A 57671-nucleotide genomic window follows, 5' to 3' on the forward strand; every position below is an offset into this window, starting at 1 on the left:
GAAGAAAAAATCAACGCTTCCACAGAATTTCAGCAGGACATCAAAGGCAGTGGCCCGATCAAATGGCTGGGTACATTCGACGAGCATCTGACTCCAATATCCTTGCTCTTTTCTAAAGAGGGGGATAAGACCAAAAATCAACTCCTTTATTCCGCCAGTTCTCAGCATTTGTCGACTCCTGTTATTGACCGAACAACGCTCCGAGAACTCGCGATCAGATCGCCACAAGGAAGCGAAGAAGCTTTTTATGAATCTCTTGGGATGGATTTTATCCTGCCTGAACTACGGGAAGGCACATTTGAGGTGGAAGCTGCCAAGAACAAGAGTTTGCCCAAACTTGTTGAAATGAGCGACTTGAAAGGCATTTTGCATAACCACTCAACCTACAGCGATGGAAAAAACAGTCTTCGCGACATGGCTCTTTACTGTAAGGAATTAGGCTATGAATACTTGGGTATTTGTGATCACAGCAAATCGGCCTTTTATGCCAATGGCCTAAAAGAAGATCGAGTTGTGCAGCAACACCAAGAGATCGACGAATTGAATGCTGAATTAGCACCTTTCAAAGTATTCAAAGGAATTGAATCGGACATCTTGTACGATGGACAATTGGACTATAGTGATGACGTATTGGCTAGCTTTGATTTCATTGTGGCCTCTGTGCACTCGCAGCTGAAAATGAATAAGATCAAGGCGACGAGCAGGTTATTGGCGGCCATTGAAAATCCATTTACGACCATCTTAGGCCATCCAACAGGACGACTCCTATTGAGGAGAGAAGGCTATCCGATCGATCATAAAGCCGTGATCGATCATTGCGCTAAACACCAAGTAGTGATCGAGATCAATGCCAACCCTTGGCGTCTTGACCTGGATTGGCGCTGGGTGCATTACGCCATTGAGCAGGGTGTCATGCTTTCCATTAATCCAGATGCCCACGAAAAAGTAGGGTACCACGACATGCAGTACGGCCTACTTACGGGTAGAAAGGGGGGGCTCACGGCAGAAATGACCTTCAATGCCTTACCTTTATCGAAAATCGAGGAACATTTTACTTCAAGAAAAAGTCTGATTAAGGCAAATGCCTAAGAAAGTTCTCATCCTACGCTTCTCCTCCATAGGAGACATTGTGCTGACCACACCGGTAATCAGGGCGGTTAAAACACAACTCGAAGAAGTGGAAGTGCATTTTTGCACAAAAGCTCAATTCGGCTTCCTGATGGAATCAAATCCTTATGTAGACAAATTGCATCTACTCAAGGACGACTTTAAAGAACTAGCCAAACAACTCGCGGCCGAACAATACGATTACGTCATTGATCTACATAATAACTTGCGGACACAACGGCTGAAGCGCAAACTTCGCACAGCCTCGAGTGCCTTTAACAAGCTCAACTGGGAGAAATGGCTGATGGTCAATACACGGATCGATAAACTCCCCAATGTGCATGTGGTCGATCGTTATTTAGCTGCCGCCGCACCATTAGGCGTTAAGGCGGATGCCTTGGGGCTCGATTATTTCATTCCGGAAAAGGATGAAGTCGAAACCGAATGGTTACCTCCAACGCACCAAAAGGAGTACGTGGCCTTTGCCATAGGAGGAAAACATGCCACCAAACAGCTCCCTTTGAACAGGATGATCGAGTTATGTGACAAGATCAATAAGCCGATCATCTTATTGGGTGGCAAAGAAGATGAAGAGCTGGGGGTGAAAATTGAAGATTTCTTCGATAGAAAACACGACAGAGAAGAGCTCAAAGAATCCCTGGAAGAACTTGGCAAGAAAGCCATCATCTACAATGGATGTGGAAAATTCAACTTTAATCAGTCGGCTTCGATCATCAAAGGCGCTTCTTATGTATTTACGCACGATACCGGTTTGATGCATGTAGCCGCTGCATTTAACAAAAACATCTTCAGTATCTGGGGAAATACCATTCCATCCTTTGGCATGTACCCCTATCGCACCAAGTTTACCATCCTGGAAAAAAAGGGCTTGTCCTGCAGACCGTGCTCTAAGATCGGCTTTAACAAGTGTCCAAAAGGACACTTTAAATGCATGAATGATATCATTTTTGATTTTTGGCTACCATGACAACAAGAAAACTTCAGCTCATTTCTCTTTTCTGCCTCCTAGGATCAATGGGTATTGAATTGGCCGATGGACAAGGTTGGTTGGATTTTGGAAATCCAGAATTACCGTGGGGTATATCCCTAGGATTGGTCTTGGCTGCCCTATCGTTCAACATCAAAGTAATTCGAGACTTTGGTGCGCCTAAGAAAGCCAGAGCCAATAGTCAACGTTTTGCTCTGCTATTAGCAATTTATGCCTTTCTAGTCTTTGGATTGGAAATGATCTAACCCTTTTCTATTTCGAGCTTTTCGATTTTAAGTAACGCTTTCTTTCCTTCCGACTCATGTCGGCCATGATCATCTCTTCTGTCAGTACCGATCGGTATTTGATGTTGGGCTGTAGTACTTTTCTTTCTCCTGTAGAACTGACAAATTCCGGGGTGATGTATTTAAAACTATACCAATCTTTAGAGTCTTGGGATTCACTGGCGTCAAAATGAAGATAATAGACCGAAAACCTTACTTGATAACCACTCAGGTAATTCTTTCCTCCAGCTAGTGCTAGTGGTGTGCCCATCAACACGTCGTCACCAACCTCCACGAGTGCTCCATTCTTTTTAAAAATCGAATATTGGCCTATCGTTCCATCGGGATGCTCAATTTCAAGTATGTTTCGATCACTGGAAAAGGTTAATCCTTCAAGGTCAGCTTCTTCACTTTGGATCAGCTTGATCACGCGACCGCCTCTGGCGGCAAAAAGGGTATCTCCTTCATTTAGCGTAAAGCCAATGGAATAGTAACCCTCTGGTGCTTTTTTGTTTCGATAGCTTTCATCGATCGATGTCAGTTCTAAGGTCTTGGTTTGTTTCCCTTGTGCAACGGGCAATGCGTAAGCGATGTCTTTGATCTTCGGGTTTGCCGTCCCTCTTCTGTAAGTATAGGTATAGCGGAAGTTTTGATTCCCCATTTCATTTTTGAGGATTTTAAAGATCAAATGATTTCCTTTTTCTATGGATCGATTAGCCGGTAAACTGGCATTAACAGTAAACCCGGAAATGGTCTCGAACCAGATGGCGACATGATGAGTCGCAAAGGAATTGTTGTCCGCAAAAAAGGTATAATTGCCATCCTTGTCTCTTTCAGTTGAGATCTCAATGACCTGTTCTACTTGTGCATGTAACAAGAGTACCTGGAAATAGCTGATGAAGGCTATCACGAATAATCGCATGTGTCTATACGTTTTAATCTTTTAACAAAGCCGTTATGGCGTGTTCTACTTTGTCCAAATTAAAAGATTTTAAAGACTTGTCAAAAGCTGCTCTAATTTCCGGAAGCATCAATTGATCCATACTCCCTGCATGGGAATGTTCAACCCGACGATTCGGTTCAAACTCGCCTTGCTCAACCTGAAGACCAACCTGTCGGTAGGCATCTCGAAAAGGCACTCCTGACAAAACCAGACGATTGACCTCTTCCACAGTAAACAGGTAATCGTACTTTTTCTGTTCGATCACCTCCTTATTGACAATCATTTGAGGGAGCATGTAGGTAGTCATTTGTAAACAATCCTTCATGTCTTCAATGGCAGGAAATAAGAGCTCTTTGATCAGCTGCATCTCTCTATGGTATCCTACGGGCAGGTTTGTGGTCATCAAGGAAATGTCATTTGGCAGTGCCTGGATTTTATTGCATTTACCTCTGATCAATTCAAAAACATCCGGATTCTTTTTATGCGGCATGATGCTCGATCCCGTAGTCAATTGATCAGGGAAGGTCAAAAACCCAAAGTCTTGTCCCATGTAGAGACAAATATCCATGGCCATTTTTCCAAGTGTTGCGGCAAGCGCTGCCATTGCGGAAGCCAGCGCCTTTTCGGCTTTCCCACGCCCCATCATGGCATAGACCACATTGTAATTCATGGCATCAAAGCCCAGTAAATCAGTGGTCATCTGACGATCGAGAGGAAAAGAGGAACCAAAACCAGCTCCGGAACCCAAAGGATTTTTGTTGATCACCTCGTAAGCTGCCTTAACGAAGGACATATCGTCTGCCAAGCTTTCTGCGTACGCACCAAACCACAAGCCAAATGAAGAGGGCATGGCTACCTGCATGTGTGTGTATCCCGGAATTAATACCGATTGGTATTTTTCAGAAAGTCCAATGAGAACTTCAAAGACCTCCTTGGTCAATTTAATTAATTCGGTAAGCTCTGAGCGCATAAAGAGTTTCAGATCAACCAACACCTGATCGTTTCTTGAACGACCGCTGTGGATCATTTTACCAACATCTCCGAGCTCTTTGGTCAACATCCATTCAATTTGAGAATGAATGTCTTCCACGTCTTCTTGCATGCGAAATTCTCCCCGCTCCATCGATGCATAGATTGCCTTAAGCGCATGGTGTACCTTTTCTTTGTCTTCTTTGCTCAATAAGCCGATACTGGCAAGCATCTCTGTATGCGCCAATGAACCCAACACATCAAATGGCGCAAGGTCTATATCAAACTGTAGGTCCCGCCCCACAGTAAAGCGGTCTACTACTGCTGCTGCTTCATTCGTTTTTTGCCAAATCTTCGTCATGTGTCTGGGGTTAAAAGCGGAGATAATAAGTCTATGTAGGTATCAATTCCTTCGGAAATCTCACTCAGGAAAATAAATTCGTTTGCCGTGTGCGAACGTGCTGAGTCACCAGGGCCTATTTTCAAGGATGAGCAGGTCAATAACGCTTGATCAGATAAGGTTGGAGAGCCAAAAGTCGATAGACCTAAGGCCTTCCCTGATGCGACAATTGGGTGATCTATGGCTATACTACTTGGATTCAGCCGAGTGGACCGAGCTCGCACCTCGACTTGAACAGCCTCCTGAATGATGGATAAAATCTCGTTATTCTGATATGCATCCGTGCTGCGCACATCCACTACAAATCGGCATTCATCAGGAATTACATTGTGTTGAGTCCCCGCATTGATCTGGGTGACAGTCATTTTTACAGGTCCAAGAGTAGCCGATTGCTTTTGAAAGCGATAGGATCGAAACCAATCGATGGCCTCCATTGCTTTGTAGATCGCATTTTCTCCTTCCTCTCGAGCCGCATGTCCTGCGGTACCCGTTGCCAAACAATCCAGGACCATCAGGCCCTTCTCCGCAACAGCCATTTGCATTTGTGTAGGCTCGCCGACAATGGCAAAATCAAGAGGTCCCAACTCATCGAGAATTGAGCTGATCCCTTGCTTTCCACTAATCTCCTCCTCTGCAGTTGCGGCAAATAAGAGGTTATAGGTTAAATCCTTGTCTCCAAAGTGAAGAAAGGTAGCCATTAAAGCGACGAGGGAAGCTCCTGCATCATTGCTTCCCAAACCATAGAGTTTACCGGCCTCTTCAGCCGGAGTAAATGGATCTCTTGTATAACCGGCATTCGGTTTCACCGTATCGTGATGAGAATTCAATAAAATCGTTGGCCGTTCAGCAAGGAAGTTCTTGTTGCTGACCCAAATGTTATTGCCTTTTCTTTTGACCTGATAGCCTTTCTTTTGCAAAAAATCCTGGATCAGCGTCGCCGTTTGGTCCTCCTCTCCACTGAAGGAAGGCGTCTTTATCAATAGTCTTAATAAATCGATGGCTTCTTCTTTCATAGAATCTCGGTTCCTTTCTTGCGATCCACTAGCTCGCGCAGCGCAGAGTAGTGGCCGATGCGGACATCGTTGATCTTATTGGCTTTTGCATGGAATGCGTTTTCTAATTTAGGCAACATTCCAGAATGAATCTTTCCTTCATTAATATACTTATTGGTATTTTCCTTTGACATCGACTCAAAAACAAGGCCCTTGTCTAGATCCAGCATCACACCGGGCTGTTCAAAACAATAGATGAGCTGCACGCTAAAATCCTCCGCCATTGCTTGAGCGATGACACTTGCCATCGTATCAGCATTGGTATTGAGTAATTGTCCCTCACCATCATGCGTTAAGGCCGCCATCACCGGGCATATACCTGATTCGATCAATTGCTTGAGCAATCGGTGATCGACAGCTTCAACATTGACGTCCCCAACGAAACCATAGTCTAGCTGCTGAACTGGTCTCTTTTTTGCCAAAACCACATTGCCATCTGCCCCTGTTAAGCCAAGGGCATTACAACGAGCACCCTGCAATTGGGCGACCAGCTGCTTGTTGATCAAGCCGCCGTAAACCATGGTCACAACCTGCAGGCTTTGTTCATCTGTAATTCTTCTTCCATCCGTCAATTGAGGGGTTATTTCCAATTTCTCACTGATCTGGCTCGCTATGTTTCCTCCACCATGGACCAAAATTTTCGCATGCTCCAATGCCGCAAATTGACTTAAAAAACCGTCAAGGGCTTCCTTGTCGTCGATGACGCGCCCCCCTATCTTGACAACGACTAACTTTTCCATGAGAGCAATTCATTAAAAACAGCCTGAGCAGCAAACACACGATTCGCCGCCTGATCCAAATGGATGGCTTGTTCACTATCCAAAACATCGTCGTCCATCACGACACCTCTTCTTACGGGTAGGCAATGCATCACCTTCGCGTTATTGGTTAGTGCCAAATGCGCCTGAGAAAAACGCCAAGACTCATCATTCGTCAAGACCTCTCCATAGCGATCATACGAAGACCAGTTCTTCACATAGACAAAGTCAGCCTCAGCCAAGGCTTCTTTCTGATCATTGACCACTGGTGCCGTTCCGGCAAAATGAGGATCCAATTCATAACCTTCCGGATGCGTAATGACAAAATCGAACGGAGCAGCATTCATCCATTCAGCAAAAGTGTTAGGAACGGCCTGTGGTAAAGCCTTGACATGAGGAGCCCAGGTCATCACCACTTTAGGCACTCGCTTTTCATGCCAATGCTCATGGATGGTGATGAGGTCGGCCAGTCCTTGCAATGGGTGAAGCGTAGCGCTTTCTAGGCTTACTACTGGCACCCCTGCATAGGCCAAAAAGGCCTTGAGCACCGTTTCGCTATAATCGTGTTCCCTATCTTTTAATTCTGGAAAAGTACGTATGGCCAGCACATCAAAGTATTGCCCCATTACGGCTGCCGCCTCCTTGATATGCTCCGCCTCTTTCCCATTCATGACCACGCCGTCTTCGAAGGCAAGTGCCCATCCATTTTTTGTTACATCCAATACAATGGCATGAGCACCTAAATTTTGCACCGCCTTGATACTGCTCAAGCGGGTACGTAAACTTGGGTTCATAAAAAGTAAGCCTACTGTTTTACCCTCATGCAAACTGGGCTGCCATGGTTTTTCTTTGAATGCTAAGGCCTTTTTGACCAACTCGAATGGATCTTGAACATCATGGATCGAAGTGAAATGTTTCATGATAGTTCCTTTTTTAATGCGTTTAAAAAACTGTAGAGTTCCTCCTTTTCAATGCATAATGGTGGCAACAAGCGTAAGGTATTTGGGTCAGCGGCAGAACCCGTAAAAATCCTATGCTTCGTCAGCAAATTACCTCTTAGGTGTTTGACAGGTCGACCCATATCAACACCGAGCATTAACCCTTTTCCCCGTACTTGCTGAATTCCTTGTAGTGCAGACAACTCGTTGATCAACCACTTTCCAAGTTGAGCGGCATGCTCGATCAATTGTTCCTCTTCAAGGACTTCCAAAACGGCCAAGCCAGCGGCACAAGCCAAATGATTGCCCCCAAAGGTAGTCCCCAGCATGCCATGCCAAGGCTGAATTCCCTCTCGAATCAGCAAACCAGCCAAAGGAAACCCATTGCCCATTCCTTTAGCCATCGTGATGATATCTGGTTCAACGGACGCATGTTGAAAGGCGAAGAACTTTCCTGTTCGACCAAAACCCGACTGCACTTCGTCCAAGATCAGTTTGGCGCCATATGCGTCACAAAGGGCTCGTGCTTTTAACAAAAATTCCTCGGTCGGCTCAAATATTCCAGCAACTCCCTGACATCCTTCAATGATCACTGCCGCAACTTCATCAGACATACAGTCTTCGAGTCCCTGAAGGTCATTTAATTCGGTAAACTGGACCAAGTGCCCCTGATTGAATGGAGAGACTATTTTAGCATTGTCCGTAATGGCTACTGCACCAGAAGTACGCCCGTGAAAAGCCCCCTTCATTGCAATGACCTTTTTTCTTCCGGTATCGAATGAAGCCACTTTTAAGGCGTTCTCAATCGCCTCTGCCCCACTGCTGCATAGAAAAAGGGAATAGTCCTCAAGACCTGACAAATGGGCTAATCGATCTGCATACTGCTTTTGCAGGTCATTGATGATCGCATTAGAATAAAAACCGATTTTTTCTAATTGTGCAGTGATCCGTTTGATGTATTTGGGATGGCCATGTCCGATCGAGATAACGGCATGCCCTCCGTACAAATCCAAATATGTCTTCCCCTCTTTATCCCATAAGGTGGTTCCTTTGGCCTTTACCGGCTCAACATCAAATAAGGGATATACGTCAAATAACTCCATCGTTAAAACCTTGATCCTTTCAATTGTAAGCCCTCTCGCTCATCCCATCCACACATTAAATTCATATTCTGAACGGCTTGTCCTGATGCACCTTTCAACAAGTTGTCTATGACTGCTTGTACCATGAGGTATCCATTATGCATTTCGAGATGCAACAAGCATTTATTCGTATTGACCACCTGCTTGACATCTAGTGGATGCTCCACCACATGAGTGAACGGATGCTCTTCATAGAACTCTTTGAAGACCTGAACGGCTTCGCTCAATCTCCACTCGCAGTACTGATACGCGGTTACCATGATCCCTCTTGTAAAATTGCCTCGGTAAGGGATGAAGTTAAGGGGTTGGTCGAACCAACTTTGGTACTGAAGCAAGGAGTTTCTTACCTCCGCCAAGTGCTGATGCTCAAATGCCTTGTAGGTTGAGATGTTGTTATTTCGCCAGCTGAAATGTGTAGTTTCTGACGGACTCATGCCAGCGCCCGTCGAACCCGTTATCCCGGAAATGTGGATTTCTTTCAACATCCCGTTATAGGCAAGTGGTAGCAATGCCAGCTGAATTGCCGTAGCGAAGCATCCGGGGTTGGCCACAAAATTGGCCTCTTCAATGCGCTTCTTATTCAATTCTGGAAGGCCATACACTTCGCTCAGTCGAAAATCCTGACTCAGGTCGATAATCTTAGTGTCTGAGGAAAGACTATGGCCCTCCAAATACTCCTTGGATTGACCATGCCCCATGCACAAAAACAAGACATCCACCTCCGCGCTGAGCTCTGCTTCAAAACGTAAGGTCGTATCCCCCGTAAGGTCGGGATGAACGGCTGTAACCCATTTTCCTGATTGACTTTTACTTACGGCACAGGCGACTTTCACGTGCGGATGGTGTGTGAGCAACCTCAACAATTCACCTCCTGTATAACCTGCCGCTCCAATGATTCCTACTGTGATCATAAGCTCTCGTTCAATTGGTGATAGATTGCATTTTGGTTTCCGAAAATCTTTGCGAATCCTCTCACATCTTCTCCAGACCAGTAATTATTGACTTCTCCATAATGACCGAATTTTGCAGACATGAGGTCGTGAGCCGAGTGAATGCCATCGACCATGAACCGATTTGGATGCAAGGTCAGAAAAACCTCGCCTGTTACATAGTGTTGTGTGCTAGACATCATGGCTTCTAGATCGCGCATGACAGGGTCTAAGAACTGACCTTCATGCAACCAGTTTCCATAAAAGGAAGCAATTTGGTCTTTCCAATACAGCTGCCATTTGCTCAGCACATGTTTTTCTAGCAGATGATGTGCCTTGATGATCAACACAGGTGCGGCAGCTTCAAAGCCCACTCTCCCCTTTATGCCAATGATGGTATCCCCTACATGAATATCTCGTCCAATGCCAAATGGTGCTGCAAGACTTTCCAGGTGCTGAATGGCGTGTACTGGAGAGGCAAAGACTTCCCCATTGATGCTTTTCAGTTCCCCTTTCTCAAATCCCAAACTGAGTTTTTCTTCGTCTGTTTTTGTCACTTTCGTCGGCCATGCTTCCTCGGGCAATTGCTCATGAGAGGTTAAGGTCTCTTTTCCTCCGACCGAGGTCCCCCACAAGCCTTTGTTAATGGAATAGGCCGCTTTAGAAAAATCCCAGTTGATTCCTTGTTTTATCAGGTAATCGACCTCCTCTTGTCGAGAAAGCTTCAAATCACGAATTGGTGTAATGATCTCTACTTCAGGGAGAATGGTCTGAAAGATCATGTCAAATCGAACCTGGTCATTTCCTGCACCGGTACTCCCGTGCGCGATCTTGTTGATTCCCAACTTTTTTGCATAATGCGCTATGGCCATGGCTTGACTAACGCGTTCCGCGCTGACGGAAAGAGGATAGCTCGCGTTCTTCAGCACATTGCCAAAAATCAAAAACCGCACGACGCGTTGGTAGTAATTCTCGGTTTCATCCAAGCATGCAAAACTTGCTACCCCCAGTGTTTTGGCCTTTTCTTCGATTTCTTCTAATTCCTGCTGATCAAAACCACCTGTGTTGACGATAACCGCATGAACTTCAAAGCCACACTCATTCTTTAGGTATTTGACGCAGTACGACGTGTCCAGCCCCCCACTAAAGGCAAGTACTATTTTATTTTTCTCCATGGTCATTCTTCGTTTTTTTGGTTTTCAACAAGACTGTCTTTTTGAATCGAGTCCAACGTTCAAAGAGCTTCAAGTCCTTGTCCAGCTCTCTATTTCTCCATTTTTTTCTCTTGGGCTTTTGGTCCTTCTCCCACATTGGGTTATACAGCATAGCCGTACAAATGCAGCCTTTGCGCTCTTTACTCTGCAAAATCTCGTAGTTGACGCAACTTTGACATCCTTTCCAGAACGCTTCGTCAGTGGTAAGGTCGGCATAGACCACAGGTTTGTAGCCTAAGGAAGAATTGATCTTCATCACAGCTGATCCCGTCGTCAACCCAAAAATCTTAGCTTCAGGGTACTTCTTCCTAGATAAATTAAAGATCTCCTCTTTGATCTGCTTTGCGAGTCCATGACCCCGGAATTGTTCTGCAACGATGAGGCCTGAATTGGCCACAAAATCGCCATGACCCCATGCTTCAATGTAGCAAAAGCCTGCCCAGACGCCATCGGTGGTCTTTGCCACTACGGCCTTTCCTTCTGTAATTTTCTGAATAATGTACTCCGGTGTTCTTTTGGCAATGCCTGTACCGCGTAATTTAGCAGATGCAGCGATCTCATCCACAATGGCTTGTGCATAAACTGTATCCGTACTAATGGCTTCTTTGATAAGAAACTTCATAAAAATGAATTTAACCCAAAGGGCTGAATAAATAAAAAGCGATAAAAATGAGAGGTAGGCATGCCACGTAGGCTGCCAAAATGATATAGGCGCTTAGCGCCTCCTGATCCTAAGAGAAACTAAAGTAGCAGCAATAAGCCCAGCGGCTCTGCTTGATTTTCTATATAGACTACTTTGATACATTGGGATGCAAAGCACGAAAACTTTTTGAACTTTTTCGTCAATCCAACAAAAAAGATTTCAATTAGCTCCTTTTAGTTTGAAAAAAACGCTCAACAATCGCATCAGAAAATAACCCGCAAATGGCAATATCGGCGTTGCATAGGTATATACTGCCCATACCTTTTGATTGGTCCCACCTCCGCTAAAACTGGCGCTCCAGTTACCGGCAAGGGCATAAGAAACCGGTAGCCAACAAATGCCAAGAATCAGGCTTAGTCCGACCGCTCCGGCATATACATTTTTAGGAATGGGATGAACCCTCCTTTTTTTTCTGAGCAACAAAAAGTTCAAAGGAAATAGAATGAAGAGAACCCAAGTCATGACATTTCCCCAGGGCAATGTACCATCCGCAGTCACAGGCGTAACCAACACAGGCGAGGCGGTGATCAGTGAAGTGATCACAAACATTTGAATCAGTACGGAACCGAGAAAATACGCCTTTTTAACCTTCATTTAGCCCCCTATCCATTCCGCTACAAAGAGGTTGGTATCTCTTGTACCGCCATTATTTCGATTGGACGCAAATACAATGTACTTGCCATCATTGGAGAAAACCGGAAAGGCGTCGAAGGTCTCATCTCGGGTAATTCTGGTTAACCCGGTACCATCCAGATTGATCATGTAAAGGTTGAATGGAAACCCACGTTTTGCAGTATGATTACTCGCAAAAATGATCTTTTCACCATTAGGATGAAAAAAAGGAGCCCAATTGGCTTGACCCAAGTCTGTGATTTTTTTGGCATCGGTTCCATCCGCGTTTGCTACGTAGAGTTCCATCTCAGTCGGGGTCACTAATCCTTCTTTGAGCAAGGCTTTGTATTCTTCTTTCTCTTCATCCGTCTTCGGTCTAGAAGCTCTCCAAATAAGCTTGGTCCCGTCAGGAGAGAAGAAAGCACCGCCATCATAACCCAAATCAGAGGTGATTTGCTTAACATCAGTCCCATCGATGTTCATTGTAAACAGCTCTAGATCACCCGTTCTCATGGAAGTAAAGACAATTTTATCTCCCTTAGGCGACACTGTTGCTTCTGCATCATAACCCGGTTCATTGGTCAGCTGGTTGATCATGTTACCCTCCATGTCTGTGGTAAAGATGTCAAACGAAGGGTAGATCGGCCAGACGTACTTACCATCGGTTCTAGCCTCCGGCGTAGGTGGGCAATCCTCTCCTCCTAGATGCGTTGAACCATATACAATTTGTTGATTCGGTAAGAAGTAAGAGCAAGTCGTTCTACCCAGCGCAGTACTGACCATTTTTGGTTTATTGTTCTTCAGGTCGTCATTCTGCCAGTCGGTGATGAAAATCTGATCGCACGACACCCCCCATTCCTTATAATCAGATTGAAACACGAGGTACTTGTCGTCAAAACTCCAATACGCTTCTGCATTATTGCCACCGAAGGTAAGCTGTTTGATGTTTTTGAGGTATTTCATTTCCTCAGGATGCAGCAAGAGGCTATCTGTGGCTGAACGCCCCTCTTCGGTAGTCGATCGATCGTTTGTATTTGAACAGGCAACAAAAACAAGGCAACATAATGCGATTAAATATCTCATCTTCTTCTGTAATATTATAAGTCGCGAAATTAATGATTATTATCTTTGAAGCTAATTCAAGAAAGCATGAGACTTTTTAAAAATTCAATTTATCTAATATTCGTAACTCTTACCATTGGTTGCACCGACTTCCGCACGGATCGAGTCATTAGGCAAGAGCTAGAGAAAGACATTTACCATTTGGCCGCAGACGATTTGGAAGGACGTGCCTTCGGAACGATTGGGGAAGAAAAAGCTGCACAATATTTGGCTGAACGTTTTGAAGCAATTGGGCTAACGCCATTGGGTACTGAGGGATATTTTCAGGAATTTGTGGTGAATAAACCCACCAATCCACATGAGCAAGCCAAAATGGATGCTAACGGTGAAGGTTTGAAAGGCAGAAATGTCATTGGCTACCTCCACAACGATGCTGATCATACCATTGTCATTGGTGCTCATTTCGATCACCTCGGTTATGGTAGTGAAGGCTCCTTGCATAGAGGAGAGCCCGCTATTCACAACGGAGCCGACGATAACGCCAGTGGAACGGGTGCATTGGTGCAGTTAGCCGGCATCCTCAAGGGCAAGGACCTCAACAGTAATGTCCTATTCATCGCCTTTTCAGGTGAAGAAAATGGCCTCTGGGGGTCAAATTATTATGTCAAGAACCCAACCGTCGATCTTGAACGTGTTTCATACATGATCAACATGGACATGGTAGGAAGACTAAATGCTGAGAACACTTTGGCGATCAATGGAGTTGGCACTAGCCCAAGCTGGAATGAGGCCTTAGAACTAGTGAATACTGACAGTTTAAAACTGGTGACTTCAGCTTCAGGCGTTGGTCCTTCAGACCACACTTCTTTTTATCTGCAAGACCTGCCCGTGCTACACTTTTTCACTGGACAGCATGAGGATTATCACAAACCGAGCGATGATGCAGAAAAGATCAATTATGACGGTTTGGTGAAGATCATCAGATACATTGAACGCTTGATCGTTGAATTGGATCAGCCGGAACAGCTGGCATTCACAAAAACACAGGAAGATGAAGGCAACTCACCACGCTTTAGCGTTTCATTGGGTGTTGTCCCCGACTACCTCTACGATGGAGAAGGCATGCGCATTGATGGCGTTACCGAAGGAAAACCTGCACAAGCGGCAGGGATGAAAAAAGGCGATATCGTGGTGAAACTTGGTGACTCAACCATTGTGGACATGATGAGCTATATGCGGGCGCTAAGCATTTTCAAGGGAGGCGACAAGACCGTAGTTGAGTACAAAAGAGGAAGTGATTTGAAAGCTGCTGAAGTGAAATTCTAGCATGAGGTTTTTGATACACACCTTTATTGAATTTCTTCGAGATAAAAATTACAGAAGTCTTTTAGGAGCCTCCATCGTCATCCTGTTTGGAGGCGCCTTTTTTTACCATATCATTGAAGGCTGGACTTATTTGGATTCCGTTTACTTTTCCGCCATCACATTGACCACTATAGGGTATGGTGATTTTTCTCCTCAAACAGACGCTGGAAAAATATTCACCATTCTCTACATCGGTATCGGTGTTGGATTGATCTTAACCTTTGTCAATACCGTTTTTAACCATTTTGCTAACGTGAGAAAGCGATATGGCGCCAAAAAAAGAGGCAAGTAGTGGTGAATACATGCCTCTATTCAATTGATCTAACCCTGCGCTCACCTATTGAGAACTTTTCTGTTCAAAAAGTCTTTATCACTATAGACCAAAGAAGATGACCTTGGATTACGAATTGATCATTATCGGTGGAGGGCCTATTGGCCTAAATTGTGCCATTGCAGCTCAAAAGGCAAACTTGAATTACGTGGTGTTGGAAAAAGGAGTCTTGGTGAACTCCATTTATAATTTCCCCACCAACATGACCTTTTTCTCTACGTCAAACCTATTGGAGATTGGAGACTTGCCTTTTATTGCACATTCTGACAAGCCCACAAGAAAAGAAGCCTTAGAATACTTCAGGAGAGTACAAGAAAGCTGGGGACTTAACATTAAGCAATATACAGAGGTAATCGCGATGCATTCAGATGAGGAAGGCTATCTGATCGAAACGAATAAAGGCAATTACTGCACTACCTATGTGATTGTCGCTACCGGTTTCTACGACACCCCGCGCATGCTCAATATTCCAGGAGAAAACCTACCAAAAGTAAAGCACTTTTATGATGACCCTCATCCGTATGTCGGACAGCAAGTGCTGGTCATTGGAGCGGCCAATTCAGCCTGCGACGTGGCGTTGGAAACATACTATAAGGGAGCTGAAGTCACCATGGCCATTCGTGAGGAGGAGATCTATCCGAAGGTGAAATACTGGATTCGGCCCAATATTGAGAACCGAATCAAAGAAGGGGCCATTAAAGCCTATTTCAATACAACGGTGAAAGAGATCCGGGAAAACGAAGTTGTTTTGAACACACCAGAGGGTGAGCTAACCATTTCAAATGACTTTGTCCTGGCCATGACCGGATATACGCCGAACTATAGACTTTTTGAATCATTAGGGTTGCCAATCAGTGAGGATGGGAATAAAGTACCTTTGCACGATGAGAACACTTTAGCGACCCCTTTAGCAGGGGTATACGTGGCAGGTGTGATCAACGCAGGCATACAGACCAGCAAGCTGTTCATTGAAAATACGCGCATCCATGCTCAAATGATCGTTGATGACATCTTAGCCAAGAAAAAAAGCTAGACTTTCCATTTGATATTGCAGCCAAGGCTTGGCTTTTGTACCCCTTCTACTGGTCTATCTGCCAGGAGATCATCTAAAGCGGCGCGTATATCTTCACCGGTAACAGGAACTTCGTTCCCGGGTCTGGAGCCATCCAGTTGTCCACGATATGCGCATTTCATGTCCTGATCAAAAATGAAAAAATCAGGAGTGCATGCAGCATCATAGGCCTTGGCGACCTCCTGTGTTTCGTCGTAGAGATAAGGAAAAGGATAGCCTACTTTCTCCGCTTCCTCTTTCATCAATTCTGGCCCATCTTGGGGGTAATTCTCGACGTCATTTGAACTAATGGCAATAAATTTCACCCCTTTGTTGAGGTAGTCATGTGCCAAAGAGACCAACCCCTGATCCACGTGTTTCACAAAAGGGCAATGATTACAAATGAACATGATCACAGTTGCCTTTTCGGATTTCAATTCATCCAGGCTGCGCATCTCTCCGCTAAGGGTATCGAGTAATTCGAAGTTTGGAGCATTTGTGCCCAAGGGCATCATATGAGAAGGTGTTCTTGCCATGATTTGATTTTTATGTATACATAAAACATGCACGCATTAAATTGTTCCATCGTGCCTAAAGGAAATCAGCAAATCTCTCTTAAGAGAGGTAACTCAAGGCAACGCCAGCAAATGTCAAGGCCAAAAAGAACCCAAGCATGTCGGTTACTGTGGTGAGTATGGGCCCTGATGCCAAGGCAGGATCCGTTTTCATCTTCTTGAGGAACAAGGGGATTGTACCGCCAATGCTAACCGCAACCAGGGTATTTATGGCCAAAGCCCCACCTACGACAAGGCCAAGATAGAGATTACCTTTATAGAGATAGGCAGCAAGGCCAATGAGTATACCGAGAACAAGGCCATTGATCAATCCAACCTTTATCTCTTGCCAGAGCACTCTTGCTAATTCATAGGGTTTGACGAGACCCAGTGAAAGCTCACGCAAACTGACAGCGACTGCCTGATTTCCAGAGCAACCACTCATGTCAGAGATAACAGGTAAAAAAATGGCTAAGGCGATCACCTCTTCCAAGGTATCTTGATAAAAAGCAATCACACTTGCTGCAATGATGTTCAACACAATATTGACCGAAAGCCAAGACAAACGGCGTTTCGATCGAAGCCAAACAGGCATTGACCTCAATTCTTCACCACCTACAATACCTTGTGTTTCCAGTAATTCCAGGTTCATTTTTTCGGATTCGACCTCTCGCAAGTCCTTCCTGAGTACCAAGCCTAATAGATGCTCTTCCCCATCGACGATAGGCACTCCATAAAAATCATATTTATTGAAGAAGCTTATGATGTCCTCTAATGTGGCTTCCGGGTGAAGGGTAAAGGTGTTCTTGATCGCAATATCCTCCAGTTTGGTATTTGGTCTTGACAATAAAAGATCTCTGATCTGGAGCACCCCTACAAAACGCTCTTGCCGCACCACATAAATGTATTGAACCGAATAACCTTCGTAAGTTTCTGCATTCTCTTGAAGCTCCTTCACGGTTTGGACGACCGTCATATCGGCCTGAAAGGCCAAATACTCCGTTACCATTAGTCCCCCCGCAGATTCCTTGTCGTAGTCGATCAGTCGTCTGATATTCTCAGCCTCAGAGGGAATCATCTCATCGAGGATAGCTTCCGCCTCATCAACGTCCATTTCGCCGAGAATATCGACTTGCTCATCGCTATACAGCTCATTTAGAATGGAAGCGGCAGTCGATACCTCTGCATTTTCTATGGCCTCAATGGCTTGGCTCTGTGGGATTCGCTCAATCAAAAGTGCGGCGTCCTCAGCACTCAGCAAGTTGACAAAGGCCACTTGATCTGATTTACTGAACCTATTGTAGGCATAAACCAGGTCTTCCGTTTTCAGCTCTTCTATCAGCTGATGAAGTCCATCTCTGTTCTGGGTTTCAACCAAGCGATAAATATCATCGATATAGGCGTTTTTTGACTCCATGCTTATTTTTCGATTCCGATGTGCATAATGGCATCCCCTTGATGCACCAGTGGGTTATTGTTGAGCCCAATGATGTACCCTGTCGCAGGACTTTTGATCTGTTGCTTGCTAGCCCCGTAAGGCTCAGCGATAAAGCCAATGACTTGATTCTTTTTTACGAATTCCCCGGAGCGAATCTTAGTTAAAAATATCCCTGATTTCTTTGCTCGCACCCAAGACGAATTGTGAATGATGCGAGTGGGCTCTCTGGCAACAGGAGCGTCTTCCCGCATACCCAAAAATTTCATCACACGAAGAGCACCCTCTTCTCCTGCTTGAATGGCTTGTTGATCAAAACGGGCCGATTCACCCCCTTCATACACCAGAATATGCTTTCCTCTCTTAGCGGCTGTTTGTCTAAATGATTTTGGGCGAAAAGGTGAGTTTAAAATAAAAGGCGGTTGGAAGGTCTCTGCCAATTCTTGATTTCTCGAATCCCTTAAGGCGGCTCGGATCTGTGGGTAGTTTGTCCGATCTGCTCCTCCGGTGTGAAAATCCAAGCCTACATCGACCAAAGGAATGATGTTTTTGGTGAGGTAATAGGCTACTCTCGCGGCAAGCGAACCGTTGCGATTACCAGGAAAAGATCGATTAACATCCTTCCCGTCTGGCACATAACGACTAAAGTTAATGAAACCGAACATGTTGATGATGGGTATGCAGATCACCGTACCGATAAGGGGTACATGCGATCTCTTCTCAATCATTCGTCTGACTATTTCTGTTCCGTTGATTTCATCTCCATGAAGCCCTGCGGACAACAACAATGTGGGGCCCGGCTTTTTCGATCGAGCTACGGTTATGTTCAGGTCGATATCAGTATATGAAGGTAAGCGTGCAATGTTTACATTGATTACTCGCTCCTCTCCAGCTTGCACCGTTGTACCACTGATCTGAACTCCCTTCATAACTGTTCTTTTTCTTCTCCTAAGATAGCCAATAAAGCCTTACATCAATGCTGTGCTGACCTTACAAACATTAGATATCTGAGCCAAATTGTGATGAGAAAAGTCACTCAGGTTACGTTAATCAATGAATTAACAAGCTTTAACCTTTCCCAGAATAAACTTTTCTAACGGATTCAATCTAAGAAGTGAATTTTAAAATGTAGAACAATGAAAAAATTAAATCCAACAATGTTAGTCGCATCAACCTTGATCATGCTTACCATGAGTCTAGGTAGTTATGCCCAAGAAGCTCAGCCTCATCGGCCAAAGGCCAGACAAGAACAAGCTGGTAAAGAGCAGCGTGGACCAAGACCTCCACAGATTCCCAACTTAACGGAAGAACAGGAAAGCCAACTCAAGGCTTTTCGGGTAGCTCATGAAAAAGAAACCCTGCCATTGAAGAATCAAAGCAATGAATTGGAGGCTAAACTACAAAGCTTGATGACTGCCGATGTGATTGATAAAAAAGAAGCAGGTAGGGTTATTGAGAACTTATCGGATATAAAGGCGCAGTTGATGAAACTAAAAGTTGATCAGACCGCCGCAGTCAAGTCAATTTTGACTGATGAGCAACAAATCGCTTTCAATCGTCAGCTGATGAGAAAAAAAGAAGGCCTACCCCCCAGAAGAAGGTAGTCCTCTTAAAAAGTGAAGAGGTGGCGTGCCACCTCTATTTTTAACTGTTTGACTTTATTATTATGAAACATTTAGCGTCAGTCCTTATTGCTCTTTTTGTCCTATCGTGTGCTACCACTGAATCAGAAGAGGCGGCTGAACAGCTAATGGAAGAACAAGCAGCCACCTTCACCGCTACACTAGATTTGCCAGAGGCGCTATTCAATTATAGTGCATTGGATTTGCCTGATCACTTTTTTGGGATCACTGGTGCAATTGACAATACACCGGCAAACAACCAGATCACCGATGCGGGAGCCACATTAGGACGTGTTTTGTTCTATGATAATATTCTATCGGCCAACAATACGATCGCTTGTGCTTCCTGTCATGTACAATCTATTGGTTTCTCAGACAGCAGCCCACTTAGTCTTGGGTTTGAAGGAGGCGAAACAGGAAGGAACTCAATGGGCCTGGCCAATGCGAAGTACTATGCTAATGGACGTTTCTTTTGGGACGAACGGGCAGCAACCTTAGAAGAGCAGGTGCTTATGCCAATTCAAGATGAAGTGGAAATGGGACTTAGTCTTGAAGAAATGGTGGCGAAAATTCAATCCGCGAATTATTATGAACCACTCTTTGAAGAAGCCTTTGGTACGACTTCCGTAACAAGTGAACGAGTGGGAGACGCTTTGGCCCAGTTCATACGCTCCATGGTTTCATACGAAGCAAAATTTGATGTAGGACTAAGTGCTGTTAATGGAAACATCGGAACTGATTTTCCAAACTTTACTGAATTAGAAAACCTGGGAAAAGACCTGTTCTTTAGTGGAAGAACACAATGTAGCAACTGCCATGAAACGGCTACTTTTTCCGGGGATCAAGCAAGAAATAATGGGCTCGATGCAGGTTTTCCCGACCTAGGACTAGGTGCCGTTACGGGCAACGTGAACGACAATGGAAAGTTCAAAGTGAACTCTCTTCGAAACATTTCCCTGGCATCACCCTATATGCATGACGGAAGATTTGAAACAATACGGGAGGTTATAAATTTTTATAATAACGGAATACAGAATAATCGGAACCTCGACGCCCGCTTACGCGTACAGGGTAATCAGGTAAGGAGGATGAACTTGAATCGAATAGAAGTTGATGCATTAGTTGCATTTCTTCATACCCTAACCGATGAAAGCTTCGTTACAAGTGAAAAGTTCTTTGATCCGTTTTTAAATAGATAGACTATAGTGTTCATATACTATATATTTTGGTTGAAGAAAAGGAGCCCCTTCTGGGCTCCTTTTAATTTTTACACGAAACACAAGAGAGCATAAAAAAAGCCGGTATGCACCGGCCTTCTGATTATTCTTTAGAGTCTTCCTCTTTCTTTTTTGGCGTCCTCTTTTTCTTGATCTTGATTTTCAGCCCTTCGGACTTCCCGTCATGATCCGCTTGTAAGGTATCGCCTTCATTGATCTCACCTTTCAGAATCTCTTCAGCAATTTGATCTTCCAAGTATTTCTGAATGGCACGATTCAAGGGTCTGGCACCATATTGAGGATCAAATCCTTTCTCTGCCAAGAAGTCTTTGGCTTTTTCCGTTAAGGTCACCAAATATCCCATTGCCGCAATTCTATCAAGTAGCTTCTTCAACGAAATGTCAATGATCTTGTGAATGTCTTCTCTGCTCAATGAGTTAAAGATGATCACATCATCAAGTCGGTTCAAAAACTCTGGGCTAAAGGTTTTCTTCAAGGCTTTTTGGATCGTATCCTTCATGATAGTGTCTTCACTATCTTTCTTGGCTTGAGTACTAAACCCAATGCCTGTACCAAAATCTTTTAAGTCCCTAACACCGATGTTAGAGGTCATGATGATGATGGTATTTCTAAAGTCTACACGTCTACCGAGACCATCCGTTAAGATCCCATCGTCCAAAACCTGTAAGAGAATATTGAACACATCGGGGTGGGCTTTTTCAATTTCGTCGAGCAATACTACTGAGTAAGGCTTTCTTCTTACTTTTTCCGTAAGCTGTCCACCTTCTTCATAACCCACGTATCCCGGAGGTGCTCCAACTAAGCGAGAAACCGAAAATTTCTCCATGTACTCACTCATGTCGATACGAACGAGTGAATCTTCCTTGTCAAACAAATAGGTTGAAAGCACCTTTGCCAATTCCGTTTTACCAACACCTGTCGGGCCTAGGAACACGAAGGTACCAATGGGCTTGGTTGGATCTTTAAGTCCAACGCGAGTCCGTTGAATGGCCTTTGTCAGTTTTTTGATGGCCTCATTTTGACCAATTACTCTTCCACTCAGCTCATCTGCCATACCCACGAGTTTCTCTTGCTCATTTTGAGCAACACGACGCGTTGGCACACCGGTCATCATGGCAATGACTTCGGCTACATTGTCTTCATCCACAGTGTAGCGCTTCAGCTTGCTATCCTCTTCCCATTTCGCCTTTGCACGATCTAGCTGATCGATCAGTTTTTTCTCTTTGTCGCGTAGTTGTGCAGCCTCTTCGTACTTCTGGCTCCTAACTACTCGGTTCTTCTCCTTTTTAATGTCTTCGATAGACTCCTCCAACTTCACGATCTCGTCCGGTACATGAATATTGTTGATGTGTACTCGTGCACCCGCTTCATCGAGCACGTCAATGGCCTTATCCGGCAAGAAGCGATCTGAAATGTACCGATCAGATAAACTGACACAAGCCTTGATCGCCTCTTCCGTGTAGTTTACATGATGATGCTCTTCGTACTTTTCTTTGATGTTATCCAGTATCTGAATGGTTTCTTCAGGAGTGGTTGGATCAACCATTACCTGCTGAAATCTTCGCGCAAGGGCACCGTCTTTTTCGATGTACTGTCGGTACTCATCCAAGGTGGTGGCACCAATACATTGGATCTCACCCCTGGCTAAGGCGGGCTTGAACATATTCGATGCATCCAAAGAACCAGAGGCACCTCCGGCACCAACGATGGTATGCAATTCGTCGATGAATAGAATGACATCAGGAGATTTCTCCAATTCATTCATCACCGCTTTCATGCGCTCTTCAAACTGCCCTCTATATTTTGTTCCTGCCACCAAAGAGGCCAAATCGAGCGTTACCACCCGTTTATTAAAAAGTACTCTAGAAACTTTCTTCTGAATGATTCTTAAAGCCAGCCCTTCCGCAATAGCACTTTTACCCACACCGGGTTCGCCGATCAAAATGGGGTTATTCTTTTTTCTTCGCGACAAGATCTGACCGACACGCTCGATCTCCTTATCACGACCAACGATAGGATCTAACTTATCGTCCTCCGCATATTTGGTCAAGTCTCTTCCAAAGTTATCCAATACGGGTGTTCTGGATTTCTCCGAGCCCTTGCCGGATGGGCGGTCTCCTCCGCCACTGCCAGACCCTCCTCCGCTGAACATTCTACCGGATTCTTCTTCTGGCTCATCTGTATCAGACGAAGCAATTGGGTTATCACTTTGGTATTCTAGCATTTCTTTAACCACCTCATAGTTGACATCAAATTTTTCAAGGATTTGCGTGGCAATATTGTCTTCGTCACGTAAAATCGATAGAAGCAAATGTTCTGTTCCGATTAATTGACTTTTGAATATTTTCGCTTCTAAATACGTGATCTTCAACACCTTTTCAGACTGCCTGGTCAATGGAATATTGGCCAAGTTTTTTACGTTATGATTCGCAGTGCCTTTTGTTGCCCGTTCTACGGCCTCACGCAGCTCTTCTAGTGAAGTGCCTAATTTCTTTAATATGCTGACCGCTACTCCTTCTCCTTCACGAATCATTCCCAGCAAGAGGTGCTCTGTTCCTATGTAATCATGACCCAAGCGCAACGCTTCTTCACGACTCAAGGAAATCACCTCTTTAACTCTGTTTGAAAATTTTGCTTCCATTAAATCCCTTTCTGCAGGTATTCATTCAAGATTTCAATATAAGAACTAATACCTTACTATTATAGAACAAAACGTCCCGTTTTCTCTAATTGTTCCTTTTTAATTTCACCCGATCCATCGATGATTGACAAGGCGTTCGGACCCTCACAAAAAAGAAGGTCCAACACACTTATGTTGGGTACAAAGTCTTTGCCAAAGAGCTGAAAATAAGGTTTGGGTGAAAAACCTGCCAAATTGCGCGTATCTGTTTTTGGGCTGATCGCAGAGCGGAAATCATAATCGGCTTTGCCATGACCTTCAATGTAGCTTTCGCTGAAAGCAACAGTAAAACTCGTTGACATTAAGCGTTGACAGATTGTCAGGGTTTCTTGTAGATAATCGATCAGATGCTCGTGCTGTTTTTGGTAAAGTGGCTCGACATAAGGCGCAAAATGATCGAAAAAAGGAGCCTTGCCGTAAGCAGATCGAATGCTCCGCCAATGTTGTTTACGCCAATGTGCTTGATGATCGACCTTCACTTCTTTCATGGCCATTTTGGGTTGTTCATGCTGAATAGGAATGGTCAAGCTCAGCGGCCCATTCGCCCCATTGATCACCATTCGATTCCGATAGGTCTGCTTCACAAAATATTCATGTAGATCGAGCAGCACCTCCGAGGATTGATTGAGCAACCAAAAATAAGCCACAGGAGGAAAGTACTGCGCTTCAATGACCATACGCATGGCTTAAAGGAACTCGTTGATATCGCCTAAACCTTCCCTCACTACTTCGACCTGGTCTCCCGAGCAGTCCACTATCGTAGACGGAACGTTGCCCCCGTATCCGGCATCGATCACTAAATCCACCAAATGCTGGTACTTTTCAAAAATCAGCTCCGGATCAGTCGAATATTCCAGCACCTCATCGTCATCCTTCAAGGAAGTGGTGATGATGGGGCGACCAAGCATTTTTACCAGTTGCCTTGGGATGTTATTATTAGGAACACGAATACCCACCGTTTTCTTCTTGGCATTCAGCACCTTAGGCACATTGCTGTTCGCATTGAGAATAAACGTAAATGGACCGGGCAGCGCTTTTTTCATGACCTTAAAGACAGGCGTACTCAGTCCTTTGGTATAGGAAGAGATCTCGCTCAGATCATAACAAATGAAAGAAAGGGCCTGAGGGCTCGTTTCTTTCAGTTGACAGATTCGCTGCACGGCTTTCGTATTCGAAAAATCACAGCCGATACCATAGACAGTGTCGGTTGGGTAAATGATGACCCCACCTTCGTCTAGCACCTTGACGATCTGTCGAAGCTTTTTCTCTTCCGGGTTTTCTTCATAAAGCTTAATGAATTCGCAGGCCATGAGCTTTTTTTGAAAGACCAAGTTAGAACAAATTGACTATTTTTGCGGCTTATGAAAAAAAGAAAACGGCTCTTACTAGGCATGGTGGTATTTTCTGTCTTACTCACCTCTTTTTCTTTCTATTTCTACCAATTGTTTTTTGGTGCGAACATTCTCACGGAAGAAAACGACCGGAGTCGTATCGTACTGATCGATAATGATGACACCTTTGATTCGGTCAGAAACGACTTCTACAATGCGAAAATTATCCAAGACGCCTTGTCGTTCAGCTTTGTGGCCAAAACCCTGGGCTATCAAGACTTGGTCAAACCAGGAGTGTACGAGTTGGAGACGAAGATGACGAACCTCGAAGCGGTAAGAATGCTTCGTGCGGGAGCCCAAGTGCCGGTAGAAATCACTTTCAACAACATTCGAGTAAAGGAAGAGCTTGCCGGTAAGATCACCAACACCATCGGATTAGACAGCCTTACTTTTTTGCAAAAGTTCAACGACGAAGCAGTACAAAAGAAATACGGATTTACTGAAGAAAACATGATGTCCATGTTCATTCCGAATACTTATCAGGTTTACTGGACCATTACGGTGGATGAGCTTTTCGAACGAATGCATAGCGAGTACCAAAAGTTTTGGAATTCGTCGCGCTTACAAAAAGCGAAAAACATGGGGCTTACTCCTCAAGAGGTCTCGACCTTGGCTTCTATTGTGCAAGCAGAGAGTATTAAATCGGATGAAAGTGGAACCATTGCAGGACTCTATTACAATCGACTCAAGAAAAATATTAAACTACAGGCAGATCCGACAGTGAAGTATGCCTTGGGTGATTTTACTATTCAACGAATCCTGATCAAAGACACCCGAATCGATAGTCCTTATAACACCTATCGCTATGCAGGCTTACCTCCGGGGCCCATTAACCTGCCAACCATTCAAAACATAGAAGCCGTCTTGAATTATGCCAAGCACGACTACCTTTACATGTGTGCGAAAGAAGACTTTTCTGGGTATCATCGGTTTGCCAAGACACTGAGTGAACACAACCGAAATGCCAGACTTTTTCAACAAGCACTGAACCAACTAAACATCTATCGATAATGTATACAGCCTCCACTCAACTCAGGGTACGGTATGCCGAAACCGACCAGATGTCGTACGTTTATTACGGTAATTACGCGACCTATTATGAGGTAGCACGAGTGGAAGCCCTACGTCAACTCGGTTTTGATTATGCACAAATGGAGGCCCAAGGTGTGATGATGCCTGTGTTAGACCTGCACACAAATTTCATAAAACCAGCTAAATACGACGAACTCTTGACCATTGAAGTGAGCATTCCTAAATTGCCTTCAGTGAAGATGTTGTTTGAATACCAGATCACGAATGAGCAAGGAGAGTTGATCAATTCGGGAAGCACTACCTTGGTCTTTCTGAATACAACAACACACAAACCTGTGCGCGCACCTGAATCGCTTTTGAGCATCATGAAACCCTATTACGGATGACCGCAAAACTCATCAGTTGGCTTGAAAGACAAGCGCTGTTTCAGCGGTTCATCGGTGTACTGCAACACATCAAACTGGGGAAACACAAAACCGGGCTCTACGAAGCGATCGTCATCTTTTTGAAGAAGATGAGTAATCCGATCATTCTGGACAGAACCAATGCGGTGTCATACAGCTTTACGGTCGCCATTTTTCCTGGTATTATTTTTCTATTTACGCTAACACCATACATTCAAAATTTCTTTCCGGAGATCACGAATGAAGACATCATCCTGTTTTTGGAGAATCTTTTACCCAAAAACCTTTACCTGGCCGCTGAAGCCACGATCACCGATATCATTGGACAACAACGAGGAGGACTGCTTTCTTTCAACTTCTTACTTACACTATTTCTCTCGACCAACGGCATGACGAGTTTAATGAGTGCATTCAACTCGAGCTATAAAACGAAAGAGACACGGGGCTTCGTTAAAATGCGCCTGATCGCCACCTTCCTCCTTTTTATGATGGCCTTCTCTATTATTATTGCCATTGGCCTTTTGGTCGTCGGGCAACAACTCTTAGAACTGACGCATTTAAAAGAGAATATTGAAGCGGTCATCTCACTAGACACGATTCTCATTTTACGAATCATTGTGCTCTATGTATCGTTCCAGTTTTCCATCTCTTGCATCTATTACTTCGCCCCGGCCGTGCATGAGCGATTCCATTTCTTGAGTATAGGATCTGTATTCGCGGCCATTGCCTGCATTTTAGCCTCGGCTGGATTTTCATTCTATGTCAACAATTTTGGCACATACAATAAACTGTACGGCTCTATCGGGGTGATCATCGTTTTGATGTTATGGCTTTACATGCTCTCGCTCATCCTTCTGGTTGGCTATGAAATGAATGCCGCCATTGACATGGCAAAAAATGATAAACTGAAAGAAGAAAATTCTAACTAGGTGTTTGTCAGAATAAATTTCCCGTTATCTTTGCAGTCCAAATTGGAAAGATCACTTAGAGGAGTGGCAGAGTGGTCGAATGCGGCGGTCTTGAAAACCGTTGTACCGCAAGGTACCGGGGGTTCGAATCCCTCCTCCTCTGCACCAAATGGTCCCTTCGTCTAGGGGTTAGGACGCCAGGTTTTCATCCTGGAAACAGGGGTTCGATTCCCCTAGGGACTGCAAAAAGCTCAGCGTAGGCTGGGCTTTTTTCATTTTGTCCCTAGGGGAGCTTGCGCTGCAGGCTGGCTCAATGCTAAAAAGCTCCGCTGGAGCTTTTCTAAACGCATTGTCCTCCTAGGGACTGCATAAAGTTTAACAGAGATGTTTGGCTTTTTTTGTGCAGTATACTTTCAGTGAGTCTAGTGTAACGGGTAAGCCGACCTACAAACTGGCCTGTTGCGCAAATACTCCGAGGAGTATTTGAGAAACGCAACATCCTTCCTAGAGACTGCAAAAAGCTTAACAGAGATGTTAGGCTTTTTTTGTGCAATATACTTTCAGTGAGTCTAGTGTAACGGGGAAGCCTCTTCAGTCCAATTCCATGACGATGATCAGCTTTGCACATGATAAAGGCACTCATTTATTTGAAATTTAATTTGCACTTTGAGTAAGCAGACGAGTTGAGAAAAATATCAAAAAATTAAACTCGCTTGTTTGCGCTATGCAAACGATTGCATACTTTTGTAAAAGAGGAACGGGTAAAGGCCCGATGGATGGATTAAAATTTTTTAAAAAGTAAAACTATAATAGCAATGGAAGCCCTAAAAACGATTAATGTGGCGACTCACGAAGGACAAAAAGTGGGAAACGCAAAAATCAATCTTCGTCGTGATTCACCGCGTGTTTCAGTGAAACACATCTTGACGGATCACTTCAAGAAGACAAAGTAGAGAAGGGAGCTTATGGCTCCTTTTTTTATGAACAACCCTCTCGTTTTCTAGTGTCCACTAAATAGATGATCTTCCATTCGCCATTCAATTTGGCCAGTTGAAATGAATTGACTCCACAATGCGAAAACGTATCCCCGCGATAAAATTCATAAGGAGTCCATACCGCTGCCAGTGCCCCGTCTATTGTGATCTTATACTCCTTTACTTGCTCGTCCCAAACTTCGGCATGTGGTGTGCCCACCGCATCTAAAAAACTGGTTAAGGAACTCGTGATCACATTCTTTGCCCAGTTTTTCTCTGACATCACGATCGTTTGCATCTGGACATCGTCGACGAACGAGCGATGAACCATGGCACTGTCTCCCTTTCGCATCCCATCAAATAATTGATCGATGACAGCTTTGATGGCATCACTTTCTGTTTGTGCAAGACAGTTTCCACTGATGAATAGAAAAACAATAAATGTCAGCCTAAAAGAATTCATAGGTTTTGTTTTAAATTATTAAAAAAATCGTGCAGCTTCGGCTACTGAGATGAATATAAACAACTCATTATAAAATTGACCCTTGTCTTGAACCCTTATCTTTTCGTTCAATGAAGCCTTTCGTCTGCCTACTTTTTATTCTTGGAATGCTTGGATTGGTGCAACGAACGTATGCTCAGGAGGCAGAGCAAAATGCAGTACGTGTCAGCATTGAACTAACAGATGGTTCTGAGCTTGTAGGAGAACTCATCACTCTCAATGAGATTGAAGTTGTGATCCAACATCAAGAATTGGGTTTACTCACATTTAAAAGAGAGAATGTGAAACGAATCGTTTACTTGAACGAGAAATCATGGAGAGAAAACCCTAATTCCACCCGCTATTTCATTGGCCAGTCTGCTTTCAACCTACCTAAAGGGGAAGGATATTACCAAAATATTTATGGCCTCATCAACATCTTCGGTTATGGGGTAAGTGAGCACTTCTCTGTAATGGCAGGCACTGAGCTTATCACGCTGTTTAGTGGGTCACCTGCTTTTCTGACGAATCTAAAATATGGCAGACAAATTGGTAAAAAGCTCCATATAGCAGCCTCTGGCACCTATCTTTTCGGGTTTGGGGATATCACCAGCGACTTAAGTCTTGGTACTATCAATGCCTTGTTGACCTATGGAAACCAAGAGCATAACTTAACAGTCGGTACTGGTTTCGCTTTTGCCGAAGAGCAATTTGAACAGAGCGGTGTACTGACCATAGGTGGGATGACGCGCGTCTCTAAGCGATTCTCATTGATCACTGAAAACTATATCCTCACCTCAGGAGAAGATGCCATTTTCTCTGGTGGTTTACGATTGATCAATAAAAAATCCACGGTCGACCTATTGGTGACGCGTGGATTCTTTCCGCTTCTTGATATTGTATTTACCTTCTAAAGATCGAATTTGATTCCTTGGGCTAGCGGTAAGCTAGTTCCATAATTCAAGGTATTGGTTTGACGTCTCATGTAGGCTTTCCAAGCATCCGATCCTGACTCTCTTCCTCCGCCGGTCTCTTTCTCGCCACCAAAAGCGCCACCGATCTCTGCACCTGAGGTACCAATATTTACATTGGCAATTCCACAGTCTGAACCGGCTGCAGATAAAAAGATGTGTGCATCACGCATGCTATTGGTCATGATAGCAGAAGAAAGTCCTTGCTTGACTCCATTTTGAATGGCAAGTGCATCGTGCACATCTCCTTTGTACTTGATCAAGTAAAGAATTGGTGCGAAGGTCTCTTCTTGAACGATGTCAAACGAATTTTTAGCTTCAATGATACAAGGCTTGACATAACAACCACTTTCATAGCCCTCTCCAGTCAAAACCCCTCCGGGAATTAAGACTTTACCTCCTTCGGCTTGTGCTTTGTCAATCGCCTTTTGGTACGCATCAACTGCCAAGGTATCAATGAGCGGACCTACATGATTTTGTTCGTCCAACGGATTACCAATTCGTAATTGTGCGTAAGCATCAACAATGGCGTTCTTTACGTTCTCGTATACGTCTTCATGTACAATTAATCTTCTCGTTGAGGTACATCTCTGACCTGCTGTTCCAACCGCTCCAAAAACCGCTCCGATGACGGTCATTTTTAAATCAGCCTCAGGTGTTACGATGATGGCATTGTTACCCCCCAATTCTAGAATAGTCTTGCCTAAACGCGCCGCAACTGTCTGACCAACCACTCTACCCATGCGGATGGAACCCGTTGCTGAAACTAGTGGTACCCGATCGTCCTTGGTCATTAATTCTCCCACTTGATAATCTCCATTGATCAAGCAAGAGACACCTTCTGGAACATCATTGGCTTGAAAAACCTCATTTGCAATGTGTTGACAAGCGATACCGGTCAGTGGTGTTTTTTCAGACGGTTTCCATATACAAACATCTCCACAAACCCAGGCAATCGCCGTGTTCCAGGACCAAACGGCCACAGGGAAGTTAAATGCTGAGATGATGCCAACAACACCTAAGGGATGCCACTGCTCTTGCATGTGGTGGTCTGGTCGTTCTGATTTAATCGTCAAGCCGTGCAGCTGTCGGGAAAGGCCTACAGCAAAATCACAGATATCGATCATTTCTTGTACTTCTCCTAAGCCTTCTTGATAGGATTTACCCATTTCATAAGAAACCAGCTTTCCTAATTCGGCCTTATATTCTCTTAGTTTCTGACCAAACTGACGAACGACTTCGCCTCGATGAGGTGCTGGCCAATTGCGCCAGGCCAAAAACGCCTGCTGCGCAGTCTGAACTACTTTTTCATATTCTGCTGGTGTTGTGGCGGTGACCTGTCCAATCTCTACTCCATCGACAGGTGAAAATGAGTGTACCGATTCACCAGCGCCATAAGTCTGCGCACCCGTTGAGGTTCCATGATTTGACTGTTGAACGCCTAGTTTTTGAAGAGCATCTGAGATGCCGAAACCATTCTGAATATCCATAGATTAAGTCCTTTTGAAAAATGAACCCATAGTTACAGGAATTTTAAGAGAGGAACAAAAGCCTCAAAGACTAATCGCCTCATCGATCAAAAATCCCGCAAGTTTAGTGGAAATTACCAGTTGATCTTGAAATATTCTTTATCGCCATTTGGGTATTTACCCATGACATAAAAGTCCCTTTTCTTAGTATCTAGGATCTGTTGGAATTCTTCCAGGTCTTGGATGTCTTTATCACCCACCTTTGTGATGACGAAACCCTCGCGAATGCCCGCTTCGAGCCATGCCCCCTCTTCCATTTTCGACAGCTGAACACCACCTTCGATACGTAATTTTTGCTTCAGCTCATTAGTCACATCTGTAAATAAAGCCCCTTGAATTTCATAGGTAAGCGTAACTTCTTCTGGAGAACTAGCCGCAATAAAACTTTCTTTTTTCATCAATGTTAAGGCCACTTCCTGCGTATTTCCTCCCCGCTTGAATTTGACTTTTATCTCGTCTCCCGGCCTCTTCCTTGCAACGAATTCTTGCAGCTCGCTAGTGGTTCTAACTTCTCTGTTATCAATGCCAATGATCACGTCCTCACTTTCTAAGCCCGCCTTATCGGCAGCACCGCCGGAACTAACCCCACTGATGTAAACGCCACTCAGCTCATCTGTATACTGTCCATCCGCATCACGAATCTGTACACCTAATAAGCCCCGTTGAACTTCACCAAATTCCAAGAGGTCGTCCATGACCTTTTTGACTAAAATCGAAGGTACGGCAAAAGAGTAACCATTGAAGGTGCCTGTATTTGTGGCAATGGCTGTGTTGATACCGATCAAATCACCATCCAGGTTCACCAATGCTCCGCCACTATTGCCACGGTTTACGACAGCATCTGTTTGAATGAACGATTCAATACCGTATTGATTTTGTCTACCGCTGATCAGGTTGATGTTTCTTGCTTTCGCAGATACGATGCCAGCAGTCACCGTATTGTTGAGATCGAACGGGTTGCCAACAGCCAACACCCATTCACCAATTTCAACTTGATCGGAATCTCCAAAATCAACAAAAGGCAAGGCGCCTCCTGGCTCTATTTTGATCAGGGCCAAATCTGTATCAGGGTCGACGCCAATGACACTGGCATTCAAGCGGCGGTTATCATCAAGTCTTACTTCCAATTCATCAGCATCTTCCACCACATGATAATTGGTGGTGATGTAACCATCCGCAGAGATCAAAACACCCGAGCCTGTAGACTGCCTCATTCGTCTTTCACCAAAAAGCCTGGACCATCCATTTGATCTGCCGCTAACCCTCGACCTATTTGTAATGTGAACGACAGCCGGCACAATGGCCCTGGATGCTTTCACAAAATTGATACCCTCAGGAACCACGTAGGTCTTGGCCGTCTTGTCAATATCATCAAAAGCACTGGTCACAGGCACACTAGCACTCACCTGCTGCGCAACATCTGCATCCGGTTTCAGAATAGAAAGTCCGAGCAACACGATTAAGCCACCAAGCAGTGAGGAAGCCAATAAGCCTATGAAGAATTGTCTTTTGCTCATCATACCCTTTTTAATTATTGTGAACAGATAAACGGCTGTAGAAGCAGAGGGTTTAAGATAAGGAAATATCAATTGTATTCTTAACAGCTATTAACAAAAAAGGGCCGCGTATGCGACCCTCCTTCAACCTTAACAACACTTTGCTTACTTCACAGTAATTTTCGAAACCAACTTTTTCGAATCATCCTTCGGTACCCGAATCAGCAGAATACCGTTGGTGTAGCTGGCCTCAATTTTTTCTCCAATGACGTTTTCAGGCAATTGGAAAGACTTTTTAAAGCTTCCATACTCGGTCTGAATTGAGTAGAAGTTTTTGTCTGTTTCTTTATTCTCGAATTTACGCTCCCCAGAGATCGTCAATAAGCCATCATTCAAATCCACTTCGAAGTTCTTCTTATCAAATCCGGGCACAGCCAATTCGATCTCGAAACCTTTCTCCGTTTCAGCAATATCTACTCTCGGGTTGAAAGTAGTGGTGCTTTCATGGAAATGGTCATTGAAGAAACGATCAAATACATTGTCTACTCTTGTCGGAAATAACCAGTCTGAATTTCTTTTTACTAAGTTCATATCGTTAAAATTTTAAGTTTTCAATTTTGTTTATTTACCCATAAGTGAAAATTGTACCAAGTCACTTTTAATGCCATATTGGCCGGTTTATTTAAGTTTTCACTAATTATTGCGCCATATTGACGTGATTAGCCAAATAATTTGACTGTTTAATTCGCTCACCTTTGTCTATTTTGGTCTGATTTTTATGAAAACAGATCGCAAACAACTCTGGAGTGCCTTTGGCCCAGGAATCCTTTTCGCAAGTACTTGCATTGGTGTTTCCCATTTGGTTCAATCGACACGAGCAGGAGCAGACTACGGCTTTGCCTTGGTTGCTTTTATTGTGTTGGCCAACCTTTTCAAGTATCCTTTCTTTGAGTTTGGAAGTCGCTACGCAGGTGCCACAGGGCAACATCTATTGGAAGGCTATAAAAAACAAGGGCAATGGGCAATTTGGCTTTACTTCCTGATCAGTCTTGTCGCTATGTTCACGGTAACAGCAGCGGTTACTTATGTTACCGCAGGAATGCTCAACAACCTACTCGGCTTGGCAATTGATCCGATCATCATGTCCGGTTTCATCCTCGCTTTTTGTACCCTATTGTTGGCGATAGGAAAATTCAATCTGCTGGACAACCTATTAAAGGTCATTGGCAGCGTTTTATTGATCAGTACACTTATTGCATTTTTTGGTGTATTAGTCGAAGGCAGAATTACACCAGTCGCCTCCTTTGTTCCAAAAGAAGTCTATGATCGAACAGGAATCATCTTTCTCATTGCTTTGATGGGATGGATGCCTACAGCGGTCGATCTTTCTACCTGGAACAGCATCTGGGCTGTAGAAAAAATGAAGCAGTCGGGTACAAAAAGGAATATGCGTGCCATTCTTTTTGACTTCAATTTTGGCTATGTCATCACGGCTATACTCGCGCTTTGTTTCTTAACACTCGGTGCATTTGTCATGTACGGATCTGGTGAAGAGCTGTCCAGCAATAGCACGATCTTTTCAGACCAGGTGGTTCGACTATACACCAAGGCACTGGGCAATTGGGCCTACCCTGTCATAGCCATCGCCGCTTTCTCCACCATGTTTAGTACTACCATTACGGTAGTTGACGGTTATGGCAGAGCCATGGGCGAAACGGTTCGGCTACTTTTCAAAGAAAACGCTAATAAAAACGCTCTTTATCGCGGCGCAATGATCGTTGTCTCCATTGGGGCTTTTGTGTTCATCTGGCAGCTAGCCGCTAACCTCAAACAGTTAGTAGACTTAGCAACTACCTTCTCTTTTATCGTGGCGCCGATCATTGCCTGGATCAATTACAAGGTGATCATGGGTAAACAAATTGACGAGCAGGATAAACCCCCAAAATGGCTTAAAGTACTGGCAATTTGCGGCTTGATCTTTCTCAGCGTTTTTGCTGTCATCTATGTAGTCGTATACTTCTTATAATGCTATACTAATTTTTTAGAAAAAGGTATTGTAATATCGAAAGGCTTCTGCTAATATTGCACTCCGATTTGCAGGAAGTGTGAATCAAATTGTAATATTCCTCCTTAGCTCAGTTGGTTAGAGCATCTGACTGTTAATCAGAGGGTCCTTGGTTCGAGCCCAAGAGGAGGAGCTTGATTACCAAAGGGTTAGAAAGATAAAAGTTTCTAGCCCTTTTTTATTTGCATAGGATTTGCATAAAATGATACTTTTATAGTCCTGAGAATTTTCAAAAAATAATCTTCTCATCTCCGTAAAGTCTATCCATCCACTACTAGATATACCACATCCCCATAGTTTCAAAACTTCTAACTAAGGTGCGTGCTTCTTAGATAAAAAGAATTAACTTAATATCTATAGACTAAGTCAGTCAAATGGAACAAGAGTCATTAACTAAATCGCTACTATTACTTTCCTCTTATCTGAAGAATGTTCATTTTGAAAAGATAGACTTTGCTCGAATGATGGACCTTGATGATAATCTAGATAACTTTGAAAACTTTGACGATCCTTATATCCAAAGAGATTTTGCCTTTGCTCCTGATAGAACACTACGGGTAATTAAACAAAATTTAGAGACTGCTGTTTCCAATAAACTACAGAGCAAGCTTGATTTAGACAAAATTCAAGTTGATCCTGACTGGGGTTACACTTATCTTCCTGAGGGTAAGAAATCTTCTGATTTAGGTCCATTTTCAGCAATAAAACCAAGCGACCCTGCAGAATTCAGGAAGATGTGGCTAAAATTATTTTTAAGTCGATTAAAGAAGGTCAGCATAGCCATTGAAACCCTTCTGAGCCCATCAACCAAAGAACCTACCACGAATAAAATCAAGATAAGAAACCAGAATACCCCAAAAATCATTTTTTCAAGCCCTGAGGTTCTCGATAAATTTTTCGGAGTGTTCAAGGGGTTTTTTCCTAATGATGAGGACCTTTTGTATAACGCCTTACAAGGAAAACAGTTAAAAACTCATTTACATTTCCCTAGTAACCAAAATAAACTTGTTGAATTATTTCATAGAGCTAAATACAACGAATTGATCATCAGTAAAAAGACAGACATAATTAATTGGCTCTGTGCAACGTTTACCTATCAATTTCAGAGAGGAAAAATCTGTGAGATAAGAAGTTTAAATAAGAATACCATCAAAGATATATTCTCTAAAGAAAAAGGTGGGGTTAGTAAGTTCGAGAGAATTTGTAATGTAGATTGGCTGCCGTACAAAAAACTTTAAGTACAAAATAGAGCTGTAGCCAGTTTAATCAATCACATCATCCCCATTTTACACCCCCAAGTCAAGCCTGCTGGGTGCACGCAGTATCCTTTTAGATCTTCTTTTGCTCAAAATTTAATTTTATGATTAATCCATTTGAAGCAATTGAGCAAAGACTCATTAACATTGAAACGCTCGTTTACAGGCTAAATGAGCAAGAACAAGATTTTCCCACAAAAGAGGAAAACAAATTACTGGGCGCCAAAGAAGCCGCTATTTTTTTAGGGATTTCTAAGTCTAGTATTTACTCAAAGTCTAGAAGCGGAGAGATCCCTTCTATGAAAAGAGGCGGACGGCTTTATTTTTTAAGTCAACAGTTGATTGATTACGTCAAGTCTGGAAGCAGAAAATCAATAGCTGATATTGAGCAGGAAGCAGAAGCGTATTTGTCACAGTCAAAGCAAGGAGGTAAAATATGAGTCATCAATTATCTCTTAGGGAGCAGTTCGCTTTTGAGCAGACCGCGTATAATACGATTCAACTTAGCTTTCTCAAGTTTCAAAAGACTAGGAAGGAAAATCAGTATTTCTTTACAGGATTCAATAGACATACGCTTTCAATGTTTCTGTCTTATGAACTTGGATACTACAGGATACTGAAAGAGGATTCCTACATCATTGTTAAGTACAACAATGGAATTGTGGAGGAGGCACCCCCATACATGGCTAAAAATGAATTGCTCGAAGTCTTAGAAAGATTAGAGACAGAGGTCATAGACTTTGAAGGTGCACTGATCAATATCAACAAAGATGCTATTCTTGAGAAGTTTGCCAATGTTCAGTCACAGTATTTCACCTCTGGGTCGCTAGATATCTTAAAAGAATTAAAGAAAGAGTTCTTAAGGGACACTCCCGCCCACTCCTTCTTTTACTTTAAAAACGGGGTTGTGAAAACTTCTAGCAATGGCCAAGAACTTATTCCTTATGAGAAGATTAAAAACAAACTCATCTGGAAATCTTGGATCAACGATCATGACATTCAGCTAGATGAATTTAATGATCATTCGATGTTTGAAGAGTTCATTAGTAACGTTGCTGGATCAGAACAGTGGAAACAGGCGTTTATTTCAGCTATAGGTTATGTATTAGCCAATTCTAACCCACCATCAAAAAACCAAGCAATCATACTATATGATGAGTCTATCACTGATATCAATAACCCATCAGGCGGTACTGGTAAAGGTATCTTTGCCAAAGCCTTGAGCTATCTACGCCAGCAAGTTGTAATTGATGGAAAGAAGTTTGATCCTAACAGTAAGTTCGTATTTCAGAATGTAACTGAGGACACTCAAGTGGTTGTTATTGACGATGTCAAACCACATATGGATTTTGAGTTTTTCCATTCAATCCTATCCGAAGGCCTAACGGTAGAGGGTAAAAACCAGACCTCATGGAAATTTAGTGCGGATAATACACCCAAATTTATTATTTCCTCAAATTATGTTTTTTCCGACAAGGGGACAACCAATAAAAGAAGACAATACATTCTCGAGTTCTCTGACTTCTACTCCTCCAAAATCATTACTGGCGTAGAAACACCTGTAAAGGACCATCACGGCTGCATGTTCTTTCAAGAATGGGATCAAAAGGAATGGAATCGTTTTTACAATTTCATGATCTCTTGTAGCCGATCTTACTTTAAGACTGGACTCATAGCCATTGGGCCAAAGAATCTTTCAGAGAATTTACTGCTCATACAAACTCATGAAGACTTTTATAGCTGGGTTAATGAACAGGATTTTAAAGTAGATACCACATACACTAGAGATGATTACTTTATTCCATTCAAGGAAGACTATTTTGGCCTAAGCAACGAGCTTACTGTCCAAAAGTTCAACAAATGGATGAAGGCTTTCGCTGAATCTAAGGGATGGGTTTACAATAGTTCAAGAAGTAACTCCATCAATTATTTCGTATTCAATAGTACTGAAAACTCAAAACAAGATGACGATGAATGCCCATTCTGACAGAAGTAGCTTTGTGGAGGGTGAAAAAAAACACCCCCCTCTAAAAACAGAGAATAAAAGTGCCTTTCTGCCTGAAGGTATGAGAGCGAAAGTGAGTGTCTTTGAGTCTGTATATCATACAGAACCTTTATTTGATATTGAACTTAGGGATTTATTACTGATCCTTCATTCTCATAGTCTTCCCTCTGATTACAATGAAAGGATAAAGCAGTTAATCAAATCCTCTAGAGTGATTGTTGAGCGCATCAGAGTGGCCGATTGCAAAGAGTTAAAAAGCTCTTTGAAGAAACAATTAGCCGCTTTTACTCCTCATGCCAGAATCAGTAATCGGAGAGCCCGGGACCTTGATAAGAGCTTGGAGCTCTCGGGCTACGTTCAGGTAGATATAGATGCGCAAGATAATCCTCATCTCACTGCTGAAAAGATCAAGAATGAGGTTAAAAAATGGCCATTTATCGCCTATTGTGCTTACTCTGTTTCTGGGAAAGGGGTTTGGGCTTTAGCAAAATGTGGTTCGAGTTTGATAAAGACTTCAGAAAGTATCTATCAATTTGCTCAAGGAAAGGGAATCAAAATTGACTTAAGCAAAGGGAAGGCACCGACAGAATTACGGTTAATCTCCTTTGACCAAGAACCATGGATTAACGCAAACTCTAGCCTAGTTCCAGAGCTTAAATCAAGGCCAAGTGCTGATGAAAGAAAGACTATTATTTCATACCAAAACAGTTCACTAAAGGATAAAACGACTCAAACACTTTTAGTAAAGTTAAACTCTGCCCCCGAGGGCTCAAGGCATCACGCTAGATTGGCGGTAGGCAGACTAGCAGGTGGTTATGCAGCAAGTGGGCTATTTAGTACCCATGAGATTACTGAAATACTAGTTAGTGACTATCAAAATAGATTCTCCCATGACCCACCATCTGTTCAAAAGAGGGAAATCAAAGCAATCACAGATGGTATAGCCTATGGACTCAGAGATCCTATACCCCTACATACAGTGGCCTTAGCTGTACCTTATGATGATTGTGAAAGTGACGACTACACCTTGACCCTCACTCAAAGCAACATTGTCTTTGAGTTTAACTGTGATGCAATTGTAGATGTTACTGACAGTCTAGTCTATTTAAAACAGGAAGCTATTGCCACGTTAAGTATAAAACCCAAGGTTGTTCATGGCATGTCTAAAGTCTATCACAAATAAGGAAGGCGAATGAAGATAATCCCTCCAACTCTCAATTTATTTCAAACTAATTGAAGTAATCGGGGTATATATCAGCTTGATAATCTGTGGTTTGCCATATCAAAAGCCATTATCACATTATGTAGTCGCCGAATTCTATGGTATATTAAATCAAAATAAATTGAGCAAGTGTACAAATACTTGGAACTGAACAGATCTTTTTTCATTCGACCGAGAACTACAAAATTTCTGTTTGCCCAATTCGCATTCTTGATAATTTCTTAGCCCTTGGCATATTTGAAAAAACAATCCACAACCAAAACTTGATAAAGAACCAAATTTTCTGAATTCAACGGGAAGAAATCGATCCTAATTTTCTTACTCTCAATAAAGTCTAACAACTTATTGATAAGTGAGTCATAGGTTTAAGTGGACTCATGAAGGTACTTTGTTCATGTAAAAAACATTTGCAGCTGCAAGTTTGGAAATAAACGCCCAATATTTAGTAAAATTGAACTTGTAATATTTAGAGCCAAAAGGAACAAGTAATGCTTTTAGCACAATTTTTAAAAGTTAATGTTCAGGGACAGCTCACTTTATATCCTGCTATACAATTATATGAGTTAGTCAGGCATGAAAATGTTGCTTCTGATACTTTGAAGATTGCAGGATAAGAACTCAAATACAATAAATCAGCTGACAAGGAATGACCAAACTTGAAAACATAACCAAAGGCACCCACTTGAAAGGAATTGTCACAAACAATTCTGTCGAAGTGATTGATGTAGCTTGGCATGGCTCTGATGTTATTGAAATAACTTTTAAAGACGCCAATGGAAATGTCAATAATGAAATACTCTATCGTGATAGTGAACCTGATTTGGAAATAGCCCTTGAGTCAGCACCATATAGCTTTAATGCTGATTCAGGTATGTTTAAACTAGTATCTGAAGCCTATCGAATACGACTTGCTTACATTTTTGACCCAATGATGGCCATTCACACTTCAATGATTGAGCCACTACCTCATCAAATTACAGCAGTTTATGACAGTATGCTGCCAAGGCAACCACTTCGATTTTTGTTAGCTGATGATCCAGGTGCAGGTAAAACGATTATGGCAGGTCTTCTTATCAAAGAGCTTGTTATTCGGGGAGATGTTAAACGATGTATGATTGTTTGTCCAGGCGTTCTTGCAGAACAATGGCAAGATGAATTGTATCAAAAATTTCAACTTCCATTTGAGATTCTTACCAACGACAAAATCAATGCTTCAAAAACAGGTAATTGGTTCACTGAAGAAAACATGGTAATCTCTCGCATAGATAAGTTGGCAAGAGATGAAGATTTAAAGGAGAAACTCAATGTCACCGATTGGGACTTAATTATTGTTGATGAAGCGCACAAAATGTCCGCTTCTTTTTTTGGCGGTGAAGTCAAGTACACAAAAAGGTTTCGATTAGGTCAACTACTGTCAAGAAAAACCAGGCATTTCTTGTTAATGACTGCAACTCCTCATAATGGTAAAGAAGAAGATTTCCAGTTATTTCTTTCCTTACTTGATGGAGACAGATTTGAAGGTAGGTTCAGAGATGGTGTGCATACAGTTGAAGTATCTGACATCATGCGAAGACTTCTCAAGGAAGAACTTGTAAAGTTTGATGGCAAGCCCCTCTTCCCTGAAAGAATTGCTTTAACTGTTCCTTATCAGCTCTCACCTTTAGAAGAACAACTCTATACTGAAGTATCAACCTATGTAAGAGAGCAGTTTAATAGAGCTGACAGACTCGAATCAGGTAGACGCGGTACTGTTGGTTTTGCACTTACTATTCTGCAAAGAAGACTAGCATCTTCACCGGAAGCTATATATCAATCCATTAGAAGAAGAAAAGAACGTCTTGAAAGCAGATTGGAAGAAGAACGCATGTTCCAACGTGTAGAGCTTTCCACTCAACAAATACCCGAATTTGAATCGGAAGACGAATTTGAAGATTATGTTGATGAGTTTGAAAATGAAGATGAAGAAAATGATGGCAATGACTTTGTAGATAGGGCTACAACGGCTCAAACCATTCAGGAGCTTCAAGCAGAAATCAACACACTAAAAACCCTAGAAGAGCTTGCACTTTCTGTAAAACGCTCAGGTAACGATAAGAAATGGGAAGAGCTATCAAACATTCTCACTGAGAGTGAATGGATGTTTGATGCAGGGGGAAATCGAAGAAAACTTGTAATCTTCACCGAACACCGAGACACCTTAACATACCTTACCACAAGAATTAGAGCATTATTGGGTAGTCAAGAAGCAGTCGTCACCATACAAGGTGGTATGAATCGTGAAGACCGCAGAAAAGCGCAAGAACAGTTTACGCAAGACATTAATGTTTCAGTTCTAATTGCAACCGATGCAGCAGGAGAAGGAATCAACCTTCAACGAGCGCATCTTATGGTTAATTATGACTTGCCTTGGAATCCGAACAGACTAGAACAGCGCTTTGGTAGAATCCACCGTATTGGTCAAACAGAAGTTTGTCGATTATGGAATCTTATTGCTCACCAGACAAGAGAAGGTGAAGTATGGCAGCGACTGTTCGAAAAACTAGAAGTTGAAAGAGCTTCATTAGGCGGGCAAGTATTTGATGTATTAGGGGAAATGACTTTTGAGAATAAAAGTCTCAGAGACCTACTCATTGAAGCCATAAGATATGGTAATGACCCAGAGCGAAAGGCCTATTTAGATAGAGTTCTGAACGATTCACTAGACCACGAAAAACTTCAAAAGATTCTGCAAGAGCGTTCCCTCCACTCTATTACAATGACTCGTTCAAATGTAAAAGAGATCAGAGAAGAAATGGATAGAGCTGCTGCTAGGAAGTTACAGCCTCACTTTATTGCAGATTTTTTCATTACAGCATTCAAGTCACTAGGTGGTTCTATTTCCGAAAAAGAAAAAGGCAGATACCAGGTAATTCATGTGCCTGCAGGTATTCGAAACAGAGATAGAATTATAGGTACGCGTGAGCCTATTCTAAAAAACTACGAGCGCATTACCTTTCATAAGGAACTGATGTCTGTTCAAGGCAAACCATTGGCTGCATTTGTTTGTCCCGGACATCCGCTGCTTGATGCAACTATAGACCTATTGTTAGAAACCCGTTTCAGCTTATTAAAGCAAGGTTCTATTCTTATTGATGAACTTAATCCTTCATCCGCTCCAAGAGTATTATTCTATCTCGAAAACAGTGTCCAAGATGCCAAACAACTTGAAAGTGGCGGAAGAAGAACCATTTCAAAAGAAGTTCATTTCGTAGAGCTTACAGGAGATGGAAATATTACCCAGGCAGGTTATGCTCCATACTTAGACTATAGAACTGCAACCGAAAACGAACTGAAAGAACTTTTACCTAAAGCTGAATCACTCGAATGGTTAAAAGATTCTATGGCTGACAAAATCAAATCTTTCGCCATCACTTCTATTGCACGTGACCACCTAAAGCGAATAAAAACAAACCGCGAATACCTAATAGAGAAAACGCGTGGAGCAGTAGAAGAACGGCTAACCAATGAAATTCGATATTGGGACCATAGAGCTAGAGACCTTCGCCACCAAGAAGAAGCAGGAAAAGCTAATGCCAAGCTCAACTCAAATGAAGCAAGAAAACGAGCAGATGAACTACAGGCACGTTTGCAAAAGCGCATAGAAGAGCTTGACCAGGAGAGTAAAATCTCAAGTAAACCACCAGTAATAATTGGAGCTTCTTTAGTTCTACCTGCATCTTGGATAACAGGAACCAAGGATGAAACCTATAAAGAACAAGGCTTTGCTTCTCCCGAAGAAAAGGCAAAAATTGAAGCAGCAGGTATGCAAGCCGTTTTTCAAATAGAAGCTGAACTCGGAAACAACGCAAAAGACAGAAGCCACGAAAAGATTGGCTATGATATAGAAAGTATAGATGGTGAAGATGGCAATCTCAGGTTTATAGAAGTAAAAGGTAGAAGATATGATGCTCCAACTGTAACCATTACCAAAAACGAGATTATTCATGGTCTTAATCTACCTGAACAGTTCCTTTTGGCTATTTGCCTGATTAATGGCAAAACGGCTGATGTACACTACATCAAAGACGCATTCACCTTTGAGCCTGATTTTGGAGTAACCTCCATCAATTTTAACATTAAAGATTTGCTCACCAAAGCAGTGATGAGCAAACAAATAGAACTTGAATAAAAAGTATGACTAAAAAACTTATAGAAGTAGCACTTCCTTTAGATATTATAAATGATGCTTCCGCATACGATAAAATGCCGGGTATTGGTGCGCATCCTAAAGGTATCCATCATTGGTGGGCAAGACTTCCTTTGCCCTCTGCAAGAGCCATATTATTTGCTTCATTGGTAGACGACCCTTCTTCGAACCCTGATAAATTTCCTACAGAAGAAACTCAGGTAGCTGAAAGAGAAAGGCTTTTTGAGATAATCAAGAATTTATGCCAAAAGAAGGTTCATACAAAACAAAATGTGTTTGAAGAAGCATATCAGGAAATCCTAAACCATTGTAAAGGTCAGCTGCCTACATTACTTGATCCATTTGCGGGTGGTGGTTCTATACCTTTAGAAGGTATGCGTCTAGGGTTACCTGTTCAAGCATCAGACTTAAATCCTGTTGCCGTCTTAATTAACAAAGTGCAATTGGAAATTTTGCCAAAGTTTTCAAATTATGTACCCATTAACCCTGAAGTCCAATCAAAAAAATCCCTGACTAAATGGGAATTAGGTAAGGGTTTAGCCGAAGACCTTCGCTATTACGGGAAATGGATAAACAAAGAAGCTAAAAAGCGCATTGGTGAACTTTATCCGAAAGTGAGATATAGCAATAAAGACAACAATGTTGTCGCATGGATTTGGGCTAGAACAGTAAAATGTCCTAACCCTGTTTGCGGTTGCGATATGCCCTTAGTCCGATCTTTTGTATTGAGTAAAAAGAAGCCCAATCATTACAGCAAACCAATAATTGAGAGACAAGACTCTCAAAATCTTATAGTTGGTTATGAAGTTCAGAAAGGCTCACCTTCAATAAAAGGTACAATTAATAGAAGCGGTGCAACTTGTGTTTGTTGTAATGAAACTATCAAACTTGATTATATAAGAAATGAAGGCAAAGCCAATCGAATTGGTACAAAACTAATTGCTACTGTTATTGAGTTTGGAAGGGGTAAAACATATATCTCTCCATCCCCAAACGATGAAGCATTAGCTCATATGGCAAAAGCTGCTTGGAAACCAAATACAAAATTCCCGACTGATGCTTTACGTGATATTCGAACACCTCTCTATGGTATTTATTCTCATTGGCAGTCATTTACAAATAGACAACTTCAAGGATTAAGCACATTGTACGACCTCGTAAATGAAATTAAGAAATCAATAAGTACAAAACACGGAGACCTTGACTATGCCAATGCCATTACCACCATATTGATGATGACGATAGATCGTATGGTCGATTTTAATAATTCACTTTGTAGGTGGAATAGTGGTAACGAAAAGGTAATGAACCTTTTCGGAAGACAAGCTATTCCTATGGTTTGGGATTTTGGAGAAGCCAATTTACTTGGGTCCACTGTTGGGGCTTGGGAGACATGTATAGAATATGTTGCAAAATGTGTTGAAGTAATCCTTACCAAAACATCCACTGCACAATCAGCTAACCAGTTTAATGCATCCAAATATGAGTTTCCTGAAAGTAAGTATATAGTTAGTACTGACCCACCTTATTATGATAACATTGGTTATTCTGACTTATCAGATTACTTCTATACTTGGCTTAGGCACGGCCTTTCAGAGTTATATCCTGACTTATTGAGTACTGTCTTAGTACCAAAAATGGAAGAGTTAGTTGCATCTGACTTCAGGTATGGTAGTAAACAAGCTGCTAAGGATCATTTTGAGAATGGATTTAAAGATGCATTTAAAAGCTTTAATGAAGGTTTAGATAGAAGGTTTCCTTTGACGGTTTATTATGCTTTTAAACAAGATGAAGAAGTTTCAAATGAAAGCGAAAATAAACCCAACACTCATGGAATAACCCTGACAACAGGTTGGGAAACTTTGTTAGAAAGCTTAATTACTTCAGGCTTCCAAATTATTTCAACTTGGCCAATAAAGGCTTCTCAAAAATGGCGAATGGTCGCTATGGGTACTAACTCCTTAACGAGTTACATAGTACTAGCATGCAGACCTAGAGAAGAATCTAGTCAGACCATAACAAGGAGACAATACCTACAAAAATTAAAAGAAGAACTACCTAGCGCAATTCAAATCCTTCAAATCAGTAATCTAGCTCCTGTTGACCTTGCTCAGGCATCCATTGGTCCAGGAATGGGCATTTTCTCTAGGTACAATTCTATCTTAGAGCAAGACGGTTCTCAAATGTCTGTAAGAACTGCCTTAATTCTTATTAATCAAACATTATCTGAAATTTTAGCTGAACAGGAAGGAGATTTTGACACTGAGACACGTTGGGCTCTTTCATGGTTTGAGCAAAATGAGTTCAAACAAGGAAGTTTCGGAGATGCTAATGCACTTGCACTCGCCAAGAATACAGCAGTAAATGGTTTAGTACATTCAGGTATTGTTGAGTCAGGTAGTGGAAAAGTTAGACTTATTCCACGCACAGAACTAAACGAAAATTGGGACCCAACTAAGGATGATCGTGTTGTGATTTGGGAAATGACTCAGCATTTAATAAAACAACTCCAAGAAAATGGAGAAGTTGGCGCTGCAACACTTTATAAAGTACTTGGCCCTAAAGCTGATGTATGCCGTGAGCTTGCATACCATCTGTTCTCTATCTCAGAAAAGAAAGGATGGTCGAAAGAAGCCCAAGCCTATAACAGCCTTGTATTAGCGTGGAATCAAATAGTTACAGAATCTTTGAACATTAGAGACGATAAAGGATCTCAAACACAAATTGAGTTTTAATAATGGCACTGAGCAACTTAGACAGAGTAAACAAAGGACTAGAATTACTTAGAAGTGGTTTGTACCCATATATTCTTCGAGAACTTAAAGAAGTAAATAAAGCATATTGGCAAGAAGCTGCAGTATCTTCTTTTCCTGAAGATCACCACTCACGGGACTTAAATCCTGAAGAATGGGACGTTCAGGCACTTCTTCTGATCATGTGGAAGAATTGGAACGGTACTTTCAATAAAACTTTAGGCTTTGCAGAAAGGTCAATGGTGAGTGAATTAATGGAAGTTCGTAAAAGGTCAGCACATCAAAACAAGCATAATAAGTTTGATACTGATGATGCCTATCGCGCCTTAGATAATATAGAAAGACTTTTAAGCGCCATTGCCGCTCCTGAAGCGGAAGAAGCTCAAGAACAAAAAAGTGAACTACTTCGCATCCGCTATGAAGAAAACACTCGGAAAAAAGCCCGAAAAATAGAAACGCAATTAGTTGATGTCAGCGGTGCTATTGGCTTAAAACCTTGGAAGCAAATCATCACTCCCCATCCCGATGTGGCTTCAGGCAAGTTTCAACAAGCTGAATTTGCAGCTGACCTTTGGCGTGTTTACCAAGATGGTGAAGGTGCAGGAGAATATGGAAGACCAGTTGATTTCTTTAATAGAACCTATCTAACTCAAGGAATCCAAAGACTATTAACGAATGCAATAGAAAGGTTAAACAGCGATGGTGGTGATCCTGTGATTAACCTGCAAACCAACTTTGGGGGCGGTAAAACCCACTCGCTCTTGGCACTTTACCATTTATGCTCAGGTGCAGACTTTTCATCAGTTAGAGACCTTGAAGACTTCTTCAATGAGCTTGGTGATAAACGCCCACCGAAAAACGTTAATCGAGCGGTATTAGTAGGAAATAGAATATCGCCCAATGTTAGTAGTAAAAAGACTGATTCTGTAACCATAAAAACCCTATGGGGTGAAATGGCTTGGCAATTGGCAGGTAAGGATGGTTATGAAATCATTCGTGAAGCAGATGAACGTGCTGCCAATCCAGGAGACTCACTCGTTAAACTGTTTAAGGCCGCAGCACCATGTGTTGTTTTAATTGATGAGTGGGTTGCTTACACTAGACAGTTAAAAGAAGATGGTGATGATTTAAGTGGTACTTATGGTACACAGATGTCATTTGCCCAAGCACTTTGTGAAGCTGCAAAAGCAGTTCCAAATGCGCTTGTAGTTGTCAGTTTACCAGCTTCCGATATTGAAATGGGTGGTGAAAAAGGTAAACAATCAGCGGCAGAGTTGGGCAACATTGTAGGTCGCATTGAATCCCCTTGGATGGCTGCTACCACAGAAGAATCCTTTGAGATTGTAACTCGAAGATTATTCTCTCCAATATCTACCAAGGAGCAATATGCTGAACGTGATGCTACTGCCCGTTCTTTTGGTGATTTCTACAGGCAGAACAATGCAGACTTCCCAAATGAAACTCAAGAGAATAATTACGAGAAAAGGATTAGGGACTTCTTCCCTATTCATCCTGAGTTGTTCGATGCGTTAGCAGAGAGATGGGCAAGTATTCCTCAGTTTCAAAAAACAAGGGGTATTCTGCGTTTAATGGCCAAAATCATTCATTCGCTTTGGGAGAACAATGACCAAAGCCCACTAATTCTTCCAGCCAATGTGCCAATGGATGCCGCAGATATTCAGAATGAATTGATGAGATATTTGGAAGAACCTTGGAGAGCTGTAATCCAAAAAGATGTTGATGGTTCTAATGCCGTTCCTCGCCAAATAGATAATGACTTTCCAAATATTGGCCGTTTTTCTGCTACAAGAAGAGTAGCACGTACACTATTTTTTGGTTCAGCACCTACTTTCAATGCAGCAAATCGTGGAATTGACGAGCAAAAAATAAAGTTAGGTAGCATTTTACCAGGTGAGAACATTCCAACCTTTACAGATGCGCTCAGACACCTTACTGATAAAGCCACATACGTTTACCATCAAAGCAAAAATTATTGGTACAGCACTCAAAACAACGTAAATAGAACTGCCGAAGAACGAGCAGCTCACATTAAAATTGATAGGGTTGAACAGGAAATAATCAACCTACTTTCCAAACAACTCACACCAAACCAATCACAGCTTTCAAGAATCCATCTCTTACCACAGTCTTCTAATGATATTCCTGATGACCTAGAGATGAAGCTAGTAGTTATTGGTATTGATCACCCGCATATTCCAAGAGATGAAAACAGTCCTGCATTAGACAAAGCGAAAGAAATTCTTTCCACTAAAGGAAAATCACAAAGATTATATCGCAATACACTATTATTTCTTAGCGCAGACAGGTCAAGACTTGAAGAACTAAAGAAAGCCGTTCAACTTTATCTAGCTTGGAAATCTATTGTTGATGATAAGATTGCTTTAAATCTAGATGCTTATCAAAGCAATCAGGCCGAATCTAAAACTAAGGCTAGCCTTGACACAATAAAATTAAGACTCCCTGAAACTTTCATTTGGATACTTACCCCTTATCAGGAAAAGGGTTCATCTGACATTGTATGGGATGTTTCAAAGATGAATGGTAGCAACCAAGAAGCATATCTATCAAGAGTATTAAAGAAGTTGACATCTCAAAGTCTTCTCTACAATGATTTTGCTCCTACTCTGCTTAAAATGGACTTGGATAATATTCCTTTATGGAGAGATGAGTCAGTTGAAATTAGCCAACTAAGAGAAGACTATGCAAAGTATTTATACCTAGCAAAGCTCTCTAGACCATCACTACTTCAACAAGCTATTGAAAGTGGATTGGCTTTAGTTTCTTGGAAAAAAGACTCTTTTGCCCTTGCTGATAGCTTTAATAATGAAAGTGGAAGATACTTAGGTTTACAAGCAGGTACTTCTGTCATGGTCTCACTTGACTCGTCAAGGTTGTTGGTGAAAGCTGATATTGCTTCTATTCAGATTGAAAAAGAAAAAGCAGAAGCGGAAGCTGAAAAGCCAACTCCTGAAACAGGCGCACCAGTTAAACCATATGGCGGTGAAGCACAACCTTCAACAGCGAATGAACCACCAACCCAAACTAAAAGGACTCGGTTTTTTGGTCATATTGAAACTGATGCGACAAGGTTCTTCAGAGCAGCTGATGATGTTGAAAAAGAAATCCTGAAACACCTAGATGGCATTAAGGGATCAAACGTTAAAATCACCATCCATATTGAAGCCAGTTCAGAAGAAGGATTTGAAAATGATGTAGAAAGGACGCTAAAAGAGAATGGTAGAACCTTAGGATTCGGAAGTATAGAATTTGAATAATTGACTGCTTATGCCAAATAACCAAGACTCATTCTTTAACATACTAACCTTTGAGCCCCAAGATGAGAAACTAACTTTCTACTTTACAATCGATGTAGACCAAAGCCTTCATCGCATGCATTTCAACCTTTTACCAAAAGATGTAGTGGCCAGCATTGAGCAAGCTCAATCCTAATGTAGAACATGCGTTCACTTTGTTCGACAATAAGCAAAATGGTCTATCATTCTTTGAATTTGATATAAGCAAAAAATCTCTTTTAAGATGATAAGTTCGTTTAATTACAATAAAATCAATATTTTTTTTAAGAATGAACGACAATCCATTAGGTTTTAAATTTCCCCGGAGAGTTAAGGTTATCTCTAAGCGTTTAAATCTTCCTGTAAAGGATTTAATTGACCTTTTGAATAAAAAAGGGGTAGTATGTACTGGGACAACATATTTAAAGAATCACGAGATCATCTTAATCAAAGATCTCATAGATAAAAAGCTACATGGGAAAAAGAAAATCGAGATTACAAACTTTGACACTTTACAAAGGGGTACTCTTCAAGAGGAGAAAATTAAAGACGAGGTTCAAAGTATACTTCATACAATAAAAGAGTACAAATATAAATTACGTTCAAAACGAGAGGTGAAGATTGGTAAAAAAACATATAAAAGAGCCATCACTGAACGACTACGTTCCTTCTATCAAAGTGAAATCAAAAAATTAGAAGCAAAACTAAGTAGAGTCAATGCAATTGAGTCAAAGCGTGTTTTTATTAAATGGAATGATGTGATTTTTGATGATTATCTATTTCGAGTCAAAATAGGAGATGGATTATCAGAACCATATCTATTTAAAGACTCAAGAAAATCATTTAATCTCATAAAGGCATATTTCAACAAGTTAAATATTCAATTTCTAGATTGTATATTTTTTGGGAAACAAATATTAGAAGTTAAAAATATTAATGAATTATACAAGGCTGTACATGTTCATTCGGTAAATGAGCTTTCTGTAAATTTTACAATGTATACTCCAGAAGAAATACGTTCAGAAATAAAGAAACTCAGTAATTCATTTGCATCATCTGCCATAAAAAGAAGTAAAAATGAATATTTACATTTTATGCTGACAATTCATTCTTCGGACTTCAAGATAGTCCCACTTTTTGAAAATAATAGTTTAAATGAAGATAGTTTCCTATTTACAATTAATAGCAAAAGAGGATTAATAATAGTTTGGGAAAGTTGCTCCACTCAAAAAGCTTCTTACATTTTTTATGCAGATGAAAAGAATTATTACTCAACATTAATCTGTCTTATAAAGATTATTCAATCTGATCAGATAAGTAGAATGGAATTGAGAGAGTTTATAAAAAGAAGCAATGTTTACAACATCCCAGGTCTCTTTATTTACCATCTTAGATTTCAATCATGGAAAAGTAAAATAATTGATCTAATAACTATTTAAGTTAATAAGCCCTTTGCTTTGTCAGAAATCTCTTAATTTCAAAACCTAATCGAGGACTTTGATTATCATAAACAGCCAAAGAGATCTGGTAACCTTCCCTTTTATTGAACTGGTTATAAATTTAGATTATTCATTTTGTTAAGTATCACAACATCGCCCTTATTCTCTGCAAACATTATCTGCTTTTCTTCCTGATTTATACTGCTTAAACCCCTACAATCTGTGATCCTGTATATCTTGACTTCTACATAATAATTGATTTAAAATTAATCCTTTTAATCAGCCCGAGATTTAGGGAAGTTGACAAAACTACTAATCAATCGTCTCAATATCACCTAATCTTTCCAAATAGCCGGTAGATAAGTAGTTTCTACCTTCCAATAATTTATCTAAGTAATCTTTAGTAGGTTTTAAACCATCATCTGTTTTATCTGGCTTAGCCACATAAACTACAGCTCGCCTTTTTTCATTATTAATAGTTACCAATAATTCCTGCTGAAGGTAATGTGTAGGGAATCCCTCTTTTTTATTCAATTCAGTAAAGTCTTCCACCTCGTATAAAACTCCTTCAACAAGGCTGTTTCTAGAATATTTAATGTTAGCATAGCCAGCACCACTATAGTTAGATCGTATTTTATTAAACAAGAGCTTATAATCTTTTAGTTTTGCTGCACCAAGTATTTTAAATTTCACATTTCTATCAATCATCTGTGTTTCGCTCATGTTTGAACCGTAAGCAAAGTAAAGGTTGTTTGGTTTGTTGTTTTCAACGATATAGTCAAGTTTAGTTAAACAACTTGTAACCTTCCCTAAATCTCGGACTGGTTAAAAGGATTAATTTTAAACCAGTTATTATGAAGAAGTCAAGATTTACAGAATCACAGATTGTTGCTGCGATCAAGCAGCACGAATCGGGAAGAAAAGCAGATGATATATGCAGAGAGTATGGGATATCCAAGAACACCTTTTACCTCTGGAGGAAGAAGTATTCAGGGATGGATTCTTTGCAGTTAAAACGCTTAAAAGAGCTTGAGGAGGAGAATCGCAAGCTGAAACAGATGTTTGCAGAAGTGAGTTTGGACAACAAGATGTTGAAGGACGTCTTGTCAAAAAAGTGGTAAGCACTGGTGAGAGACAAAACGTGGCTGCTTATCTGAATGAGAGTTATGAGGTAAGCATCACCAGGGCGTGTAAAGTCATCCGCTTTCCTAAGTCCATGTATTATTATGAATCGGTTAAAGATGACTCTGAGGTGATCACCTAGCTCTTGGAAATGGCTGCCTTGCGTCCAAAGGAAGGTCAGGACAAGATGCATCAGCGATTGCGCTTAGAAGGTTGTAATTGGAACAGAAAACGCATTAGAAGAGTGTATTTGAAGTTAGGACTGAATATGGGAAGAAGATCCAAGAAGCGGATCCCTGCTAGAGTAAAACAGCCGCTATTGCAAACAGAACAGCCTAATCAATGCTGGTCGATGGACTTTATGAGCGATAGCTTAGAGAGTGGCAGAAGGTTCAGAGTGTTGAACATCATGGATGACTTTAATCGCAAGGCAGTGGCTGTAGAAGCAGAATTTACCTTTCCTTCCATGGGAGTGATCCAAGTACTCAAAAGAGCCTTTGAACAGCATGGGAAGCCCGAGAAGATCAGAGTAGATAACGGCCCTGAGTTTACCTCGTTAGAACTCAGTGAATGGTGCAGAGTGCAAGAAATTGAACTTCAATACATCCAGCCAGGAAGACCCATGCAGAATGGCTTTATAGAACGTTTTAACAGAACCTTTAGGCAAGATATCCTGAATGCTCATCTTTTTGAAGACATTAGTCAGGTGAGAATCTTAGCAGAAGAATGGGTGAAGGATTATAATGGTCATAGACCACATGAAGCTCTAGGAGGAATAACACCTTTACAGGCAGAAGCAGAATCTTCATCAAAGCAAGCTTGCTTTGATGAAGTAATATTTAACTAAATGAATAATGTACATTTATACCCAGTTCGATAAAAGGGAAGGTTACAATAACAGTTGAATATTGCGATATGTGTTTACCAGCATATCTACACTAACTATTATGGCAGTGGAAAGAGTGTGTATCAGAGGAGTGCCTAAAAGTTATTAGGTTATGATTGGTTTCAATGGGTTAAGTCAGATAACATAATTCTCTAATATCAGACGGTCAGACCTTTGAGAGCTCACAAACAAAGTTCAGTTTACCCCATATTAGGGGGGGGGTACCTAACACCCCAATGGACTGTATGGTATGCAAACTAATTGTTTGTTTCTTAGACTATGCTCAACTAAATTAGTTTGAATCAACGATCCTAATAATTACTAACAATGATTTATTTAGTCTTCATCGCAACAATACTACTAATTATTTTTTCTGGCTGGATTGCAGCTATTGCAATTTCAATGGGCTTTGGTCCATTATTAATGAGGCTACTGTACTTGACAATTGGACTAAAATCTTCAACTCTTCTTCCCAAAGAAACTGGCATTCAATTTACCTTCTTTATCATTTTATTATTAACAGCCTTATGGTTTTACAGAGCATCGGTTATAAAAATAAAGAATGGTGAAGCATTAAGCAGGGTTATTCCTGATGTAAAGTGGTCGATGGTTTTCTTTATAATTGGGATTTCTACGAATTTTATACTTTATCTGGTTAATTAACTGTAATCACGAAGACCTTAAATGGCATTTTGTTTCTAGGTTTATTTCAGTTCATAATCATTTATATCTGCAGTATTTTTTTGTGAAGGACTATAGCCAATTATAGGTTTAGCATAGAGTTAATAGCAGCTCTTTTTTTTGCCATATGCTTTTAATAGCTAATTCGTTTATATTAAGCATTTGCTCCCTCATTAATATTTTAACATTGTTAGCCATAATAGAAAAGCTATCCACTTTTTCTTTTTCTTCTTTCTACATCGGCAAGTATTCGTTCTAACTCACTTTCATTACTTACTTCATACGATGCAACGCTTTTCAAACCTTTAATCCTAAACAATCCGGTTGGTCTTACAAGTACAAAAAGAAACTTATTTAAAGGACACGAATAAAGTGTTTTATTTCTGAGTGGAAACATAATATGTGCGTATGCGTCTTTTGCGTTATGGATTTCTCCACATGCACACATAAAGTTTAGATTTTTCTCTATGTGTAATTTGTCTTCGCCATTTGGACAATGATATCCCGTTCTTGGCATTTCGACCTTAAAAAATTTTGTCCAACCAGTTTTCATATTTTATCGATTTTAAGTTCAGACGAATTAATCCCTTATTCTCAAGTTTCCTTAGTCAAGACATTCAAGTTTTAATTGATTTTGATTGCATTAATAATCTGACCTAATCGTGTTGATCATCACTATCGTTTAAACTATTAGTTCTTTGATATCTCCATATAGCCACAAATTACACTTTTTTTCACACGCTGATGTCAGTGTTTTTTTCGCTATGTGTTTGGTCTTTATAATTGAAATCTCTTGATGATTTTCGATAATAAATTTTATTTGGTCATCATCATATTCAATTATAGGAGAGTTAAATTTCATCTTCTTTTGATGGCTTTCCTACATATGGGTTAAAATATGCTTTGAGCCTCTTCCTTTTCTAGTTCAGAAAGACGGAACAACTTTTTGTCCTTTAAAAATACCACATGCTTAAATGACATTACTGTGTCATCGCCGATGCTGCTAAAATCAATTTTTCTTTCTTCTAATTCCTCACGTATCGCCCATAGATACCCTTGTCGAGGAACACCAAAAGCACGAACTCCAACTGCGCCATTAAATCTATCAATTAATTCATTATCAGACAATTGAGCTAACTCGGCTTTAAATTCTAAAAAATAGTCTCTTGCAAGTTTCATGGCTTATACCTCCTATTATCAGTTCATGATTTAATCGTTTCAAACACCTCTACCCCTTCATCCAGCAGCTTTGAAATCTCTTCCATTCTCATTTCTTCGGAGATGTACAAGGCTTTTTCCTTCTGCCATTTTTTACAGTCTACATGCCAAGCGTAGGTTGAGTTGTGGCTAAGCCACTTCACCTCCCAAATAGCACCACCATACCTTGTCAAGGCGACAAAATCTTCAGAGTGCCTTTGTTCTTCATCATAACTGAGTCCTGCTCTAATGAGCGCATCAATATCAAATTCATCGATATTCATTCGGGCGAGGCAAATCAGCTCATCGTCTTCTTGGCTTGTATCGGTATCATCAACTTTCCAGTCTACACGAAATTGTGCGCAACCTCCTCTGTACTTTCTTTCGAGAACTTCCTTATCAAAGATTAAATTAGCTAGGTCTAGATATACTGGCATATTAATTCATTAGTGGTCTTTGTAGTGTTTCCTATTGACCGCAATTAACTTTAAACCCATACTCAAGAGCTCTCCCCCCATAGGGACATAATATGAATGTTTTACTTCATCATCCTCAATGAAATAACAAGTACTACCAGAAAGCACCAAGCATAACCAGTGCTTGTAATCTCTTTCTTGCCGCAACTGCTTTAATTTGATTTTACCAACCTCTATCATTTCCTCCATCAATGCAGCAATTTGTTCACGTTTTGAGAGTCTCATGACCTCAAACGGTACATCTTGAATGTAGATCACACGGTCTTGATCTCTTAAACCTTCATCCTTAGTCCCTGACAATTTTTTTTTCAAGTCTATGCGCATCTTTCTGAATTGCCTTGCAGGACTTAATGAGAGTGCATGTTCTTCACCATTGTCTTTCACAAGGAATTGAATGGGAAACTGTACGAATTGATTGTAGCCATCTGTTATTAAGAAATATGGGAAAATACCATAATTAGGCGGGAATTGTGAAAGTGATATCATGCTATAATGTAATTTTCATTCATTGATCGGATGATGGAACCCAAGAATTAATATTCAGCGATTCCACTTCTAGTAAGTCCTTAATTCTTTTGTTAAAAGGCAATAACAACACAAAATGCGCTTGACTCTGGATTATAAATCCATACGCATTATTGATTGCGAGACTAGCTCCAATAAATTTACCCTTGTCATCAAAGGACAAAAGTTGAAAGTCAGCAGCTTCTGTAAAGTCCAAGAGTGCGTGGTGACTACCATGGTCTAGGTGGAGTAAAAGAGTTCTACTGTCAACAGTAATATCTTTCACTAACAGGTTTCGATCTTTTGTCCTAGTCAAGTCTACTTTTAAAGGCTGACCAGCTTTTTTCAGTTTGATTGTTGTTTGTTTCATAGCAAGTCGAGTTTTAGAGTCTACCTTGGATAATGGTCTTTCGCTCTGGGCTTTTCATGTGGCTCAATGAAACCACGTAGCTGTTTGCTTGCTTGAAGACATCGTCATATGTCTGCCAACTCAATGCCATCTGATGAGCTGTCTCTTCTGCAGATTTACTCCATCTGCTACCTATTTGAATATTCAAATAGATTGTCCGTTGGCTGTAGCGGATCAAAGTAGAGCGCAAGTTGCCATACATTAAATAATGCTTACCCACGTCACGGGTGTAGTCGTGGTTTAATTGGGAAATGATTTTACTTTCCATTTGCTAATGTTTTTTAGTTAGAAATTCATTAGCACTTCAAAAAGACAAGAACCTGTGGTATTAACTTTTTATTTTAACCAGGTCGGTTCGCATCGTTTTACCACCGTGGTGAGTTAACACTCGGTTGGTGCTCATTGGAGCTCGAAATGCAATATAAAAGTAGATGATTATAGCATTTATTCCAAATGTTTCTGGTAACCACAGAATTGTCAACGTTTACAAAACAGGACGTCTTATCCTTTTTCTCTTCAACTTGTAATCAACAAAACATAAAAAGATATCAAGAAGAAATTAACAGTATGCAGTCTAATTGTTTATTAACGGGTTTGTCTATGGCTCGTTGCGGGAAATTAGATATGATTTTCCGCCGTAACCGAAAGATAGCAAATTGCAATGAATTCCGATTAGGAATTCAGCCGCAATGAGCTATACACGGTGTTGCCAGTAGTTTTTTATTCAAAATTGTTCCTCAATTCAATTTGTTTATCTCTCATACTTCCAACTTTATGACTTAAAGTTCCTCCTGTTTTTTTAGCTAAACTCAAATATTTGTCGAGTTCCAATATTAATTCATCCCATTTTTTTAGAACGGTTTTATTTTGTTCGAATCGACTTTCCATATTCTCATAAATCTTTATTAAATTTTCTGAACTCATATTTAAAACTCCATGATGTTTCCACATTCCGAATTTTACATTTTCGTCGTTATACTCAATTAAAGTCGGATTGAATTTGAGTTTTTCAGGGAAATTTTCGGTAAAATATTGCTCAAAAAGTTCAATTACTCTTTTTTTTGAAAGTTCGGACAATTTCAGATTTCCCATGATAGTTTTAACTCGTAAAGTAATTAAATCCGCTGATAATAATTCCAGCTATTATTGGGCCTTTTAAATAAGCTAAATATTAGTACAAAAAAAGCCAATCCTCTAACTCTTCCATGCCACAAGGATCACACTTTTATGTCGCATGTTGAGTTTCGCCCCTATACTCTCTATATATTTCCCTTTCTTTATTATTATTTTTTTTATATACGACCCCTTCTTTCTTAACATTTTCAACATATTAATAATATGTAATTATAAATCAAGTAGTTACAAATTTCAACTCAACATAAAGTCAACATAAAGTCAACATAAGTCAACATATTTTGGTCATAAATCTGGAGGTTTTGGGTTGTATACCAATTTCACAAGACGTTGCGCCGACAGAAAAATGATTTTATTTTGGGGAGGGGGGTGACTATTTGCAACAATGTTGCAGAGTTTTTGGCGATTTCCTATAACTATATGCTTAGTTCATGTTGAGTTTATGCACCAATTATGACG

The 57671-nt window shown here is 41.4% G+C and carries 53 protein-coding genes, 3 tRNA genes and 1 riboswitch (1 of these 57 only partly in view); of the genes, 27 read left to right on the plus strand and 29 right to left on the minus strand.

The window, feature by feature from the left end:
* The 3 genes in view from AC2D6U_RS08960 to AC2D6U_RS08970 are tightly spaced (each overlapping or abutting the next) and all read left to right on the plus strand, a layout consistent with a single transcriptional unit that may run on beyond the window.
* Positions 1 to 1089, plus strand: partial view of a helix-hairpin-helix domain-containing protein gene (locus tag AC2D6U_RS08960; protein WP_484720639.1) — the 3' portion only. It extends 618 nt beyond the left edge of the window; 1089 of the gene's 1707 nt are visible here — the last part of the coding sequence; its start codon lies beyond the left edge, outside the window; its stop codon occupies positions 1087 to 1089.
* A complete protein-coding gene (locus tag AC2D6U_RS08965; RefSeq protein ID WP_484720640.1) occupies positions 1082 to 2095 on the plus strand; it encodes a glycosyltransferase family 9 protein in 1014 nt (337 codons plus the stop codon). The genes AC2D6U_RS08960 and AC2D6U_RS08965 overlap by 8 nt, the downstream gene beginning before the upstream one ends.
* Entirely contained in the window at positions 2092 to 2361 is a 270-nt protein-coding gene (locus tag AC2D6U_RS08970) for a hypothetical protein (protein ID WP_484720641.1), read from the plus strand. The genes AC2D6U_RS08965 and AC2D6U_RS08970 overlap by 4 nt, the downstream gene beginning before the upstream one ends.
* A gap of 7 nt (positions 2362 to 2368) precedes the next feature.
* Here AC2D6U_RS08970 and AC2D6U_RS08975 read toward each other — a convergent pair whose 3' ends face one another.
* From AC2D6U_RS08975 to AC2D6U_RS09025, 11 genes are all read right to left on the minus strand, one after another.
* Positions 2369 to 3301 carry a hypothetical protein gene (locus AC2D6U_RS08975; RefSeq protein ID WP_484720642.1) on the minus strand — a complete coding sequence of 311 codons (933 nt, stop codon included), beginning with the start codon at positions 3299 to 3301 and terminating at the stop codon, positions 2369 to 2371.
* Positions 3302 to 3314: 13 nt separating this feature from the next.
* A complete protein-coding gene (argH, locus tag AC2D6U_RS08980) occupies positions 3315 to 4652 on the minus strand; it encodes an argininosuccinate lyase (protein WP_484720643.1) in 1338 nt (445 codons plus the stop codon).
* Positions 4649 to 5704, minus strand: a complete 1056-nt coding sequence (locus AC2D6U_RS08985; protein WP_484720644.1) for a M20 family metallo-hydrolase — start codon at positions 5702 to 5704, stop codon at positions 4649 to 4651. Before AC2D6U_RS08985 ends, argH begins: the two co-directional genes overlap by 4 nt.
* Complete coding sequence (argB, locus tag AC2D6U_RS08990) at positions 5701 to 6483, minus strand: acetylglutamate kinase (protein ID WP_484720645.1); 783 nt, start codon at positions 6481 to 6483, stop codon at positions 5701 to 5703. The genes AC2D6U_RS08985 and argB overlap by 4 nt, the downstream gene beginning before the upstream one ends.
* Positions 6471 to 7421 (minus strand): N-acetylornithine carbamoyltransferase, encoded by a 951-nt coding sequence (locus AC2D6U_RS08995; RefSeq protein WP_484720646.1) that lies wholly within the window; start codon positions 7419 to 7421, stop codon positions 6471 to 6473. Before AC2D6U_RS08995 ends, argB begins: the two co-directional genes overlap by 13 nt.
* Complete coding sequence (locus AC2D6U_RS09000; protein ID WP_484720647.1) at positions 7418 to 8542, minus strand: aspartate aminotransferase family protein; 1125 nt, start codon at positions 8540 to 8542, stop codon at positions 7418 to 7420. The genes AC2D6U_RS08995 and AC2D6U_RS09000 overlap by 4 nt, the downstream gene beginning before the upstream one ends.
* A gap of 2 nt (positions 8543 to 8544) precedes the next feature.
* Positions 8545 to 9492: an N-acetyl-gamma-glutamyl-phosphate reductase gene (gene argC, locus AC2D6U_RS09005; protein WP_484720648.1), complete on the minus strand. Its 948-nt coding sequence runs from the start codon at positions 9490 to 9492 to the stop codon at positions 8545 to 8547.
* Complete coding sequence (locus tag AC2D6U_RS09010; RefSeq protein WP_484720649.1) at positions 9489 to 10685, minus strand: argininosuccinate synthase; 1197 nt, start codon at positions 10683 to 10685, stop codon at positions 9489 to 9491. Before AC2D6U_RS09010 ends, argC begins: the two co-directional genes overlap by 4 nt.
* The gene (locus tag AC2D6U_RS09015) at positions 10672 to 11346 is read right to left on the minus strand and encodes a GNAT family N-acetyltransferase (RefSeq protein ID WP_484720650.1); all 675 of its coding nucleotides are present in this window, start codon (positions 11344 to 11346) and stop codon (positions 10672 to 10674) included. The genes AC2D6U_RS09010 and AC2D6U_RS09015 overlap by 14 nt, the downstream gene beginning before the upstream one ends.
* Before the next feature lie 240 nt (positions 11347 to 11586).
* Positions 11587 to 12021: a hypothetical protein gene (locus tag AC2D6U_RS09020; protein WP_484720651.1), complete on the minus strand. Its 435-nt coding sequence runs from the start codon at positions 12019 to 12021 to the stop codon at positions 11587 to 11589.
* Positions 12022 to 13122 carry a TolB family protein gene (locus AC2D6U_RS09025; RefSeq protein WP_484720652.1) on the minus strand — a complete coding sequence of 367 codons (1101 nt, stop codon included), beginning with the start codon at positions 13120 to 13122 and terminating at the stop codon, positions 12022 to 12024. It lies immediately after the preceding gene.
* A 66-nt stretch (positions 13123 to 13188) separates the two neighbouring features.
* Between AC2D6U_RS09025 and AC2D6U_RS09030 the strand changes: the two genes are divergently transcribed.
* The 3 genes from AC2D6U_RS09030 to AC2D6U_RS09040 all read left to right on the plus strand — a co-directional run bounded on the left by AC2D6U_RS09030 (position 13189) and on the right by AC2D6U_RS09040 (position 15830).
* Positions 13189 to 14427, plus strand: coding sequence for a M28 family peptidase (locus AC2D6U_RS09030; protein ID WP_484720653.1), 1239 nt, complete (start codon positions 13189 to 13191; stop codon positions 14425 to 14427).
* 1 nt (position 14428) lies between these two features.
* Positions 14429 to 14758 carry a potassium channel family protein gene (locus tag AC2D6U_RS09035; RefSeq protein WP_484720654.1) on the plus strand — a complete coding sequence of 110 codons (330 nt, stop codon included), beginning with the start codon at positions 14429 to 14431 and terminating at the stop codon, positions 14756 to 14758.
* A gap of 97 nt (positions 14759 to 14855) precedes the next feature.
* On the plus strand, positions 14856 to 15830 hold the full coding sequence (locus AC2D6U_RS09040) for a YpdA family putative bacillithiol disulfide reductase (RefSeq protein WP_484720655.1): 975 nt from the start codon (positions 14856 to 14858) through the stop codon (positions 15828 to 15830).
* Here AC2D6U_RS09040 and AC2D6U_RS09045 read toward each other — a convergent pair.
* The 3 genes from AC2D6U_RS09045 to AC2D6U_RS09055 form a co-directional block, all read right to left on the minus strand.
* Complete coding sequence (locus tag AC2D6U_RS09045; protein WP_484720656.1) at positions 15827 to 16384, minus strand: thioredoxin family protein; 558 nt, start codon at positions 16382 to 16384, stop codon at positions 15827 to 15829. The genes AC2D6U_RS09040 and AC2D6U_RS09045 overlap by 4 nt on opposite strands.
* Positions 16385 to 16463: 79 nt before the next feature.
* A complete protein-coding gene (mgtE, locus tag AC2D6U_RS09050) occupies positions 16464 to 17819 on the minus strand; it encodes a magnesium transporter (protein ID WP_484720657.1) in 1356 nt (451 codons plus the stop codon).
* A gap of 2 nt (positions 17820 to 17821) precedes the next feature.
* Positions 17822 to 18766, minus strand: coding sequence for a succinylglutamate desuccinylase/aspartoacylase family protein (locus tag AC2D6U_RS09055; RefSeq protein WP_484720658.1), 945 nt, complete (start codon positions 18764 to 18766; stop codon positions 17822 to 17824).
* A gap of 207 nt (positions 18767 to 18973) precedes the next feature.
* Between AC2D6U_RS09055 and AC2D6U_RS09060 the strand changes: the two genes are divergently transcribed.
* Together AC2D6U_RS09060 and AC2D6U_RS09065 are read left to right on the plus strand one after the other, a co-directional pair.
* Positions 18974 to 19441: a Spy/CpxP family protein refolding chaperone gene (locus AC2D6U_RS09060; RefSeq protein ID WP_484720659.1), complete on the plus strand. Its 468-nt coding sequence runs from the start codon at positions 18974 to 18976 to the stop codon at positions 19439 to 19441.
* Positions 19442 to 19503: 62 nt separating this feature from the next.
* Positions 19504 to 20658, plus strand: a complete 1155-nt coding sequence (locus AC2D6U_RS09065; protein ID WP_484720660.1) for a cytochrome-c peroxidase — start codon at positions 19504 to 19506, stop codon at positions 20656 to 20658.
* 121 nt (positions 20659 to 20779) lie between these two features.
* Here AC2D6U_RS09065 and AC2D6U_RS09070 read toward each other — a convergent pair whose 3' ends face one another.
* The 3 genes from AC2D6U_RS09070 to AC2D6U_RS09080 are packed head-to-tail and all read right to left on the minus strand — an operon-like array spanning position 20780 to position 24687.
* Positions 20780 to 23338 carry an ATP-dependent Clp protease ATP-binding subunit gene (locus tag AC2D6U_RS09070; protein WP_484720661.1) on the minus strand — a complete coding sequence of 853 codons (2559 nt, stop codon included), beginning with the start codon at positions 23336 to 23338 and terminating at the stop codon, positions 20780 to 20782.
* Positions 23339 to 23397: 59 nt separating this feature from the next.
* Positions 23398 to 24060, minus strand: a complete 663-nt coding sequence (locus AC2D6U_RS09075; protein WP_484720662.1) for a WbqC family protein — start codon at positions 24058 to 24060, stop codon at positions 23398 to 23400.
* Positions 24061 to 24063: 3 nt separating this feature from the next.
* Positions 24064 to 24687 carry an L-threonylcarbamoyladenylate synthase gene (locus tag AC2D6U_RS09080; RefSeq protein ID WP_484720663.1) on the minus strand — a complete coding sequence of 208 codons (624 nt, stop codon included), beginning with the start codon at positions 24685 to 24687 and terminating at the stop codon, positions 24064 to 24066.
* A 51-nt stretch (positions 24688 to 24738) separates the two neighbouring features.
* Between AC2D6U_RS09080 and mltG the strand changes: the two genes are divergently transcribed.
* The 5 genes from mltG (at position 24739) to AC2D6U_RS09105 (ending at position 27355) form a co-directional block, all read left to right on the plus strand.
* Entirely contained in the window at positions 24739 to 25779 is a 1041-nt protein-coding gene (gene mltG / locus AC2D6U_RS09085) for an endolytic transglycosylase MltG (protein WP_484720664.1), read from the plus strand.
* Positions 25779 to 26186, plus strand: coding sequence for an acyl-CoA thioesterase (locus AC2D6U_RS09090; RefSeq protein WP_484720665.1), 408 nt, complete (start codon positions 25779 to 25781; stop codon positions 26184 to 26186). The genes mltG and AC2D6U_RS09090 overlap by 1 nt, the downstream gene beginning before the upstream one ends.
* Positions 26183 to 27133 carry a YihY/virulence factor BrkB family protein gene (locus AC2D6U_RS09095; protein WP_484720666.1) on the plus strand — a complete coding sequence of 317 codons (951 nt, stop codon included), beginning with the start codon at positions 26183 to 26185 and terminating at the stop codon, positions 27131 to 27133. Before AC2D6U_RS09090 ends, AC2D6U_RS09095 begins: the two co-directional genes overlap by 4 nt.
* 57 nt (positions 27134 to 27190) lie before the next feature.
* Positions 27191 to 27275: transfer RNA gene (locus AC2D6U_RS09100), tRNA-Ser, on the plus strand.
* Positions 27276 to 27283: 8 nt separating this feature from the next.
* Positions 27284 to 27355: transfer RNA gene (locus AC2D6U_RS09105), tRNA-Glu, on the plus strand.
* A gap of 735 nt (positions 27356 to 28090) precedes the next feature.
* Here AC2D6U_RS09105 and AC2D6U_RS09110 read toward each other — a convergent pair.
* Positions 28091 to 28549, minus strand: coding sequence for a nuclear transport factor 2 family protein (locus tag AC2D6U_RS09110; RefSeq protein WP_484720667.1), 459 nt, complete (start codon positions 28547 to 28549; stop codon positions 28091 to 28093).
* A 110-nt stretch (positions 28550 to 28659) separates the two neighbouring features.
* Between AC2D6U_RS09110 and AC2D6U_RS09115 the strand changes: the two genes are divergently transcribed.
* Positions 28660 to 29481 carry a hypothetical protein gene (locus AC2D6U_RS09115; protein ID WP_484720668.1) on the plus strand — a complete coding sequence of 274 codons (822 nt, stop codon included), beginning with the start codon at positions 28660 to 28662 and terminating at the stop codon, positions 29479 to 29481.
* On the opposite strand, the gene amaB is transcribed toward AC2D6U_RS09115, so the two are convergent.
* The 3 genes from amaB to AC2D6U_RS09130 form a co-directional block, all read right to left on the minus strand.
* Positions 29478 to 31028, minus strand: a complete 1551-nt coding sequence (gene amaB / locus AC2D6U_RS09120; RefSeq protein ID WP_484720669.1) for an L-piperidine-6-carboxylate dehydrogenase — start codon at positions 31026 to 31028, stop codon at positions 29478 to 29480. The two genes, AC2D6U_RS09115 and amaB, sit on opposite strands and share 4 nt — an antisense overlap.
* Positions 31029 to 31141: 113 nt before the next feature.
* On the minus strand, positions 31142 to 32587 hold the full coding sequence (locus AC2D6U_RS09125) for a trypsin-like peptidase domain-containing protein (protein WP_484720670.1): 1446 nt from the start codon (positions 32585 to 32587) through the stop codon (positions 31142 to 31144).
* A 141-nt stretch (positions 32588 to 32728) separates the two neighbouring features.
* Positions 32729 to 33154: an Hsp20/alpha crystallin family protein gene (locus tag AC2D6U_RS09130; protein ID WP_484720671.1), complete on the minus strand. Its 426-nt coding sequence runs from the start codon at positions 33152 to 33154 to the stop codon at positions 32729 to 32731.
* Positions 33155 to 33341: 187 nt separating this feature from the next.
* On the opposite strand from AC2D6U_RS09130, the gene AC2D6U_RS09135 reads away from it, so the two are divergent.
* The 10 genes from AC2D6U_RS09135 to AC2D6U_RS09180 all read left to right on the plus strand — a co-directional run bounded on the left by AC2D6U_RS09135 (position 33342) and on the right by AC2D6U_RS09180 (position 50803).
* Complete coding sequence (locus AC2D6U_RS09135) at positions 33342 to 34589, plus strand: NRAMP family divalent metal transporter (protein ID WP_484720672.1); 1248 nt, start codon at positions 33342 to 33344, stop codon at positions 34587 to 34589.
* 98 nt (positions 34590 to 34687) lie between these two features.
* Positions 34688 to 34761, plus strand: a tRNA-Asn gene (locus AC2D6U_RS09140).
* Positions 34762 to 35002: 241 nt separating this feature from the next.
* Positions 35003 to 35866: a hypothetical protein gene (locus AC2D6U_RS09145; protein WP_484720673.1), complete on the plus strand. Its 864-nt coding sequence runs from the start codon at positions 35003 to 35005 to the stop codon at positions 35864 to 35866.
* A gap of 122 nt (positions 35867 to 35988) precedes the next feature.
* Positions 35989 to 36324, plus strand: a complete 336-nt coding sequence (locus tag AC2D6U_RS09150; RefSeq protein ID WP_484720674.1) for a helix-turn-helix domain-containing protein — start codon at positions 35989 to 35991, stop codon at positions 36322 to 36324.
* Positions 36321 to 37871, plus strand: a complete 1551-nt coding sequence (locus tag AC2D6U_RS09155) for a primase-helicase family protein (protein WP_484720675.1) — start codon at positions 36321 to 36323, stop codon at positions 37869 to 37871. Before AC2D6U_RS09150 ends, AC2D6U_RS09155 begins: the two co-directional genes overlap by 4 nt.
* The gene (locus tag AC2D6U_RS09160; RefSeq protein ID WP_484720676.1) at positions 37855 to 39072 is read left to right on the plus strand and encodes a BT4734/BF3469 family protein; all 1218 of its coding nucleotides are present in this window, start codon (positions 37855 to 37857) and stop codon (positions 39070 to 39072) included. The genes AC2D6U_RS09155 and AC2D6U_RS09160 overlap by 17 nt, the downstream gene beginning before the upstream one ends.
* Positions 39073 to 39757: 685 nt before the next feature.
* Positions 39758 to 43279, plus strand: coding sequence for a helicase-related protein (locus AC2D6U_RS09165; RefSeq protein ID WP_484720677.1), 3522 nt, complete (start codon positions 39758 to 39760; stop codon positions 43277 to 43279).
* A 5-nt stretch (positions 43280 to 43284) separates the two neighbouring features.
* Complete coding sequence (locus AC2D6U_RS09170) at positions 43285 to 46032, plus strand: DUF1156 domain-containing protein (RefSeq protein WP_484720678.1); 2748 nt, start codon at positions 43285 to 43287, stop codon at positions 46030 to 46032.
* A 2-nt stretch (positions 46033 to 46034) separates the two neighbouring features.
* Positions 46035 to 49346: a Swt1 family HEPN domain-containing protein gene (locus AC2D6U_RS09175; RefSeq protein WP_484720679.1), complete on the plus strand. Its 3312-nt coding sequence runs from the start codon at positions 46035 to 46037 to the stop codon at positions 49344 to 49346.
* A gap of 308 nt (positions 49347 to 49654) precedes the next feature.
* The gene (locus AC2D6U_RS09180) at positions 49655 to 50803 is read left to right on the plus strand and encodes a hypothetical protein (protein ID WP_484720680.1); all 1149 of its coding nucleotides are present in this window, start codon (positions 49655 to 49657) and stop codon (positions 50801 to 50803) included.
* 312 nt (positions 50804 to 51115) lie between these two features.
* Here the strand turns inward: AC2D6U_RS09180 and AC2D6U_RS09185 are convergent, their stop codons facing one another.
* Positions 51116 to 51577 carry a gamma-glutamylcyclotransferase family protein gene (locus AC2D6U_RS09185; RefSeq protein WP_484721760.1) on the minus strand — a complete coding sequence of 154 codons (462 nt, stop codon included), beginning with the start codon at positions 51575 to 51577 and terminating at the stop codon, positions 51116 to 51118.
* An 80-nt stretch (positions 51578 to 51657) separates the two neighbouring features.
* Here AC2D6U_RS09185 and AC2D6U_RS09190 point away from each other — a divergent pair, with 80 nt between their 5' ends.
* The 3 genes from AC2D6U_RS09190 (at position 51658) to AC2D6U_RS09200 (ending at position 53474) form a co-directional block, all read left to right on the plus strand.
* A complete protein-coding gene (locus AC2D6U_RS09190; RefSeq protein ID WP_484720681.1) occupies positions 51658 to 51924 on the plus strand; it encodes a transposase in 267 nt (88 codons plus the stop codon).
* 152 nt (positions 51925 to 52076) lie between these two features.
* A complete protein-coding gene (locus tag AC2D6U_RS09195) occupies positions 52077 to 52772 on the plus strand; it encodes an IS3 family transposase (protein WP_484720682.1) in 696 nt (231 codons plus the stop codon).
* A 366-nt stretch (positions 52773 to 53138) separates the two neighbouring features.
* The gene (locus AC2D6U_RS09200; protein ID WP_484720683.1) at positions 53139 to 53474 is read left to right on the plus strand and encodes a hypothetical protein; all 336 of its coding nucleotides are present in this window, start codon (positions 53139 to 53141) and stop codon (positions 53472 to 53474) included.
* 226 nt (positions 53475 to 53700) lie between these two features.
* On the opposite strand, the gene AC2D6U_RS09205 is transcribed toward AC2D6U_RS09200, so the two are convergent.
* The 7 genes from AC2D6U_RS09205 to AC2D6U_RS09235 all read right to left on the minus strand — a co-directional run bounded on the left by AC2D6U_RS09205 (position 53701) and on the right by AC2D6U_RS09235 (position 57170).
* Entirely contained in the window at positions 53701 to 54045 is a 345-nt protein-coding gene (locus tag AC2D6U_RS09205; RefSeq protein ID WP_484720684.1) for a hypothetical protein, read from the minus strand.
* A gap of 338 nt (positions 54046 to 54383) precedes the next feature.
* Positions 54384 to 54671 carry a hypothetical protein gene (locus AC2D6U_RS09210; protein ID WP_484720685.1) on the minus strand — a complete coding sequence of 96 codons (288 nt, stop codon included), beginning with the start codon at positions 54669 to 54671 and terminating at the stop codon, positions 54384 to 54386.
* Positions 54672 to 54694: 23 nt separating this feature from the next.
* Positions 54695 to 55126 (minus strand): hypothetical protein, encoded by a 432-nt coding sequence (locus AC2D6U_RS09215; RefSeq protein WP_484720686.1) that lies wholly within the window; start codon positions 55124 to 55126, stop codon positions 54695 to 54697.
* 9 nt (positions 55127 to 55135) lie between these two features.
* A complete protein-coding gene (locus AC2D6U_RS09220; protein WP_484720687.1) occupies positions 55136 to 55651 on the minus strand; it encodes a hypothetical protein in 516 nt (171 codons plus the stop codon).
* 19 nt (positions 55652 to 55670) lie between these two features.
* Positions 55671 to 56039: a hypothetical protein gene (locus AC2D6U_RS09225; RefSeq protein WP_484720688.1), complete on the minus strand. Its 369-nt coding sequence runs from the start codon at positions 56037 to 56039 to the stop codon at positions 55671 to 55673.
* Positions 56040 to 56052: 13 nt separating this feature from the next.
* Entirely contained in the window at positions 56053 to 56346 is a 294-nt protein-coding gene (locus AC2D6U_RS09230; RefSeq protein WP_484720689.1) for a hypothetical protein, read from the minus strand.
* A 59-nt stretch (positions 56347 to 56405) separates the two neighbouring features.
* A riboswitch (SAM-I-IV-variant riboswitch) is annotated at positions 56406 to 56501 on the minus strand.
* Between the two features lie 297 nt (positions 56502 to 56798).
* Positions 56799 to 57170, minus strand: a complete 372-nt coding sequence (locus AC2D6U_RS09235; RefSeq protein ID WP_484720690.1) for a hypothetical protein — start codon at positions 57168 to 57170, stop codon at positions 56799 to 56801.
* Between the last annotated feature and the right edge of the window lie 501 nt (positions 57171 to 57671).

It is taken from the genome of Roseivirga sp. YIW32, assembly GCF_057219245.1.

Excerpts from the sequence above, each read along its gene's own strand:
- AC2D6U_RS08965 (WP_484720640.1), top strand. The coding sequence starts at position 1,082 with ATGCCTAAGAAAGTTCTCATCCTACGCTTCTCCTCCATAGGAGACATT.
- AC2D6U_RS08970 (WP_484720641.1), top strand. The coding sequence starts at position 2,092 with ATGACAACAAGAAAACTTCAGCTCATTTCTCTTTTCTGCCTCCTAGGA.
- AC2D6U_RS08975 (WP_484720642.1), bottom strand. The coding sequence starts at position 3,301 with ATGCGATTATTCGTGATAGCCTTCATCAGCTATTTCCAGGTACTCTTG.
- argH (WP_484720643.1), bottom strand. The coding sequence starts at position 4,652 with ATGACGAAGATTTGGCAAAAAACGAATGAAGCAGCAGCAGTAGTAGAC.
- AC2D6U_RS08985 (WP_484720644.1), bottom strand. The coding sequence starts at position 5,704 with ATGAAAGAAGAAGCCATCGATTTATTAAGACTATTGATAAAGACGCCT.
- argB (WP_484720645.1), bottom strand. The coding sequence starts at position 6,483 with ATGGAAAAGTTAGTCGTTGTCAAGATAGGGGGGCGCGTCATCGACGAC.
- AC2D6U_RS08995 (WP_484720646.1), bottom strand. The coding sequence starts at position 7,421 with ATGAAACATTTCACTTCGATCCATGATGTTCAAGATCCATTCGAGTTG.
- AC2D6U_RS09000 (WP_484720647.1), bottom strand. The coding sequence starts at position 8,542 with ATGGAGTTATTTGACGTATATCCCTTATTTGATGTTGAGCCGGTAAAG.
- argC (WP_484720648.1), bottom strand. The coding sequence starts at position 9,492 with ATGATCACAGTAGGAATCATTGGAGCGGCAGGTTATACAGGAGGTGAA.
- AC2D6U_RS09010 (WP_484720649.1), bottom strand. The coding sequence starts at position 10,685 with ATGGAGAAAAATAAAATAGTACTTGCCTTTAGTGGGGGGCTGGACACG.
- AC2D6U_RS09015 (WP_484720650.1), bottom strand. The coding sequence starts at position 11,346 with ATGAAGTTTCTTATCAAAGAAGCCATTAGTACGGATACAGTTTATGCA.
- AC2D6U_RS09020 (WP_484720651.1), bottom strand. The coding sequence starts at position 12,021 with ATGAAGGTTAAAAAGGCGTATTTTCTCGGTTCCGTACTGATTCAAATG.
- AC2D6U_RS09025 (WP_484720652.1), bottom strand. The coding sequence starts at position 13,122 with ATGAGATATTTAATCGCATTATGTTGCCTTGTTTTTGTTGCCTGTTCA.
- AC2D6U_RS09030 (WP_484720653.1), top strand. The coding sequence starts at position 13,189 with ATGAGACTTTTTAAAAATTCAATTTATCTAATATTCGTAACTCTTACC.
- AC2D6U_RS09035 (WP_484720654.1), top strand. The coding sequence starts at position 14,429 with ATGAGGTTTTTGATACACACCTTTATTGAATTTCTTCGAGATAAAAAT.
- AC2D6U_RS09040 (WP_484720655.1), top strand. The coding sequence starts at position 14,856 with ATGACCTTGGATTACGAATTGATCATTATCGGTGGAGGGCCTATTGGC.
- AC2D6U_RS09045 (WP_484720656.1), bottom strand. The coding sequence starts at position 16,384 with ATGGCAAGAACACCTTCTCATATGATGCCCTTGGGCACAAATGCTCCA.
- mgtE (WP_484720657.1), bottom strand. The coding sequence starts at position 17,819 with ATGGAGTCAAAAAACGCCTATATCGATGATATTTATCGCTTGGTTGAA.
- AC2D6U_RS09055 (WP_484720658.1), bottom strand. The coding sequence starts at position 18,766 with ATGAAGGGAGTTCAGATCAGTGGTACAACGGTGCAAGCTGGAGAGGAG.
- AC2D6U_RS09060 (WP_484720659.1), top strand. The coding sequence starts at position 18,974 with ATGAAAAAATTAAATCCAACAATGTTAGTCGCATCAACCTTGATCATG.
- AC2D6U_RS09065 (WP_484720660.1), top strand. The coding sequence starts at position 19,504 with ATGAAACATTTAGCGTCAGTCCTTATTGCTCTTTTTGTCCTATCGTGT.
- AC2D6U_RS09070 (WP_484720661.1), bottom strand. The coding sequence starts at position 23,338 with ATGGAAGCAAAATTTTCAAACAGAGTTAAAGAGGTGATTTCCTTGAGT.
- AC2D6U_RS09075 (WP_484720662.1), bottom strand. The coding sequence starts at position 24,060 with ATGCGTATGGTCATTGAAGCGCAGTACTTTCCTCCTGTGGCTTATTTT.
- AC2D6U_RS09080 (WP_484720663.1), bottom strand. The coding sequence starts at position 24,687 with ATGGCCTGCGAATTCATTAAGCTTTATGAAGAAAACCCGGAAGAGAAA.
- mltG (WP_484720664.1), top strand. The coding sequence starts at position 24,739 with ATGAAAAAAAGAAAACGGCTCTTACTAGGCATGGTGGTATTTTCTGTC.
- AC2D6U_RS09090 (WP_484720665.1), top strand. The coding sequence starts at position 25,779 with ATGTATACAGCCTCCACTCAACTCAGGGTACGGTATGCCGAAACCGAC.
- AC2D6U_RS09095 (WP_484720666.1), top strand. The coding sequence starts at position 26,183 with ATGACCGCAAAACTCATCAGTTGGCTTGAAAGACAAGCGCTGTTTCAG.
- AC2D6U_RS09110 (WP_484720667.1), bottom strand. The coding sequence starts at position 28,549 with ATGAATTCTTTTAGGCTGACATTTATTGTTTTTCTATTCATCAGTGGA.
- AC2D6U_RS09115 (WP_484720668.1), top strand. The coding sequence starts at position 28,660 with ATGAAGCCTTTCGTCTGCCTACTTTTTATTCTTGGAATGCTTGGATTG.
- amaB (WP_484720669.1), bottom strand. The coding sequence starts at position 31,028 with ATGGATATTCAGAATGGTTTCGGCATCTCAGATGCTCTTCAAAAACTA.
- AC2D6U_RS09125 (WP_484720670.1), bottom strand. The coding sequence starts at position 32,587 with ATGATGAGCAAAAGACAATTCTTCATAGGCTTATTGGCTTCCTCACTG.
- AC2D6U_RS09130 (WP_484720671.1), bottom strand. The coding sequence starts at position 33,154 with ATGAACTTAGTAAAAAGAAATTCAGACTGGTTATTTCCGACAAGAGTA.
- AC2D6U_RS09135 (WP_484720672.1), top strand. The coding sequence starts at position 33,342 with ATGAAAACAGATCGCAAACAACTCTGGAGTGCCTTTGGCCCAGGAATC.
- AC2D6U_RS09145 (WP_484720673.1), top strand. The coding sequence starts at position 35,003 with ATGGAACAAGAGTCATTAACTAAATCGCTACTATTACTTTCCTCTTAT.
- AC2D6U_RS09150 (WP_484720674.1), top strand. The coding sequence starts at position 35,989 with ATGATTAATCCATTTGAAGCAATTGAGCAAAGACTCATTAACATTGAA.
- AC2D6U_RS09155 (WP_484720675.1), top strand. The coding sequence starts at position 36,321 with ATGAGTCATCAATTATCTCTTAGGGAGCAGTTCGCTTTTGAGCAGACC.
- AC2D6U_RS09160 (WP_484720676.1), top strand. The coding sequence starts at position 37,855 with ATGAATGCCCATTCTGACAGAAGTAGCTTTGTGGAGGGTGAAAAAAAA.
- AC2D6U_RS09165 (WP_484720677.1), top strand. The coding sequence starts at position 39,758 with ATGACCAAACTTGAAAACATAACCAAAGGCACCCACTTGAAAGGAATT.
- AC2D6U_RS09170 (WP_484720678.1), top strand. The coding sequence starts at position 43,285 with ATGACTAAAAAACTTATAGAAGTAGCACTTCCTTTAGATATTATAAAT.
- AC2D6U_RS09175 (WP_484720679.1), top strand. The coding sequence starts at position 46,035 with ATGGCACTGAGCAACTTAGACAGAGTAAACAAAGGACTAGAATTACTT.
- AC2D6U_RS09180 (WP_484720680.1), top strand. The coding sequence starts at position 49,655 with ATGAACGACAATCCATTAGGTTTTAAATTTCCCCGGAGAGTTAAGGTT.
- AC2D6U_RS09190 (WP_484720681.1), top strand. The coding sequence starts at position 51,658 with ATGAAGAAGTCAAGATTTACAGAATCACAGATTGTTGCTGCGATCAAG.
- AC2D6U_RS09195 (WP_484720682.1), top strand. The coding sequence starts at position 52,077 with ATGGCTGCCTTGCGTCCAAAGGAAGGTCAGGACAAGATGCATCAGCGA.
- AC2D6U_RS09200 (WP_484720683.1), top strand. The coding sequence starts at position 53,139 with ATGATTTATTTAGTCTTCATCGCAACAATACTACTAATTATTTTTTCT.
- AC2D6U_RS09205 (WP_484720684.1), bottom strand. The coding sequence starts at position 54,045 with ATGAAAACTGGTTGGACAAAATTTTTTAAGGTCGAAATGCCAAGAACG.
- AC2D6U_RS09210 (WP_484720685.1), bottom strand. The coding sequence starts at position 54,671 with ATGAAACTTGCAAGAGACTATTTTTTAGAATTTAAAGCCGAGTTAGCT.
- AC2D6U_RS09215 (WP_484720686.1), bottom strand. The coding sequence starts at position 55,126 with ATGCCAGTATATCTAGACCTAGCTAATTTAATCTTTGATAAGGAAGTT.
- AC2D6U_RS09220 (WP_484720687.1), bottom strand. The coding sequence starts at position 55,651 with ATGATATCACTTTCACAATTCCCGCCTAATTATGGTATTTTCCCATAT.
- AC2D6U_RS09225 (WP_484720688.1), bottom strand. The coding sequence starts at position 56,039 with ATGAAACAAACAACAATCAAACTGAAAAAAGCTGGTCAGCCTTTAAAA.
- AC2D6U_RS09230 (WP_484720689.1), bottom strand. The coding sequence starts at position 56,346 with ATGGAAAGTAAAATCATTTCCCAATTAAACCACGACTACACCCGTGAC.
- AC2D6U_RS09235 (WP_484720690.1), bottom strand. The coding sequence starts at position 57,170 with ATGGGAAATCTGAAATTGTCCGAACTTTCAAAAAAAAGAGTAATTGAA.